The organism is Salmonella sp. WC3 (assembly GCF_042932255.1).
Classification (GTDB): Bacteria; Pseudomonadota; Gammaproteobacteria; order Enterobacterales; family Enterobacteriaceae; genus Salmonella; species Salmonella enterica.
On the sequence record NZ_CP170629.1, the window covers coordinates 3,735,805 to 3,793,475 of the forward strand.

Consider the following 57,671-nt stretch of genomic DNA (forward strand, 5'->3'; position numbering starts at 1 on the left):
AATAATCTCTTCTCGATGGAGTATATTGCTGAAGATTAAATTCGTCAGCTGGCACCAGCGAAAGATTAAAAGCGTCATTACCTGATAATTCTTCAAGAATTGCCAGAGACTCTAATTTAACTTCAATTCGCTTATTTCCTTTAGGTTTATCCGAAGCCAGAATCAAATTTTCCCTCGGATTAAACTTCGCAATGTAGCCTGTGATTATCCGGGCATTATTACTCACCAATCGAACAAGGATATCATTAAAACGTAGAAATTGAACTCGACGAGCAAGCATAGAATAATCCCGCGGCCATATTTCAGCCTCTCGCCCGTAGGAAATATCATTTACAGCTATACATTCCATAAAGATATATTCATCTATGCTGAATGAAAAAGCCCCGGATTCACGGGGCTGAATAAAACGAAATAAATTAACGTAACAGAGACAGCACATTCTGTGGGACCTGGTTAGCCTGCGCCAGAACGGAAGTACCGGCCTGCTGCAGAATCTGCGCGCGAGACATGTTGGAGACTTCGGTAGCGTAGTCGGAATCTTCGATACGGCTACGCGCTTCAGACAGGTTGTTTACGGTATTGCCCAGGTTGGTGATAGCAGAGTTGAAACGGTTCTGTACCGCACCCAGGTCAGAACGCAGCGCATCCACCTGCGCCAGCGCGGCATCAATTTTCTGCAGCGGGTTTTCGGTGGTTTTAGCGGCTGCTTCAGCCAGCTCTGGTTGTGCTTTGAAATCATGACCAGCGGCTTTGCTGGCATTGTAGGTTTTACCGTCGATAGTAACGACTTCGGTTTTACCGTCTACACCACCCAGTTGGTTAGCCGCTGTTTTGGTAGTGCCGTCAGCAGCAGTATAACTTGTGGTTTTAGCTTTAATTGCTCCTGTCGCTTCATCGTAATCTGCAGCGTAATACTTATCGCCAGCTTTAAGCGCATAACCGCCTTCAATTGTCTTACCATTTTTATCGGTATAAGACATTTTGACCAATGTCGCGGCACTTGCATCCGCAGATGAAACGCCCCCATCTTGTAAGGCTTTTTTCGTGGCAGCATCTGCTGCTACAGGAGCATTAACCTGTACCTTAGTAACAGCGGTATCACCTGTAACAGTAGATTTAGTTGGGGTAGCACCGAATGATACAGCCCCTGTAGCACTATCAACGGTAACTTCATATTTACCATTTTTGGCAGTATCCCCCGCATCGGTATAACCACTTACAGTGGCATAATATTTACCATCCTTAAAGGATACCGCGGCAGTCAATGTATCGCCAGTTACTGTCGGGTTGCCTAATGCAGCTTTAATATCAGTTGCAGTTGGTGCCGTAAGCGCCTGAGTACCATCACTATAGGTAGAGCTGATAACGTCTGTCGCAGAAACATCATACGCTTTCTGCACGTTCAGTGAATCCAGACCCAGGGTCTGAGAGTTGATCTGCTTCAGATCGATATCGATAGTTTCACCGTCGTTGGCACCAACCTGGATGGTCAGGGTGTTGTCCTGCGCCAGGACTTTCACGCCGTTGAACTGAGTCTGGCCGGATACACGGTCGATTTCGTTCAGGCGCTGGGTGATTTCAGCCTGGATGGAGTCGAGGTCAGACTGGGAGTTAGTGCTGTTAGCAGACTGAACCGCCAGTTCACGCACACGCTGCAGGTTGTTGTTGATTTCGTTCAGCGCGCCTTCAGTGGTCTGCGCAATGGAGATACCGTCGTTAGCGTTACGGGAAGCCTGAGTCAGACCTTTGATGTTCGCGGTGAAACGGTTAGCAATAGCCTGACCTGCCGCATCGTCTTTCGCGCTGTTGATACGCAGACCAGAAGACAGACGCTCGATAGCGGTGCCCAGTGCGGACTGGGATTTGTTCAGGTTATTCTGGGTCAGCAGCGACAGACTGTTAGTGTTGATTACTTGTGCCATAAAATTTTCCTTTTGGAAGGTTTTTGATAACCAATGTTATGCCAGGCTTACCTGTGTCATCCAGGTTATCGACACTTGAGGCATAAACTTTACTACTTTTTCCGTCTGTAATTGCTTACACCTAACGTTTTGATTAAAAAGCCTTTCTATGTGAACGCAGTGTCTGCTAGTGTTTTGAGCGATATCGTCTATAGCTGGATGTAACATAGGCCTTATCGTGAGCGCGCTACACTATATATGTTAATGCGTTGAATTTTTTTCTCTTTTTAATTAGATGCTGTCTTTTTCGTATACCCTTCCGGTTTATTTATGCCATACGCCTGTATTACAAAAATGTTATATCCATCCTGTTGTAATTTTTATTTTAATTCATTCGTTTTTTTATGCGGCTTGCCGGAAAATATCTGTATAAGGTAGATACGCCAATACCAAAAATAATAGCTAGTTGCTGCCGAGGATGGCCTTTCTCTAATAGCCGGCTAATCTGTTCCTGTTCGTGTCTATTGATCGCCCGAGGGCGCCCTCCCAGTCGTCCTTGCGCTCTGGCGGCAGCCAGTCCGGCAAGGGTTCGCTCGACAATTAATTCTCGCTCCATCTCGGCCGGTGCTGACATTACATGAAAAAAGAATCGCCCCATCGCGCTACTGGTATCAATACTATCGGTTAAAGAATGGAAGTGAGCTCCACGTTCATGTAATTCTGATATTAACGCCACCAGATTTTTCACGCTACGGCCCAGTCTGTCTAATTTCCAGACGACAAGAGTATCGCCTTTATTTACATACTTTAACGCCCGTTTCAGGCCGGGGCGGTTTGCAATCTTGCCACTGATACGGTCTTCAAAAATGCGGTCACAATTTGCACTAGTAAGCGCATTACGCTGTAAATCGATATTTTGGTCAATTGTTGACACCCGAATATACCCAATAGTAGCCATGATTTTCTCCTTTACATCAGATAAGGAAGAATTTTAGTCGCTTTTCTCATGGAGGATTGCTTTATCAAAAACCTTGGTTTTCAAGAACCAATAAATCGTGTGGCTGATGCGCTATAAAAATCGCAGAGCGGTGACGATATTCCGCATAAGGAGCTGTTCGTTCGCAACATTCGAACGGTGACGTTAAAGCCGGTTTCATTGGCTAATGAAGACGAAGGGGACAAAATTCCTACAGAGTTGATACCACAGAGATAGTCCAGGCTCGCAGCTGATACGGGATTTAACGCCGGAAAGTCTGCACAGAACACGATCTGCCGCCGGACACCAGTAAATTGCCCCGCAACGTGTTATCAATACTACTCTCTACGTTTCCCGTTACCTTGCTGTCGGTACGTTTACCTCATTGTCTGAAAGGTTATTTGCGAAGTTATCATTAATAATCCACGGGCGTCTGGTATTCGAATCCAGTTCCCCAATCCTGGCGCTTTGCCTTCGCGACCATACGCGCGTAAATAAGTCTGAAACCAAACTTCACCGCTTAACGCTCTCCTCTTCCTCGATTTTTATGAAAAAAATCATCACATGATCAAGGGTCGTATTTGTTATTGCATTTTTCAAATGACATTGGTAATTATTATCATTCTCATTAACGACTTGTTCGATGTATGACGTGGAGAGAGAGGATTTCTCATGCGTATTCTGTTTGTCGGTCCACCACTGTATGGACTGCTATACCCTGTGCTGTCCCTGGCGCAAGCGTTTCGTGTTAATGGCCATGAAGTGCTGATTGCAAGCGGTGGAAAATTTGCACAGAAAGCAGCCGAAGCTGGGTTGGTGGTATTTGATGCTGCGCCTGGTTTCGATTCGGAAGCGGGTTATCGCCGTCAGGAGGCATTGCGAAAAGAAAATAACATTGGAACAAAAATGGGGAACTTCTCATTCTTCAGCGAAGAGATGACTGACCCGCTGGTCGCGTTCGCCGGGCAGTGGCGGCCAGATCTCATCGTCTACCCTCCCCTTGGGGTCGTTGGACCACTGATTGCCGCTAAGTATGACATTCCGATAGTGATGCAAACCGTCGGCTTCGGTCATACGCCCTGGCACATCAAAGGCGTGACGAAATCACTTTCTAACGCCTACCGCCGCCATGGGGTCAGCGCGCCACCAAGAGATCTGGCGTGGATAGACGTCACACCGCCCAGCATGAGCATACTGCAAAATGACGGAGAGCCGGTTATCTCCATGCAATACGTCCCGTATAACGGCGGCGCCGTCTGGGAAGAATGGTGGGAACGTACACCTGATCGCAAGCGTCTTCTGGTTAGCCTCGGCACCGTCAAACCGATGGTGGATGGCCTGGATCTGATTTCCTGGGTAATGGATTCTGCCGGCGAAGTAGATGCCGAAATCATCCTGCATCTTCCGGCAAACGCCCGCTCGGATTTACGTTCGCTGCCGCCGAATGTCCGTCTGGTCGACTGGCTTCCGATGGGCGTTTTCCTTAACGGCGCCGACGGTTTTATCCACCATGGCGGCGCAGGCAACACCCTGACGGCGCTACATGCTGGCATTCCGCAGATAGTCTTTGGCCAGGGTGCCGACAGACCCGTCAATGCCCGCGCCGTGGTCGAGCGTGGATGCGGCATTATTCCCGGTAAGAGCGGGCTTACGAGCAGCATGATCAATACCTTCCTCGGTAATCGCGCGCTTCGCGAGACGTCGCAGGAAGTCGCGGCGGAAATGGCGGCCCAGCCTTGCCCGACCGAGGTGGCAAAAAAACTGATCGCCATGCTGCAACACGGCTAACCGCGGCAGCGCAATGACAATATGGCGGCTGAGCCCAGACTGTGTCGCCATAACTCATCTTTCACCGATAAGGAGGCTTAATGCCCGCGACTCATTCCCCCATGCCCGCTCGTGCCTGGATAGCTCGCCTTGCCCGCGTGTGTTGGGAACGTAAAACACTGAGCATCATTGTCATCGTAGCATCAGTATCGACCATTTTACTGGCTGCGCTGACGCCGCTAATAACGCGTCAGGCCGTCAATGACGCGATAGCAGGCGATACAACCCACCTGCCGTTACTTGCCTGCGGCCTGATATTAATTGCCCTTTTTGATTTTATCGGGAATTACGTGCGCCGCGGCTATGCCGGGGAACTCTCGCTGTGGGTTCAGCATACGTTACGTAGCCGTGCGTTCGACAGTATTCAGAAACTGGACGGCGCAGGCCAGGACGCCTTGCGTACCGGGCAGGTCATTTCGCGTACCAACAGCGATCTTCAACAGGTACACACCTTGCTACAGATGTGTCCGGTGCCGCTGGCGGTGCTCACTTACTATGTGGCCGGTATCGCGGTGATGCTATGGATGTCGCCATCCATGACGCTTATCGTGATTTGCGTACTGGCCGCCCTTGCTATTACCGCCCTGCGCGCCCGTCGCCGTGTTTTCGCGCAAACGGGGCTTGCCTCAGACCGGCTGGCGCACATGACGGAGCATATGCGCGAAGTATTGGAACAGATCTCAGTGGTGAAGTCCTGCGTGGCGGAGTTGCGCGAAACGCGTTGGCTCGATGGTCAGTCGCGGCAGATGGTGCGGGTACGCATCGGCGCCGCTATCTCGCAGGCGATGCCGGGCGCAACCATGCTGGCGCTACCGGTGATAGGGCAAATCGTCCTGCTGTGCTATGGCGGCTGGTCGGTAATGAATGGGCGCATCGATCTGGGAACCTTCGTTGCGTTCGCGAGTTTTCTCGCTATGTTGACCGGCCCTACCCGCGTACTGGCATCGTTTTTGGTTATCGCACAGCGCACACAGGCGTCGGTAGAGCGCGTCTTCGCGCTTATCGACACGCGTTCTCGCATGGAAGACGGTACTGAGTCGGTTGAGGGTCAGATTATCGGGCTGGACGTGGAGAAGATGAGTTTCCACTACGACAACGGTAACCGTATCCTCAATGAGATCTCGTTTTCCATTCACGCCGGTGAAACCGTGGCGGTGGTTGGCGCATCCGGCTCCGGGAAATCAACATTGCTGATGTTGCTGGCGCGCTTTTACGATCCCACCTCCGGCGGAGTATGGCTCAACACCACTACGGGTCAACAGAATATTCGCGACCTGAAACTGACGGCGCTTCGTCGTCGCGTTGGCGTAGTGTTTGAAGACGCGTTTCTGTTTGCCGGTACGGTGGCGGAAAACATCGCCTATGGGCACCCGCAAGCGACTCAGGACGACATCCGACGCGCCGCCGATGCCGCAGGCGCCAGCGGGTTCATCAATGCGCTACCGCAGGGGTTCAACACCCGACTGGCCGAACGCGGAAGCAACCTCTCCGGCGGCCAACGCCAGCGTATTGCGCTAGCCCGGGCATTGATTACCGCGCCGGAACTGCTGATTCTCGATGACACCACCTCGGCGGTCGATGCCGGTACTGAAGCGGAAATTAATACGGCTCTTGGTCGTTATGCCGATAATGAGCATATGCTGCTGGTGATTGCACGCCGCCGTTCAACACTGCAGTTAGCCGATCGGATCGTCGTGCTGGATAAAGGCCGCGTCGTGGATATCGGTACCCAGGCGGAGCTGGATGCAAGGTGTCCGACGTTTCGCTCGCTGATGAGCGGCGAGGGTGATTTTCTCGCTCTCGCCCCGGCGGAACAACGTGAGCTATGGCCAACAACGCAGGCGGTAAAATCCGACGACGCGCATGAGCGCCAGACATCCGCCGGAAAAGGTTTTGTCGACCGGATGATGCGTGTTCCGGAACGCGCCGTACAGATGGCGCTGACAGGCCACGGGCGTCAAGTCTCATCGCTGCTGACGCCAGTAGCCTGGATGTTCGTCATCGCCGCCCTGCTTATCGCGCTTGATTCCGCCGCAGGCATTGGCGTGCTGGTGCTTTTGCAGCGCGGTATTGACTCAGGCGTTGCCGCAGGGGATATGTCGACTATTGGCATATGCGCCCTGCTCGCGCTGTGCCTGGTGGCGATTGGTTGGTGCTGCTATGCGCTGCAAACGATCTTCGCCGCCCGCGCGGCAGAGTCGGTACAGCATACGGTACGCTTACGCAGCTTCAGCCACCTGCTACACCTGAGTCTTCCCTGGCACGAGAAGCACATCGACTCGCGCCTTACTCGCATGACCGTCGACGTTGATTCACTCGCCCGATTTCTGCAAAACGGTCTTGCCAGCGCGGCCACCAGCATCGTGACGATGGTCGCTATCGCCGCGGCAATGTTCTGGCTTGACCCCATTCTTGCGTTAACGGCATTAAGCGCCGTACCTGTAGTGATACTGGCGACGTGGATTTACCGCCGTTTGAGCTCGCCTGCTTACGCCCAGGCACGGCTGGAAATTGGTAAGGTGAACAGTACGCTTCAGGAAAAGGTCTCCGGTATGCGGGTAGTGCAGTCACACGGTCAACAGAAGCAGGAAGCCGCCAGGCTACGGGCGTTATCAGACAACTTCCGCGCCACCCGCGTGCGGGCGCAAAAATACCTTGCTGTCTATTTTCCGTTCCTGACCTTCTGCACCGAGGCTGCCTATGCCGCCGTGCTTTTAATCGGAGCGACCCGGGTCGCCGAAGGCGAAATGACGCCCGGGATACTGGCGGCGTTCTTCCTGCTACTGGGACAATTTTATGGCCCGGTACAGCAGTTGTCAGGCATTGTTGATTCCTGGCAGCAGGCGACCGCCAGCGGCAAACATATCAATGCGCTATTGGCGACTGAGGAAACGGAGAATATTGAACCGTCCTCCATAACGCCTAGCACTGGCGGCGCGCTACGTCTGGAGGCATTGACATTCCGCTATCCCGAAAAAACGCAACCTGTGCTTGATAATCTCTCGCTCATCATTCCGCCAGGAACGGTAGTCGCGGTGGTCGGACGTAGCGGCGCTGGCAAATCGACGTTGATCAAGCTGCTGGCCGGGCTCTACTCTCCCGGCAGCGGGCAAATCCGTGTCGGTGAGCGCCTAATTGATGCCGCGTCGCTTAGTGATTATCGTCGCCAGACGGGGCTGGTCACTCAGGATGTCGCATTATTTAGCGGCGATATTGCCGAAAATATCCGCTATCCGCGGCCAGACAGCAGCGACACGGAGGTGGAAATCGCGGCGCGACGGGCGGGACTCTTTGAAACTGTGCAACATCTGCCGCTGGGGTTTCGTACTCCGGTCAATAACGGCGGCACGGATCTGTCCGCGGGCCAGCGTCAGTTGATTGCCCTCGCCCGCGCCCACCTGGCGCAGGCGCACATTCTGCTGCTCGACGAGGCGACAGCGCGTATCGACCGTAGCGCCGAGGAGCGCTTAATGACCTCGCTTACCAGGGTGACGCATACCGAGAAACGCATCGCGCTTATCGTCGCGCACCGGCTGACCACCGCTCGCCGTTGCGATGTTATTGTCGTAATCGATAAAGGATGTATCGCTGAATATGGCAGCCATGAGCAGTTGATAGCGACTCATGGCCTGTATGCTCGTCTGTGGCGGGACAGCGTCGGCCAGACACGCGATACGCAAGAAGAGGTCATGGGATAGTTTTTATCGCCACGATTTACGCAAAAGAAAGCCCGCAAGCGGCTGTTCCTGTAACAGCCGCTTTAGCTATTAGTACTGACCGAAATATAAATGAGATGGAATACAAAGAATGAGACTGAGCCCGTCCGTCGCTCCTGTCGCTATACAGACCGCTACGCGCCTTCGCCGCCAACTCGCCGCCGGAAGCCAGGTTGACGCTTCTCACTTCTGGCGAGAAGTAAACTCGCTCGCGCTGCCGCTGGTGACAGCCATTAACGGCGCAGACGATGAACGGGAAGTCACCTTCCTGTGGCGTGCCGCCTCTCCTCTGCGGGGGGTTTATGTTCGCCTGAACCGTGTCACCGATAAAGATAACGTGGCGAAAGGTATGATGACGCAACTGCCCACAACGGATATCTGGCATCTGACGCTTCGCTTACCGGCGTCCTACTGCGGTTCCTATACGATGGTCGAAATACCACCGGAAACCCCGGACGAGACGGTGTTGCAGCTTGGAAGCCGTTTCGCCTCCCTTGCGGGGAAGGCGGATCCGCTGAACAGCGCGCCGGGAATAAATGTTCGGGGCAATGCGCAGGAATCCGTTCTGGCGCTGGATCATGCCCCGGCACAGGAGGAGTGGTCAGGCTGTCGCGCTTACGCCGGGCAGCTTTTCACCTCAGAGCATCGGCTCGCCGGACAACGTCGCCGTGTGCGGCTGTATCTTCCTGACGTTCCTGTCGTACAACCGCTGGGCTTGCTGGTACTCACGGATGGCGAGATCTGGTTCGACCATCTTGGGGTAAGCGCCGCCATTGACGCCGCCATCCGCAGCGGACGCATCGCGCCGGTGGCCGTACTCGGCATTGATAACATCAACGCGCGTGAACGCGTCGCAATACTCGGCGGTCGCCGCGAGCTGGTGCTCGACATTGCCGAACGCCTGCTGCCAACCCTTCGCGCCAAATACCCGGAACGGCGGTGGGCGGACCGTACACAAACGGTGCTGGCTGGGCAAAGCCTCGGCGGCGTGACCGCGCTGATGGCGGCCCGCCACGCGCCAGAGAGCTTCGGCCTGGTACTGAGCCACTCCCCCTCAATGTGGTGGACGCCGGACAACCGCAATCGCCCGCCCCATTTCAGCGCAGAAGAGCGCTCATGGGTCAGCGAACATGTGTTATCCGCGCCCTCGCCAGCCGTACGTACGCATCTGTGCGTGGGATCGCTGGAAGGTTCAACGGTCCCGCAGGTCAAACAGTTGCATGAAAAATTGCGCGCCGCCGGCGTCGAAAGCCATTACAGCGTGTACACCGGCGGTCACGATTATGCCTGGTGGCGCGGCGCTCTGATTGACGGATTACGTCTACTGCCCCGATAAAACTTCACCTGCCAAAAAGGAATAACATCCGATGTATGGTCGCCAGTACCACAACAAGCGCTATCGCATGGCGCTATTTTTAGTGAGTTTTTGTTTTAGCGCGCTGAGTTATGAGCAGCCGGATATGCAGCCATTAGGGCCGAATATTGCTGATAAAGGTTCGGGATATTACCATTTTAGGGTCAATGACTTTCAATCTGCCGATGGCGCGAGACATTACCGGGTATGGACCGCTATCCCCAATAAAGCCGCCCCGCCATCGGGTTATCCTGTCTTATATATGCTGGACGGCAACGCAGTGATGGACAGACTGCCGGAGACGCTGCTCAAACAGCTGGCAGACCACTCGCCGCCGGTGATTGTGGCGATTGGCTATCAGACTAACCTGCCGTTTGATCTTAACGGCAGAGCTTATGACTATACGCCGGCGCCGGGAATCGATCGCGAAGGCAGTGAAAATAACCCGCGTTTTCATCGTAAAACCGGCGGCGGGCCAGCGTTCCGCCAGCTACTGGAGAGACATATCGCGCCGCAGGTGGAACAAGGAATAACCATCAACCCCGAACGGCGCGGGGTATGGGGACATTCTTATGGCGGCCTGTTCGTTTTAGACTCCTGGCTGTCGTCATCCTTCTTTCATATCTATTACAGCGCCAGCCCGTCACTCAGCAGGGATAACTTTGTCCTGTTGAATCGCCTTACGACAGTGAAGCCGTCGCTGTTCTGCCATAAAAAACTCATCATAATGGAAGGTTCAGCGTCGAATGGGGATAGCAGGCAACGCCAGATGGCCGAGCTCCTGCAAAAAGTTCAGGAGACCGTGAGAACGCTTGAGAACAACGGCGTTAACGCGGCCCTGCAGCATTACCCGGGCCTGGGCCACGGGCCCATGTTTAACGCCTCTTTTCGTAGTGCATTGCTGGATATCAGTCGCGAACCGGCAAGCCAAGAACCACGCTGCCATTAACCCGTCGCCAGAATATGCCCGCCAGCGGCGGGCATAACCCATCAAAACGAGGCCGTCACACCGGCATAATAAGCCCGACCCGGTTCGTTATAGGTATTTGCCCCTTCGGCGGAGCGATAGATCTGTTTATCGAAGATATTGCTGATACCGACATTAAGACGCAGGTTCTTATTGATATCGTAGTTAACGTTAGCGCCGACCAGTGAGTAAGCCCCCAGCGCTTTCCCGGACAATCCTTTGGTCTCTTCACTACGCGACTCCGCATGTGTTCGCGGTTTTTGCTTGCCGTATAACGTCCAGTTGACGTTAGCGGAGAGCGCGCTGGTGATAGTCCAGTCGAGGAAGGTATTCACCGTATATTTCGGGATTATCGATAAGGGATTACCGGTATCTTTTTGCTCAGAAGTGATCATATAAGTCGCATTGGTATTCCAGTTCAGACGGTCCGGCATCAGCGGAACAGCCATGCTGGCTTCAATACCTTCAATCAGCGCCTTACCGCCGTTCTGCCACTGCAATACATAAGCGCCAGATGCGCTTCTGCCAATAATCTTATCACCTGCGACAATCTTATTCTGATAATCGTTACGGAAATACGTGACGCTTGCGTGGTAATCGTCTACGGTAAATTCCAGCCCGATCTCTTTATTGATGCTAATTTCAGGATCGAGGTTCTTATTACCGACCAGGTAACAGCCGCCTGACGTAATATCTTTTGGACAACCGTTGCCTTTCGAATAGAGTAAATACCCCTCACTGGTTTGATACAAGTTCGGTGCCTTAAAGGCCCGGGCAATACCGGCTTTCACCTTGACGTATTCACCTAACTCCTGGGAAAGGTTAAGACTGGGACTAAAATTACTCCCGGATTCGCTCAAATAGTCAAAACGCAGACCCGGAATAATATTGGTACCGGCCATGGGTTCGATATTATCTTCAACGTACAGCGCACTGATTTCCGATTTATTTTTGCTGCTACGGTTAGCCGCCGAACCGGGAATCCCGGCGATATTGCTATCCTTAACCGTCAGACTGGTAGAGGAAGGATCGTTCAGCTCATCGCGGTTCCACTCCGCGCCGACGGTGAGCGTTTGCTCAAATAGCCATATCACAGGGACATTCACCTCGCCGCTGGTGCGATACGAGATCAGGCGGTTAGTGGTGAACGTCTGGTCGTTGGTAATGCGCCCCTCGCCGCCGCCGGAGAGTCCCTCATTCATGCGGGTATTATCGTTTTTTTCATAGTAGAACCCCAGGCGGCTTTGCCCCCAGTCCCAGATGCCGTTATGAGTTAGACCGTAATTCTGCCGGTACAGGCGATTGGTCTCCCGCCCGGACTGCGCCAGACTTTTAGTAACCGCGTTCGAAGTACTGTTTTGCGTATCGCCGGCATAGATATTCCCCTGCCGACTGTATCCCGCTTCAAAATCAAGGATTTGCTGCGGGGTCATTTTCCATGAGAAGACGCTATTAATATCTTTATTGGTGACCCCCTCCCGTCCGGCGGCATTTTTGGTACCGGCGGAGGAGTTAATATCCCAGCTGTCGGCATCGGTTCTGTTGAGATTACCGTACAGGCGCATCGTCAACGTATCTCCAGCCAACGGGCCGCTAAGGCTAAAGTTACCCCGCCGGGTGTCACCTTCTTTGCTGCTTTCCGGCTGGTTGGTATAGAGCGACAGCGAACCATGCCAGTCGTTAGTCGGACGTTTGGTGATGATATTCACCACCCCGCCAGCGGCACCGGAGCCATAGCGCGCGGCGGCGGGCCCACGGATCACTTCAATACGTTCTACCATCTCCGGCGGTACCCAGTTCGTATCGCCACGGGTGTCGCGTTCTCCGCGCCAGCTATAGCGAACCGAATTTCGTGACGTCACCGGCACGCCGTCAATCAGCACTAAGGTATTTTCCGGCCCCATACCACGAATATCAATTTGTCGGTTATTTCCGCGCGTCCCCGAGGCGCTATTGCCGGTAAGATTAACCCCAGGCATCTTACGAATAATATCGGCAAGATCGTTAACGGGAGGATTCTTCTGAATATCGTCACGAGTAATAATCGAAACGCCCGGCTGTTGCTTTAATACTTGCTCGGCAGTGGATTCAACCACCATCGTTTCGCCGTTGTCGTCTGTAGATTCTGCTGCTGATAATGGACTATTAATCCCTGTAGAAACCACGGTTATTAACCAGAGGAACTTATTAACTCTCATACCCATTCCCTAAATAATGTCTAAAGTAGCGCTGTTGCCCTCAAGCTCACATCCTTGCCAGGTTACGGCTATATAGTAATTATTATCATATGATAATGATAATAATTATCATTCAATTAAGAAAAAGGCAATCTTTCGACCGCAAAAATCTGGTCATAAGAAAACAGAAACGGGATTTTGCAATATGACTCTCTGTCCGGGCTCCGCTTTGCCAATAAATCCGGGAAGGGTGGCAGAATGCGCCTACTGAGCGGAGGTTTTACAAAACAGGAATAGATAAAATAAAACTATTTTTCAAAGCGTTAATGACAAGAAACAACCAGGAAAAATGGTATAGCGCGGTTCAGAGTCCATCGGCGCTTCCCTGCCGACGGCGAACCGTTCTTACAGTTTGCCAGAGGCTTTCCGTCAGGGTAATGGCGGGATCGGATACGATTGTAGTCATTCGATATATGACAATGAAAGTGATGTAGGCGCCAAAATACAAAGCGCCTGATAATATTTATCAGGCGCTTTGCAGACAGAAAACCATCAAACATCAGTTTCTCGTTCTCCAGGAACTACTGGAAAATATGGCAACCCACAGTTATTGGGTTTTACTGTCGGGTCTTGCCAGGGATTTTGTGTTACCCCCAGGTCTTTTAAAAGACCGCGTAACAGCACTAAATCCCTGGGTGTCATTTTTTGCTTTGGTTCACCCTCTTTAGGTGGACGAATATCCTCCTGACTAGTACATGTAACACAATAACCTTTTAACTCTATCCACTTAGGCTTAGGGGGGCCTTAGGATCGGTAGGCGTCGAGCTGACAACGCACGAACAGGCACTTATACATCCAGGCATAGCGTTTTCCTTTTCAAACAATTCGCTTTAGTTGGAAGTTCTACTTGAGAAAATAGGAATGGTTATTCAGATATTTTTACCGTCGCATACTCCTGTAATAATAAAAGATACTGTAAATAATTTACTCTCAGCTACTATTCAGTAGCAGATTGTTATTCTTACATTGCTTTTATTTCAGATTTACGTCAAATAGGGCTAAATATTTTCACTATAAAATACGTTAAAGAGTGTTTGTGTACTCGTAGACATTGTGGCGTCTTCAGTACGCAAATCGGTTAGTGTACAATCTTTAAAACTGGTATTTTTTAAATTAGCTTCGGACAAATCAGCCTCGCCCAGGTTCGTAGAAATGAAACTCGCCTTTTGCAGGTTTGCCCGGGTTAAGATAGCGCCTTCCATATCAGCAGCCATTATAGTAGCACCCTGTAATGTCGCACCGCTCATATCGGCACGTATAAGGGTTGCGCCTGAAACATTAGCGTGATCCATATTTGCACCGGAGCAATTACATTCTATCATGCTACAGCCTAACAGACTCGCGTGTTGTAAATTGGCGCCAGTAAGATTAGCGTGATCGAGGGTAGCGCCACACATAATGCTATCTTCCAGACAGGCGTTCTTGAAATTACTGTCGCCTAATGATGTTCCCGATAGATTTGCACCCTTAAAATTTGCACCTTCACAATCCGCCATAAACAGCACTGCCCCCTCTAAATTTGCGCCGCTTAAGTCTGCGTCACATAAATTTTCTTCCGTCAGATTTGCTCCGGTAAGGACAGCGCCTTTAAGATTCATGCCTCCCTGGGCAGTTAATATTACAGAATCCTGAGGGAGAGAAAATTCGCATCTGAATAGTAAAGCTCGACATATTTTTTCAAAAGAGACAAGCGGAATTTCTCTTGTCTCAGAATGGTCGCCTTTACTGACTCGTACAATAACTTGTCCAGCTTCGTTATTCTCACCAGGAAGATTAAATTCGACACGACACCCATCCATATCATCCAGGATGATGTTTTCTGGCAACGGAGCACCTCTGTCAGGCATTGTACTTTTCAATGTCTCAGCCATAGTCTCTATCAATTCCTGATATTGTGTTTCATTTCTCCGACGTATCCCACCACAGGTAAAAAAGTTAATGATATATTCCAGAATGGTTTTGGGCGAGGTAGCTTGCCGCATAGCAGCAGAAGTCCCCGCGCCAAAAGCAGATTTAGCCATACCAGCCAGACTATCGAGTGAACGCTCCATATATTTTCTCCCAGAGACAGCAACACAGTGCATGATAAAATTTATCATATAGATTTGCATTTAGAGATAAGGTGAATACCCCCTTTACGTCTGGTTACATAATAACGTATCACGACGCGTTGCTGTCTGGCTTACACAATAGCAGCCAAATAAATATATTGGCTTATACTCGTCATACTTCAAGTTGCATGTGCTGCGGCCGCGTTCCCTCCCCCCAGTCACTTACTTTAGTAAGCTCCTGGGGATTCGCTCGCTTGCCGCCTTCCTGCAACTCGAATTATTTAGAGTATATAACATCATTTAAAATAATAAACACGGCATTCGTTTTAATACTACGTTCTGGACTCATCCCACTCATTAGCAGAAAACCTATTAAAAAGCGTGTTCAGGCGTTTTATTACCGCCATTAATAAACTGTTTAACAACATCGTCTGTACAGACCTTCTTCGTTGCCTTTACGTTTAACTCAATCAGGCTACCGTCTCGGTTATAAGTCTATCGAGTAGTAGAGCCGTAGTATGACGATGCAGCAAAGTGATATGGAAAGATATAATCCATTATTAATGTTAAAAGAAGTCATGGCGCAGACGCCTTATCGCCATAAACGCTGGGGAGAGCGTAAGTTTCGCTATAAATTTTTATTACGTTGCCTTATTAACCCCGTAACGACAATTAAATACTTCAATGAATTATGCCATCTGTCTCAGCCCAGAACGCTGATTATTCATCGTCCACTGTTGCCGGCAAAAATCCAGCGGCCCTATTTGTATACCGGGCTTAGCATACGTTGCCGGGCAAAAGCTATTCTGGAACACTACCAGTTCGTTCAGTCCTTTCCGGAAAGTAAAATTAAAAAGATCCTCCTGTCCGAGGAACAAATCTTACTCGCTCACCTGGAAGGAAAAAACGACGCTCTGGTAGATATCTACTGCGGTCCCTGTGGCTATGACAGAGAAGGTGAGCTGACATTAACGCTGTGTTTCAATGATACGCCGTTGGCACGTTTATCATTTTCCTTTATCCGCCATGAAGGGAAGCAAATAGCGCTGGTTGCCGGGTTACAAGGGCCCAGTAAACATGTCGGCCCACAAGTCATACGTAACGCCACCAAAGATTGTTACGGTCTCTTTCCTAAACGGATGCTGTATGAAGCTTTTGCAACATTGATGCAGGCCTGTAATATCGACGAGATTTATGCGGTAAGTGAAAACAACCATGTTTATCGTCAACTCAGGTACTTATTCCAGAAGAAAAAAACTTTTGTGGCCAGCTATAGTGAATTCTGGGAGTCGCTAAACGGCGTTAAGAAAGGAGCCTTATATCATCTGCCATCACAGGTGATGCGTAAAGCGCCTGAAAGTATTCCCAGCAAAAAACGCGCAGAGTATCGGAAACGCTATCATATTCTGGATACAATAATACAAGAGGTCAACAGCCTCTCCCGGTAGAGCTATTTCATACGCGGATGTGCAGATCCTGCTACCGTTCAGCGGATCTCTTTGAAATCTGTATCGCTACTGGATGGTTAAATACAGAATGTCTTGCGAGTGAAAAGCGCGGCATTAAACCGTCGCTTTCACTCATGTTATGATCAACATCTTAATCTTATTCCCTTCACCATAACGTCATCGATTAGCATGTTAACCATTAAATACAAGCTAAACATTTGTCACATTTTTATTTGGTTAAGCAAAAAAATAATACAAAATAGCATTTTCAGTAAGCTAAGTCAGGAGTTTTGGTGAAAATACAAGAAGTTAAGCGTATATTAACCCGCTGGCAGCCGTCTTCCTTTACCCTATACCGGGAGGTGTTTACGCAATACGGCGGTAGTATCAATATGCACCCAGATATTGTTGATTATTTTATGAAGCGCCATAACTGGCATTTTAAATTCTTCCACTATAAAGAAGATGATAAGATTAAAGGCGCCTACTTTATCTGTAATGATCAGAATATTGGCATCCTGACGCGCAGAACCTTCCCGCTATCGTCAGATGAGATACTTATTCCAATGGCACCAGATTTACGCTGCTTCTTACCCGATCGTACTAACCGACTTTCGGCGTTACACCAGCCACAAATACGCAATGCCATATGGAAACTCACCAGAAAAAAACAAAATTGTCTGGTCAAAGAAGCGTTCTCTTCTAAGTTTGAAAAAACACGCCGTAATGAATATCAGCGATTTCTTAAAAAAGGCGGAAGTGTAAAAAGCGTTGCTGATTGTTCTTCTGATGAACTGACTCATATTTTTATCGAGTTATTTCGGTCTCGTTTCGGCAATACTTCATCCTGCTATCCCGCTGATAACCTTGCCAACTTTTTTAGTCAACTGCATCACCTTCTGTTTGGGCATATTCTTTATATTGAAGGGATACCCTGTGCATTTGATATCGTATTGAAATCTGAAAGCCAGATGAACGTCTACTTTGACGTATCTAATGGTGCAATTAAAAATGAGTGCAGGCCACTCAGTCCCGGCAGCATACTAATGTGGCTAAATATTAGCCGTGCCAGACATTACTGCCAGGAAAGACAAAAAAAATTGCTTTTTTCCATCGGCATACTAAAGCCTGAATGGGAATATAAGCGCATGTGGTCGACCCCCTATTTTACCGGAAAATCGATTTGCTAAAAAGAAAGCCTGGACGTAAATATGTTTTTTACGTCCAGATTTTTCATAAATCCTGATGAACTGATAAAAAACGAAAATTTAATCAGAATTTAAAAAATAAGTTAACCACCATATAATCATAATGACAATTACTCGAAATTCACTTACACTATACTCGGTTTTATGGAATTGATTAACACGGTATGTTACAGATAACGTGCTAAAAAGCGTGCAGCGGTTATACATTTTCATATGTGTGTGTCATTAACCTGGCGTCAGGAACAGATGATGATGACAACTACCCTTTTATCTTTTCTGGCCTGGCATACCGTCAGTAGATTAAAGGAGTAGCCTTGCTTTATGGCATTACAAAAATGCGGGTGGGGTCTATGCTCAATGTATACGTTATTTGTAACAACGCTCTTGTGCATAAACAATACGTTATTGCCAACAGCACTGAACGGGTACAGTGGTTCTTGCTGACAACAGGCTTAAAGATCGCCTTAACACGGGATACCTGATAACTGGATTATATTATGACACATGCAGACTGGCTGATTCTTGGGTATACAACTGTTATTATTATTTTTGGTATTGTATGTTATATCGGATTGCTTAAATTGATAACGAAAGGCAAGCATGAAAAATAACGCACTTACCGGGAAGAATATACTCTCAGGAGATAAAATGCTTCGGCAATGATATGACACCACTGCCGAAATGCTATTTTTACAGAAATCAATCAGGTATTGAGGGTGATTTTATCATAGCCGCGCCAGCGATAATTCAACAACGAGAGCAGCCAGAATAGCACAAAAGCACCCACTACCCAGAAGCCCACATTCCCCATATGATCGTTAAGCGTGCTGACGGTCTGCCAAAATGTTCCGCTTAACTGTAACGCATCATCAATCAACCCCAGCGCCTCAAGCCCGCCAATCGCCAGCGCGACAATGACGGATGCGGCGGTAATGGTCATATTATAATAAAGCTTACGTAATGGATGCGAGAAAGCCCAACCGTAAGCGCCGACCATGACAAAGTTATCCAGGGAATCCACCCATCCCGGCGGTAAACAGCACAGGAAAAATCATCATCGACCAGAGAGATAGCCCCTGGTTGGCTGCTGAAGCGGAAATGCCCAGCAACCCAACCTCGGTTGCGGTATCAAATCCCAGACCAAACAGAAAACCGACAAAATACATATGCCAACTGGAAGTGACCAAACGAAACGTACGCTGAAATATACGCGTCATCAGCCCGCCAGGTATCGCCTCGTCATGCGCCCTCACTGACTCGCCGCGGGTAACCGAGCGAAATTGCCGCCAGACGTTGAACAAAATAAACAGGTTAAGCAGGGCCATCGCCAGCAGAAAAAAAGCGGAAACAGCCGTACCAATCAACGAACCATATTGATGCAAAACATCAATACGATCGCGAAATGCCATCGACGTCACAACAATCGCCAGACATGCCAGAACGACAATGGTCGAATGACCCAATGAAAAAAACGCCCCCACGCCTAAAGGCGTTTTACCCTGCTGCATCAGTTTACGGGTGACAGTATCGATGGCTGCGATATGATCGGCATCAACCGCATGACGCAGCCCAAAGCTATACGCCAGTATGGCTGCACTTAGCATGACGGCATGGTGATGAAAAACACAGAACGCCCAAATCCAGGCCAGGATGTTAACCCCGACAAGAAAGACGGTTAATGCTATTCCCCGTCGTTTAGTATGATTATTCATGCCCCTGCACCCACTATAGTTTTAATTAACGCTACGGTTTGTAGGGGGAATGTATGATCATTTGATTAAAACGTCACACCTCAAGATGCGACTTTTTGTAAACGTGCTTTACCGCTGACACATTTGTGCGCATTACTGCGGGACAAGGCTTAAAAAGCGTATCCGAACGTATAACCCTCCCAACGCTTCGCTACGGGAAAAATGGGGATGAGTACGGTGCAGGCGTGCGATATCATTGACCAAAGCCAGACCAATGCCCGCCCCGGCCACATTTCCTACGTTATCGAGCCGGTGGAACGGCTGTAGCGCCAGATGGATGTGTTCATCATCAATACCGGGGCCGCTATCTTCGACAACCAGCGTCACGGCATCGCCATCCCGTTCAAGCCGCGCGGTGACGATGCCTTGCTCAGGCGTGTATTTCAGCGCATTATCCAGCAAGTTTCCGCATAGCTCGCTAAGCAGTACCTCATCCCCCTCGATCCACATCGCTTCCTGTTCGCCTTCGTAGCCCAGGTCGATATGTTTACTCCGCGCCTGCGCCAGTCGGGTAAAACAGCCGCTCTGTACGATATCGTACAGATTCACCGGGGAAAAACGCCGCTCGCCCTGCTCTTTATGCTTTACCGCAGAAAGTTGCAACAATCTTTCCGTGAGCTGAATGGTGCTATCCAGCGTTACGCTCATCGCCTGCAGACTTTCGTACCAGTGATGAGGATGCTGGCTGGCTAACGCCACCGCCGCCTGCGTTTTTAACACCGCCAGCGGCGTTTTTAACTGGTGAGAAGCATCGGCGCTAAAGCATTCCTGCCGGGAGAGGATGCCGCGGAGCCTGTCAATGTAGCGATTAAACGCCACGATTAACAAGCGTGTTTCCGACCACGGCAGCAGTTCCGGCAGCGGCGTTAACAGACCCGGTTCGCGGCGTACCATTAATGATGAAAGTTGACGCATAGGACGCAGGATCCGGCGTAATAACCAGCCAACCAGCACCAGGGTCAGCAACACCAGCAGACCCTGTGAGATCCAGGAAGAGAACAGCAGTTGGCCCGCCAGATAACGACGGGACTGCAGCGTCTCTGCGACATAAATCTCCGCCATGCCGATAATGCCGCCTTCGTTGACCGGCTGTAGCAAACGCGCCACGCGGATCGCCTCGCCGCGATACTCGGTATGATAGAACCACGCCAGCGCCGGATAAAGCCGGGTACGGGACGTAGCGGGCGGCATGGCAGGCAGATCGTCATAACCGGAAATGACCTTTCCGGAAGGGTCGACGACTTTGTAATAGAGTCGATCATTCATATTAAGCTCGAAGCTATCCAGCACCACCCAGGGCACGTTAACTTCCAGATGGTTATTGCGCACCACCAGCCGTTCCGATACCGTTCGCGCCGAGGAGAGCAACGTACGATCATAAGCCTGAGTGGCGGCCTGTAGCGCATTGACATAACTGTTAAACGCCGACAGCCCCCATAGCAGAATCAGCGGCAACCCCAGGAACAGTAAGAGTTGCAGGTACAACGATTGCGGCTTAACCCACTTCATCGCCGCGCTCCAGCACATAACCCAGGCCGCGCAGCGTCGTAATTCGTACATCGCTTCCCTGAAGTTTTTTACGCAGTCGATGAATATAAAGTTCGATGCTTTCAGGGCTTACCTCATCGTTCAGGCTGAACACCTGTTCAAAAAGCTGCTGACGCGAAACTGGTCGCGTTCGTCGGTACATCAATACGGTTAAGAGCGCCTGCTCACGCGGCGTCAGCGCTAACGGCTGTCCCTGTAACAGAAAATACCCTTCATCATGAAAGATCAATTCCCCCAGTTGCTGAACTTCATGAACCTGCCCAGCGCTGCGTCGGAGCAAGGCCCGTAAACGGGCATCCAGTTCTTCCAGTTCAAAGGGTTTCGGCAGATAGTCATCCGCGCCGACGTTGAGACCTTTTACGCGATCCGCCACCGCGCTTCGCGCCGTGAGCAGCAAAACGGGCAAGGTCTGACCGCGTTTACGCAGCCGTTGCACCACCTCCAGTCCATCCATTCCCGGCATATTGATATCCAGCACCGCCAGCGCGTACATTTCACTGTGCAGAAGATGGTCAGCCGCCAGGCCGTCAAATACGCAGTCCACGGCAAAGCCGTTTTGCACCAGCGCTTTCTCCAGCCAATGAGCCAGCTCACGGTTATCTTCCGCCAATAAGAGACGCATATCACATCCTGTAAAGTTTCTGCCGCATTGAAAGGGAATTGAAAGGTTATTGTTTTAACAATCACGCAACCAAACTGCTACATGTCGGCTCACATAATCACAAAAATCTTCTTCCGAACCTGAAAAATCCGGACGTCCGGCGTGAGGATAAAAAATGAAAAAACAATTACTTCGTACCCTTACTGCAAGCATTTTATTAATGAGTATCTCTGTTCTGGCGCAGGAGGCGCCGTCGCGAACGGAATGTATCGCGCCAGCCAAACCTGGCGGCGGTTTCGACCTCACCTGTAAGCTGATTCAGGTGAGTTTGCTGGAGACTGGCGCTATCGAGAAACCCATGCGGGTAACGTATATGCCCGGCGGCGTCGGCGCTGTGGCCTATAACGCGATAGTCGCCCAACGCCCTGGCGAACCCGGGACTGTGGTCGCCTTTTCCGGCGGTTCGCTGCTCAACCTGTCGCAGGGGAAATTTGGTCGCTACGGCGTGGATGATGTGCGCTGGCTGGCAAGCGTGGGCACTGATTACGGCATGATCGCCGTGCGTGCGGATTCCCCGTGGAAGACGCTGAAAGATCTGATGACGGCGATGGAAAAAGATCCCAACAGCGTGGTCATTGGCGCTGGCGCCTCTATTGGCAGCCAGGACTGGATGAAGTCGGCGTTGCTGGCGCAAAAGGCGAACGTCGACCCGCACAAGATGCGCTACGTTGCCTTTGAGGGCGGCGGCGAGCCGGTGACGGCATTAATGGGCAACCATGTTCAGGTTGTCTCCGGCGATCTCAGTGAAATGGTGCCTTATCTGGGCGGCGACAAAATCCGCGTCCTTGCCGTCTTTTCAGAAAATCGTCTGCCGGGCCAGCTTGCCAATGTCCCTACCGCTAAAGAACAGGGCTACGACCTGGTGTGGCCGATTATTCGCGGCTTCTATGTCGGACCCAAAGTCAGCGATGCCGATTACCAGTGGTGGGTGGATACCTTCAAGAAGCTCCAGCAAACCGACGAGTTTAAAAAGCAGCGCGATCTGCGCGGCCTGTTTGAGTTCGACATGACCGGCCAGCAGCTCGATGACTACGTGAAAAAACAGGTTACTGATTACCGTGAACAGGCGAAAGCCTTCGGACTCGCGAAATAATCGCGGAGGCAATGATGAGCGATCGTATCTTTGCGGGTATCTGGCTGTTGCTCTGTATCGCCGGGCTATTCATCGCCTGGCAGATCCAAAGCGAATACAGCTATGAACCCGTCGGCCCCCGCCCTTTTCCGCTGGGGATTATCGGCCTGATGGCGCTCTGCGCGCTAGCGCTGTTATTACGCCATCCCGACACGGTTAGCTGGCCGCGCCGCCATGTTCTGCAAAAGCTAATTACCATGATCATCATCCTGTTGATGTATGCCTGGGGATTCGAATGGCTGGGTTTTCCCATCGCCACCGCGCTTCTCACCATGGTTATCGGGATGCTGTTCGGCGCCACGATTCCGGCGGCGGGTATCTCCGGCGCGGTATTGGGCATTCTGCTGTGGTATGCCTTTGACCGGCTGCTTGATGTCACCTTACCTCTCGGCGCCTGGCTGAGTTAACGGAGCAACGATGGATACCTGGATATATCTTTCTCAGGGCTTTGCGGTGGCGATGACGCCGGAAAACCTGGTTATCGCGTTGATTGGCTGCTTCGTGGGCACGATTGTCGGTCTGCTGCCGGGCCTGGGACCGATCAACGGCGTGGCAATCTTACTGCCGCTGGCCTTTGCGTTGCATCTGCCTGCGGAGTCGGCGCTAATTCTGCTGGCGACGGTGTACATTGGCTGTGAGTATGGCGGCAGGATCTCCTCCATATTGCTCAACGTCCCCGGCGATGCGGCGGCGATCATGACGGCGCTGGACGGTTACCCGATGGCGCAGCAAGGGAAAGGCGGCGTAGCGCTGTCGATTTCCGCAGTCAGCTCATTTTTCGGTTCATTAATCGCTATCGGCGGCATCATTCTGTTCGCCCCTTTACTGGCGCAATGGTCGCTGGCCTTTGGGCCGGCGGAATATTTCGCCTTAATGGTTTTTGCCATCGCCTGTCTTGGCAGCATGATGGCGCAAAACCCGCTTAAATCATTTCTGGCAGCGCTGATCGGTCTTGGCCTTGCGACCGTCGGCGTGGACGCCAACACCGGGGTTTATCGCTTTACCTTTGACAGCGTTCATCTTTCCGACGGCGTACAGTTTATCGTCGTGGTGATCGGCCTGTTCTCGGTATCAGAAATACTTTTAATGCTGGAACATACCAGTAGCGGGCAAACAATGGTCCGCAAAACGGGTCGAATGTTGTTCAACCTGAAAGAAGGCGCGCAGTGTATCGGCACTACCCTGCGTTCTTCGGTAATCGGCTTTTTTGTCGGCGTATTGCCCGGCGCCGGGGCGACCATCGCCAGCGCCATTACCTATATGACCGAGAAAAAACTCAGCGGCAACAGCGATAGCTTCGGCAAAGGGGATATTCGCGGCGTCGCGGCGCCGGAGGCGGCAAACAACGCCTCTGCCTGCGGCTCCTTCATCCCGATGCTGACGCTGGGCGTTCCCGGTTCCGGCACTACGGCAGTGATGATGGGGGCGCTGACGCTGTACAACATCACGCCAAGCCCGGCGATGTTCACCGAACAGCCGGATATCGTCTGGGGACTCATCGCTGCGCTGCTGATTGCGAACGTGATGCTGCTGATCATGAATATCCCGTTGATCGGTCTGTTCACCCGTATGCTCACCATTCCGCTGTGGTTCCTGGTACCCGCCATCGCTGCCGTATCGGCGGTAGGGGTGTATGCGGTACACAGCACCACCTTCGATCTGGTGCTGATGGTCGCACTTGGCGTGTTAGGGTACATTTTACGTAAAATGCACTTCCCCATGTCGCCGCTGATCCTGGGATTCGTACTGGGGGAAATGCTGGAGCAGAACCTGCGTCGCGCACTCTCCATCAGTAACGGCAATATGGCGATTTTGTGGCAAAGCGGCGTTGCCAAAGCCCTGCTGCTCATGGCTATCATGGTCATTGTCGTACCGCCAGTGTTACGTCTGATCCGTAAACACAGCCGTAAACCGCAGGTTGACGCCGGTTAATTGACTGCTGAAATATGTTGTACTTGTCCGGCCTACGCGCTCATGTGCCAGGCCGGGCAACCCCGCCAGCATCACTCTCCCCATAACTCGCTCATTTTACACCCCTTCTTGCCGTTGTCAGGCTCGTGGCGCCGTTAACCTCACCTTTCGTATTATTAAATATTTGTTGTTTTTGATCACAATAATTAAACAAAAACGGTTATTTCATACGCGTTCCTGGAAAATGTCGATATTTTTAATTTATGGCTACGAAATGAGCATCGCCATGTCTCCCTGACCATCTTACCGAGAGGAATGATTCTGATGAATGCACTGACTGCCGTAAAAGCGAACACAGATGATTTAGCCCAACGCCATACTGGTTTCACCCTTGCCCCTTCGGCGCAGTCGCCGCGCCTGCTGGCGTTAACGTTTACGGCGGATACCACAAGACAATTTCTCCATCAGGTTGCGCAGTGGCCGGTGCAGGCGCTGGAATACAAATCTTTGTTACGTTTCAAAATCGGCAAGATCCTCGACGATCTGTGCGGCAATCAGCTACAACCGCTGTTGATCAAAACGCTCCTCAACCGTGCACAAGGCGCGCTGTTGATCAGCGCCGAAGGGATCGATGATGTCGCACAGGCAGAAGAGATGGTCAAACTAGCGACGGCGGTGGCGCATCTTATTGGTCGCTCCAACTACGATGCGATGAGCGGCCAGTATTACGCGCGTTTCGTGGTCAAAAACGTCGACAACTCCGACAGTTATCTGCGCCAGCCCCACCGCGTAATGGAACTGCACAATGACGGTACCTATGTTGAGGAGGTGACCGACTACGTATTGATGATGAAAATCGACGAACAAAATATGGAAGGCGGTAACTCGCTGCTGCTGCACCTTGATGACTGGGAACATCTGGAGTCCTTTTTTACCCATCCGCTGGCGCGTCGCGTCATGCGCTGGGCGGCGCCGCCAAGCAAGAATGTTAGCCATGACGTCTGGCACCCGGTGTTTGATGTCGACCAACAAGGCCGCCCGGTCATGCGTTATATCGACCAGTTCGTCCAGCCAAAAGACTTTGAAGAAGGCATCTGGCTCAGCGAGCTTTCAGACGCGCTGGAAACCAGTCAAAACATCCTCTCCGTGCCGGTACCGGTCGGCAAATTCCTGCTGATTAACAATCTATTCTGGCTACATGGACGCGATCGTTTTACGCCGCATCCTGACTTGCGTCGCGAGCTGATGCGCCAGCGCGGTTACTTCGCCTACGCCGCCAGCCATTATCAAACTCACCAATAAGCGCCACGGCGAAGGAATTACGCGGATGTATGATTTTGTGATTATCGGCGGCGGCATTATCGGCATGTCGACCGCCATGCAACTTATTGATGTCTACCCGGATGCGCGCATCGCATTGCTGGAAAAAGAGTCCGCACCAGCCTGCCATCAGACCGGGCATAACAGCGGCGTGATCCATGCCAGGGTGTACTACACGCCCGGCAGCCTCAAAGCGCGGTTTTGTCTGGCAGGCAATCAGGCGACCAAAACCTTTTGCGATCAAAACAACATCCGCTACGACACCTGCGGCAAAATGTTGGTCGCCACCTCGGAGCTGGAAATGGCGCGGATGCGCGCGCTATGGGAGCGGACGGCGGCCAACGGCTTAGAGCGCGAGTGGTTAAGCGCGGCGGAGCTGCGTGAACGCGAACCCAATATCATTGGCCTGGGCGGGATTTTTGTCCCTTCCAGCGGGATTGTCAGCTATCGCGATGTCGCGACGGCCATGGCGAACCGCTTTCAGGCCAAAGGCGGCGAGATCATCTACCATGCCGAGGTCAGCGCGCTAACAGAACATGCCGCTGGCATTGTTATTCGCACCTCGCAAGGTCGGGAAATAGAAACCGCTACGCTTATCGGCTGTGCAGGACTGATGGCGGATCGGCTGGTCAAAATGCTGGGCGTGGAGCCCGGTTTTATTATCTGCCCTTTCCGCGGCGAGTACTTTCGTCTGGCCCCGCGACACAACCGGATCGTTAACTATTTGATCTACCCGATCCCCGATCCGGCAATGCCGTTTCTCGGCGTCCATCTTACCCGCATGATCGACGGCAGCGTTACGGTCGGGCCGAATGCGGTGCTGGCGCTTAAACGCGAAGGCTACCGTAAGCGCGACGTTTCCTTCACCGACACCCTGGAGATTTTCCGCTCCGCCGGCATTCGCCGCGTACTGCAAAACCATCTGCTTTCCGGGCTGGGCGAGATGAAAAACTCGCTGTGCAAAAGCGGCTATTTGCGGCGAGTACAAAAGTATTGCCCCAGCCTGACCGTCAACGATCTCCAGCCCTGGCCGGCAGGCGTGCGGGCGCAGGCGGTTTCACCGGACGGCAAACTGATTGATGATTTTCTGTTCGTCACGACGCCGCGTTCCATTCACACCTGTAACGCCCCCTCCCCGGCGGCGACATCCGCGATACCTATCGGCGCGCATATCGTCAGTAAAGTTCAGGCGCTACGCGCAAGCCAGAGCAACCCCGGACGTGCGCTGCGTGCGGCACGCAGCGTGGACGCATTACACGCCGCATTTACCCGTTAACCCTTCAGACAGGAAGCAATTATGCAACTTAACGACTCTACCCTGTTCCGTCAGCAGGCCTTTATCGATGGTGACTGGCGCGACGCGCGCGGCGGCGATGTCATCCCCGTTAGCAACCCCGCCAACGGGAAACCGCTCGGCAATGTGCCAAAAATGGGGGCGGAAGAGACGCGCGACGCCATCGACGCCGCCAATCGCGCCCTGCCCGCCTGGCGCGCGCTCACCGCCAAAGAGCGAGCCAATATCCTGCGTCGCTGGTTCAATCTGATGATGGAACATCAGGACGATTTGGCGCGTCTGATGACGCTGGAACAGGGTAAACCGCTGGCGGAAGCGAAAGGCGAAATTAGCTACGCCGCCTCGTTTATTGAATGGTTCGCCGAAGAGGGGAAGCGTATCTATGGCGACACGATTCCAGGTCATCAGGCCGATAAACGGCTGCTGGTGATTAAACAGCCCATCGGCGTCACCGCCGCGATTACCCCGTGGAACTTTCCCTCAGCAATGATCACCCGTAAAGCCGGCCCCGCGCTGGCCGCAGGCTGCACGATGGTACTCAAACCCGCCAGCCAGACGCCGTTTTCCGCGCTGGCGCTGGCGGAACTGGCCCGGCGCGCCGGAATTCCCGCAGGTGTATTTAACGTCGTTACCGGTTCGGCAGGCGATATCGGCGGCGAGCTGACCAGCAACCCGCTGGTACGCAAACTGTCGTTTACCGGCTCGACGGAGATTGGCCGCCAGCTAATGGAACAATGCGCCAAAGACATTAAAAAAGTATCACTGGAGTTGGGCGGTAATGCGCCGTTTATCGTCTTTGACGATGCCGATCTGGATAAAGCCGTCGAGGGCGCGCTGGCTTCGAAGTTTCGCAACGCCGGGCAGACCTGTGTCTGCGCCAATAGATTGTATGTACAGGACGGCGTTTACGATCGTTTTGCGGAAAAACTCAACCAGGCGGTAAATAAGCTCGCGGTCGGCGACGGTCTGCAAGCCGACGTTGCTATCGGGCCGCTGATTGATGAAAAAGCCGTGGCGAAAGTCCAGGAGCATATCGCCGATGCGCTGGAAAAAGGCGCCCGCGTCATTACGGGCGGTGAAGCGCACAAATTGGGCGGCAACTTCTTTCAACCGACCATTCTGGCGGATGTTCCTGATAACGCGAAAGTCGCCAAAGAAGAGACATTCGGGCCGCTCGCGCCTCTGTTCCGCTTCAGCGACGAGGCGGATGTCATCAGGCAGGCTAACGATACCGAGTTCGGCCTGGCAGCCTATTTTTATGCACGCGATTTAAGCCGCGTTTTCCGCGTCGGCGAAGCGCTGGAATACGGCATCGTCGGTATTAATACCGGCATTATCTCCAACGAAGTCGCGCCTTTCGGCGGCATTAAGGCCTCCGGATTAGGCCGAGAAGGTTCCAAATACGGCATCGAAGATTATTTAGAAATCAAATATATGTGCATCGGCCTTTAACAGGAGAGTCGCTAATGAATACCAATAACGCTTTAATGCAGCGCCGTCATAACGCTGTTCCTCGCGGCGTGGGGCAGATTCACCCGATTTTCGCCGAGCGGGCGGAAAATTGTCGGGTGTGGGATGTCGAAGGCCGTGAGTATCTCGATTTCGCGGGCGGCATTGCCGTCCTGAACACCGGTCATTTACATCCGGGCATTGTTTCAGCGGTCGAAGCGCAGTTGAAGAAATTGTCGCATACCTGTTTTCAGGTGCTGGCCTATGAACCGTACCTGGCGTTGTGCGAACGCATGAACCAGAAGGTACCGGGCGATTTCGCCAAAAAAACGTTGCTGGTCACGACCGGTTCAGAAGCGGTTGAAAACGCGGTGAAAATCGCCCGCGCGGCGACAAAACGCAGCGGCGCTATCGCGTTTAGCGGCGCTTACCACGGTCGTACCCACTACACGCTCTCTCTGACCGGGAAAGTACACCCGTACTCTGCTGGTATGGGATTGATGCCAGGCCATGTCTACCGCGCGCTTTATCCTTGCCCGCTACACAACATCAGCGACGACGACGCGATCGCCAGCATTGAACGCATCTTTAAAAATGATGCCGCGCCGGAAGATATCGCCGCCATTATTATTGAGCCGGTACAGGGCGAAGGCGGATTTTACGCCGCCTCTCCCGCGTTTATGCAGCGACTGCGCGCGCTATGCGACCAACACGGCATTATGTTGATTGCCGACGAAGTGCAAAGCGGCGCGGGCCGGACCGGTACGCTGTTCGCCATGGAACAGATGGGCGTTGCGGCAGATATTACCACGTTTGCGAAATCGATCGCCGGCGGCTTTCCGCTGGCAGGCGTTACCGGCCGGGCAGACGTGATGGACGCTATCGCGCCGGGCGGTCTGGGCGGCACCTATGCCGGAAACCCGATTGCCTGCGCCGCCGCGCTGGCGGTACTGGACATTTTTGAGCAGGAAAATCTACTGCAAAAGGCGAATACGCTTGGCAAAACGCTGCGCGATGGCCTGATGGAGATAGCGGAAACGCACCGTGAGATTGGCGACGTGCGCGGACTGGGCGCCATGATCGCCATTGAGTTGTTTGAAAATGGCGACCCCGGCAAACCGAACGCGACTCTGACCGCCGACATTGTGGCCCGCGCCCGCGAGAAAGGGTTAATTCTGCTCTCCTGCGGTCCTTACTACAACATCTTGCGCATCCTCGTTCCACTCACTATTGAGGCCTCGCAGATTCGGCAAGGCCTGGAGATTATCGCCCAGTGCTTTGATGAGGCGAAACAAGCGTAATGTCCAATAAGCAGCGTCGGGTGGCGACGTAACTGTCTTATCCGGCCTACAAAAACCGTTTCGATTGTAGGCCGAATAAGCCAGGCGCCATCCGGTAAACGAGCGCAATAACAATAAAGAGGTTTTAGGATGGGGCAATTGTCAGAATCACATGCATTAGGGGGCGGGCTGAAATCACGCCACGTCACCATGTTATCGATCGCCGGCGTCATCGGCGCCAGCCTGTTTGTCGGTTCCAGCGTGGCGATTGCAGAGGCCGGCCCTGCGGTACTGCTGGCCTATCTGTTCGCAGGACTTTTAGTCGTCATGATTATGCGAATGCTGGCTGAAATGGCCGTCGCCACGCCGGATACCGGTTCTTTTTCCACCTATGCGGATAAAGCGATCGGCCCCTGGGCCGGGTATACCATCGGCTGGTTATACGGGTGGTTTTGGGTGCTGGTTATTCCGCTGGAGGCCAATATTGCCGCCATTATTCTGAATTCATGGATACCGGGTATTCCGGTGTGGCTATTTTCATTAGTGATTACGCTTGCCTTAACCGGAAGCAATTTATTGAGCGTCAAAAATTACGGCGAGTTCGAATTCTGGCTGGCGCTATGTAAAGTAATTGCCATTCTGGCGTTTATCGCGCTGGGCGCGACGGCGATTAGCGGTTTTTATCCGTATGCCGAGGTAAGCGGTATCTCCCGGCTATGGGATCACGGTGGTTTTATGCCTAACGGCTTCGGCGCGGTGTTAAGCGCCATGTTGATCACCATGTTCTCTTTTATGGGCGCGGAAATCGTCACTATTGCTGCCGCGGAATCCGATACGCCGGATAAACATATCGTACGCGCCACCAATTCTGTTATCTGGCGAATTTCCATCTTTTACCTGTGTTCCATTTTTGTGGTGGTGGCGCTGATCCCGTGGAATATGCCGGGTCTGAAAAGCGTAGGTTCGTACCGTTCGGTACTGGAGCTGCTTCATATTCCGCACGCAAAATTCATTATGGACTGCGTGATTTTGTTGTCGGTGACCAGTTGTCTGAACTCCGCATTATATACCGCCTCCCGGATGCTCTATTCCCTTAGCCGCCGCGGCGATGCGCCTGCGATAATGGGAAAAACTAACCGTAGCAAAACGCCCTGGGTAGCGGTTCTCCTCTCTACCGGCGCGGCCTTTTTAACCGTTATCGTCAATTATTACGCCCCGGCAAAAGTGTTTAAATTTCTTATCGACAGTTCCGGCGCCATCGCGCTGCTGGTCTATCTGGTGATTGCGATTTCGCAATTGCGGATGCGTAAAATTCTGCTGGCGCAGGGCGGAGAAATTAAGCTGAAAATGTGGCTTTATCCGTGGCTCACCTGACTGGTTATCGGCTTTATCTGCTTTGTCCTGGTGGTGATGCTGTTTCGACCGGCACAGCAACTAGAAGTCATTTCGACCGGGCTGTTAGGGCTGGGCATAATAGGTACTGTCCCCATTATGTCTCGCTGGAAAAAACTGATAAGGTGGCAAAAAGCCCCCCTGCAAAACCTACGTTAGTTATTCCCGGCGTCAGCCGGGAAGCTTCTCAGGAGTAAAAGATGACCGCCCTTTCCCAACCGACGGCCATAGATGGCTATCGCTGGCTTAAAAATGACATTATTCGCGGCACTTATCAGCCGGATGAGAAACTGCGGATGAGTTTATTAACCGCCCGCTATGCGCTTGGCGTAGGGCCGCTGCGCGAGGCGCTGTCACAACTGGTGGCGGAACGGCTGGTCACCGTGGTGAATCAAAAAGGCTATCGCGTGGCGTCCATGTCAGAGGCGGAACTCCTCGATATTTTTGACGCGCGCGCCAATATGGAAGCGATGCTGGTACGCCTGGCGATTGAACGCGGCGATGATGCGTGGGAGGCGGAGATCCTGGCGCGAGCGCATATGCTCAACAAACTGGAAGCCAGCGATGCCAGTGAACATATGCTCGATGAATGGGATCAGCGCCACCAGGCGTTCCATTCCGCCATTGTCGCCGGGTGCGGCTCCCACTATCTGCTACAGATGCGCGAACGCTTATTTGACCTGGCGGCCCGCTACCGCTTTATTTGGTTACGTGAAACCGTTCTGTCCGTCGAGATGCTGGAAGATAAACATATCCAGCATCACACGCTAACCGAAGCGATACTGGCGCGCGAGGCGGCACGCGCCAGCGAATTAATGCGTCAGCATTTGCTGACGCCGATTCCCATTATTCGCCAGGCGATGGCAGGGAAAATGTAGCCTGGCGCGACCTGATAGCCATTATTCTTCAGGAATACGCAACACTTGTCCCGGATATATTTTTTCCGGGCTTTTCAGCATCGGTTTATTTGCCTCGAAAATTTTATTATACAGATTGGCGTTACCATACACTTGCTTTGAAATAGCGCTCAGGGTGTCGCCTGATTTTACGGTATAAAACTGACTTTCAGCCGCCGGCGTCGTGGTTTTAACCTGATCGTCAACGCTGCTAATCCCGGCGATATTCCCCACGGCAACCAGAATTTTTTCTTTTGCCTCCTGACTCAGCCCATCACCCGTCACTGTCGCTTTTCCATCAGCTATTTGCACATTCACTTTGTCAGCGTCGGGTATTCCCGTTTTATTTAAATGTTCCTGGACTTTTTTCGCCTGATCGTCCTTATCATGATTAGCGGTTACCGCGTCCCAGAGTTTTTCACCTGCATCTTTTACAAAATTGAAAAGTCCCATATTCACCTCGCTTGTCAAAAATACACACAAAGAAAAGTGTAGCAGAGGGAATGAGGTTATCCTGATAAGCGGCGCTTATGCGCCGCCGGTGGCCGGTAATTAATGACGCATCTGAACCCAAAATGCGTGGATAAGCCCCGGAATATATCCGAGTAATGTCAGCAGGATATTAAGGATAAATGCCCAACCGAACCCTTTTCCTAAAAGTACGCCGAGCGGAGGCAAAATAATCGTAAATACAATTCTCCAGAAACCCATATACACTCCATACAAGCAAAATTAGTCATTGTTTAAAAAGAGATTTTATCTCTAAGCATAGTCAGTTTACCTGAGCCTGCCAGTCACGCGCCGCGCTTTTACCCTCCTTTACGCTTTTTACGCTGGCATCAGGTTGACGTTTATTTTAGAATTAACTAAATTTAGAAAATACTTAAATAACTATGACAGAGCTTGAACAACTTCAGGCCAGCGCAGAACAGGCGGCGGCCCTGCTCAAAGCGATGAGCCACCCAAAAAGATTACTGATTTTATGTATGCTTTGCGGTTCGCCAAAAACCAGCGCAGGCGAACTGGCGCGCATTACCGGGCTAAGCCCCTCCGCGACGTCGCAACATCTGGCGCGGATGCGGGAAGAAGGGCTGATTGATAGTCAACGCGATGCCCAGCGCATTCACTATTTCATTAAAAATGAGGCGGTTAATACGATTATCGCCACGTTAAAGAATCTCTATTGTCCATAAGGAGGCACGATGTCCATTGGGATAGTTTCCCCCCGTGAGGCGCAAGCGCTGATAGCGCAAGGCGCGAAACTGATTGATGTACGCGACGCCGACGAATATCTGCGCGAGCATATTCCACATGCGCAACTGGCGCCGCTTTCCCGGCTTGAACAGGGCGATTTGCCCGCCAACCTGCGAGCGGAACAGATTATTTTTCACTGTCAGTCAGGTAAACGAACCAGCAGCAATGCAGCAAAACTACAAGCCATTGCCGCCCCAGCTCAGGTCAGTCTACTGGAAGGCGGTATCGACGGATGGAAAGCGGCAGGATTGCCCGTCACAGAAGACAAATCGCAACCGTTGCCACTGATGCGTCAGGTGCAAATCGCCGCCGGCGGGTTGACGTTGCTTGGGGTGATTCTGGGCTATACGGTCCACGGCGGCTTTTTCCTCATTAGCGGTTTTGTCGGGGCCGGGTTAATGCTGGCAGGCATGACCGGCTTCTGCGGAATGGCGCGACTACTGGAAAAAATGCCCTGGAATACCCGTACTCATTAAGCGGTACCTTCACCACACGTCGGTAAGTGTGTAGTAGACTGAAGGCGGGTTTATACCATTGTTCAACAGGAGGGCGTGATGTTCACACCAGGCGATATCGTACAGCCCCGAATGGGTGGGCCGAAACTGAAAGTGATTGAAGTCAACGAGGATCATATTGTCGCGGTACAGGTCGGTAATGAGCAGGGCGAAAAATTGATCCTCAAAGCGGCAGATGTCACCCCCTATTGCGAAGAGGGCGATTTTGGCGTGTGCTGATTTATCAGAATGAGCATGGCGCAACGTTCCCTGAGCCCCGGTTAATAGAGACAGGAAACGCAGCGCCATCTGTTAAAGGTTATCCGTGATTAGATTAAGAAATCATCCAGAGATTTCCCCGCCGCCAGCGCCTGGGCAATCGGTTTAGGCGTACGGCCTTGTCCGGTCCAGGTTTTTTCTTCGCCATTGAAATCAGTAAAACGATATTTTGCCGGACGCGGCTGACGCTTTTTAGCAGAACGCGGCATTGCTGAATCCATGGCAAATAACTCTTCCGGGTTAATACCGTCTGCTTTCATCAGCTCCAGAAAGGCATTAATTTTCTCCTGCTTCTCGGCAAGCTGGCGTTGCTGCAATTCTTCTTCTTCGCGTCTTTCTTTAGTGACAACCCTGAATTTTTCGAGCATTTCTTCAAGAACGTCAATGGAGAATTCGCGAGCAATAGCGCGCAGCGTGCGGATATTATTTAAGTTCTGTAACATCAAATTCATATCAATAAAAACCTTTTAACGCAGAAAACAAAAACTATTACAGGCGGTATTGTATGCGATTATTGATTATATTTCCAGATTCTAAAGTTCATACAGATATACTCAGTATAACTCGATTAATTATATTAATCTGTTAACCAGAAGGTTATATTCATTACCCCCTGTGTGTTTCAGGTTATTCTGCCTACGGTATATCTGTAGGTTTCCCGTTCGGCTGTTTATAGCGTATTGCGTATCTCAGTAACCACGGTGACCCTCACGGTGGCTGACCTTATACAGAAGTGAATATTTCATCACAATAAGAGATTAACCATTCAAAAATCATCATCAGAGCTTTATGCTAAACATCACCCTGCAATAGCTATAATTATGCTGAGAAAAGTAGAGCGCGTGCCGTTAGCCGAGAATACATCGCATCTGACAACATTTGGAATGTGGCTGAAAATCGCCAGAAAAACAATGCATTATAATGCATTGATTTAAAAGTAATTAATGACTAACAACAACGAAAATCTCGCTGCGAGCAAAAAACACACAATCACAGAGTATTTTATCAACAAAAAGCCTATAAATAAAAATATTAAACTAGTTTATAGTTATTATATAGGGATATACTCTATGCAAAGACAAAAGTGCTTTATGATTTCACTACCAACCATCACCTCATTCTGATCGATACGCTACAAGGAGCATTAACATGTTCTCTCCACAGTCACGCTTGCGTCATGCCGTAGCAGACACGTTTGCGATGGTTGTTTACTGTTCTGTTGTGAACATGTTGATCGAGATATTCCTCTCCGGAATGAGCTTTGAGCAGTCGCTTTCTTCCAGGCTGGTGGCGATACCTGTCAACATTTTGATTGCATGGCCATACGGCGTTTACCGCGATCTGATTATGCGCGTCGCGCGTAAGGCAAGCCCGGCGGGATGGGCCAAAAACCTGGCGGATGTATTGGCTTATGTCACCTTTCAGTCACCCGTTTATATTATCATCTTGCTGACCGTCGGCGCCGGCTGGCATCAGATAGTTGCCGCCGTGAGTTCAAACATTGTTGTTTCAATGTTAATGGGCGCGGTTTATGGCTAGTTCCTGGATTATTGTCGTCGCCTGTTTAAAGTGAGCAGCTATCATCAGGCTAAGGCGTAAGTTAACGTCGCGACTGGCATTGCCAGTCGCGCTTTTAGTCGCTTTTTTCGTCGCCAAAAAGCCCATTCAGATAACGTTCTAACGCTATTCGGGAGCTAAAGCCGTGGGGAATACCGTAATGTTCGTGGGTCTCGCCGCCTAAATAGAGCGGAAAATTTTGGTAGTGATCGCAGGTTTTAATATCCGAAGCCGGGTCAGCCAGTGATGAGCTACGGTCTTTTAATCTGGGGTGAATGATCAGCGCGGTACGCCCCATACGCGCCTCGCGGTTAACATAAACATAATTCTCGCCGCGTCGATAACCATACGTCTTATTCGTCACCACATCGACGGTAAACCCTGCCTTTTCCAGTACCCGCGCCACCTCGTCAGGTCGTAAATACATATTTTATCCTCATTCTCTTGTACTGCGGGCTTACCTTACCCGATAGCGCGTTATCAACGCTTTCAGAAAAGTCCAGAAACGCATGATATCGCCGTAACAAGCCTCAGCAGGTAAAAATATGAACTACACTGAAAGCTACATCGAAATCAATGGAGGATCATATGCTTAACAAACCGAACCGAAACGACGTCGATGATGGTGTTCAGGATATTCAGAATGATGTCAATCGATTAGCCGACAGTCTGGAAGATGTCCTTAAATCCTGGGGAAGCGATGCGAAAGACGAAGCCGAGGCTGCGCGACGTAAAGCACAGGCGTTGTTGAAAGAGACCCGGGCGCGGATGCAGGGTCGTACTCGCGTAAAACAAGCCGCCTGTGATGCGATGGGATGCGCGGATACGTTTGTGCGTGAAAAACCCTGGTGTAGCGTAGGAACCGCCGCAGCGGTAGGGATTTTTATCGGGGCGCTGCTTAGCCTGCGTCGCTAACGACGTGCGCTGCCGGATGGCGACATACTTTATGGGGCCTGCATCATTGCCGCAGGCCCAGGTCGCGCCATTCGGCGAAACGGTTACTGTATCGCCTGTCGAAGCTGCCATGCGACCTGTTTCGCCATGCCAGCGGAAGTAATATTGGTAAACGACAGTAAAATGCCCCCCTTTCCTGACGAAACCACTCGCCAACGGCTTAGCGCCTGTACCGCCAGCCCGGCCTGATTCGCTTTCGCTACCTGCGCTTTATCATCGCCTTCAACCTCAATAACCAGTTGAATACCGCCTTTCTGTAATGTCACGACAAATCCCTGTTCTGCCAGCGCCTCTTCAATCCATAACCGTCGCTGAGCATAATGTTGACGCATCTTTTTCAGATGCCGCCAGAAATGGCCATCACGGATAAAATCAGCCAGCGTGTGCTGCCATAACAACGGTACGCTACAGGGCATCAGCGACGCCTGCTGGCGGAAATGCTCAATCTGCTTTATCGGCACCACCAGCCAGGCGGTACGTAATGCCGGGAAGAGCGACTTACTGAACGTTCCGGCGTAAATCACTCGCTGCGGGGCATCCAGACTCTTGAGCGGCGGAAGCGGTTTACCGTGATAACGAAATTCGCTGTCGTAGTCATCTTCAATAATCCAGGCCTGCACATTCGCCGCCCATGCCAGAAGTTGCCGTCGGCGAGTTAACGACAGCGCTACCCCCAACGGACTTTGGTGGGCGGGCGTCACCAATGCAAAGCGCCCCTGCGGGCAATCCCGCATCCCCGCCGCGACATTCAGCCCATCCGCATCGACCGGAATCGGCGCCAGCGTAATCCCCTCCTGCGTTATCACCGGGCGAATTAACGGAAAACCGGGATCTTCCACCCACATGCTGTCTCCCGGCACAGACAATGTACGCAGGATTAGCCGCATAGAATCCGCATAACCGGAGGTAATAAATACCTGTTCCGGCAGACATTCAATGCTACGCGAAACCCGCAGGTAATCGACTATCGCCTGGCGCAAAATCGCCTCGCCGCAGACGTCGCCTAATGCCAGATCGAAGCGCGTCTGCGTGCGCAACCGACGTCCCATCACTCGCGCCCACTTCTCGCGCGGAAAGAGATCCAGCGCCGGTAACCCCATCTGAAAGGGTTTCGGTTCCGGGCTTTCTCCGGCAAAAACAGCGGGTATCGGCGGCGCCGTCTCAAACCGTAGAGCGTTGCTCACAAACGTGCCTGCCTGGCCACGTCGCTCCAGCCAGCCTTGCGCTACCAGCTCGCCATAGGCATTTTCCACCGTGGCGCGAGAAACGCCCAGTTCCTGCGCCCACGTCCGACTGGAAGGCAAACGCGTTCCGGGCGCGAGTTCTCCTTGCTCAATGGCCGTTTTTAACTGACGAGCGATGTGCTGATAGCGCGGCATATGGTCTGCTTTTTCTGTAAAAATATGGCTCTCTTTTACAGACCATTATAGTGCTACAGTGCTCGTCATCAACACGAGGAGAAACATGATGACGACGTTACGCCAACCCTATTATGAACTGAGCCCGGAGGTTTACAGCGCTCTGGTGCAGGCGAAAAACGCGCTGGAAAAGAGCACGCTTGACCCCACGCTGATGGAGCTGATTTACCTGCGTGTTTCGCAAATAAATGGCTGTGCATTTTGCCTGGAGATGCACAGCAAAGCGCTGCGTAAGGCTGGCGTGAATCAAGCTAAATTAGATGCGCTGGCAGGATGGCGGGTAAGCCACCATTTCAGCGAGCAAGAGTGCGCGGCGTTAGCCTGGGCGGAATCGGTGACGCACATTGCTGAAACCCACGCCGAAGATAATGTTTACCTGCCGCTGCTCGATCATTTCAGCGCGCGTGAAATCAGCGATCTGACCTTCGCCATCGGTTTAATGAACTGCTTTAACCGTCTGGCGATTGGTATGCGAATGTGACGCATTGTTGCCGGATGGCGCAGATGTCAGCCAACTCTGTTATGCGTCAACCTGCAGGCCGGATCGGGCGTTCACGCCACCATCCGGCAAAAATTAGCCATGCCGCCCCTACCCCGCTGCGTTCATCAGCGACGTTAAAATCAATCGAAAATTCCCATATCTTGTATGGTTGAATCTTAATTCAACTACATCTAGTATTTCGTGTATCAACACACGACAATCCGACGCGTTTCATCGCGCCGTTTTCTCATTTTAAATGGAAATACGAATCATGAGCATTACTATTTACACTCGCAATAACTGTGTTCAGTGCCACGCCACAAAGCGGGCAATGGAAAGCCGTGGATTTGAATTTGAGATGGTGAACGTCGATCTGGTGCCGGATGCAGCGGATACGCTCCGGGCGCAAGGGTTTCGTCAATTACCGGTGGTGATGGCGGGCGATTTGAGCTGGTCTGGCTTCCGTCCGGACATGATTAACCGTCTGCCCCCGACACCCCACGCGGCAAACGCATGAGCGCGCTCGTCTACTTCTCCAGCAGCTCTGAAAATACGCACCGTTTTATGCAGCGTCTGGGGCTACCCGCCACGCGTATTCCGCTCAATGAACGGGAGCGAATTCAGGTAGACGAACCGTACATTCTGGTTGTGCCGTCATACGGCGGCGGCGGGATGGCTGGTGCGGTGCCGCGACAGGTGATCCGCTTTTTAAATGATGAACACAACCGGGCGCGCATTCGCGGCGTCATCGCCTCCGGTAACCGCAATTTCGGCGATGCCTGGGGATGCGCTGGCGATGTGATAGCACAAAAATGCGGCGTCCCCTGGCTGTACCGCTTTGAGCTCATGGGCACACAACGCGACATCGATAACGTCCGAAAAGGAGTAAATGAATTTTGGCAACAACTACCCCGGAGCGCGTAATGCAGGAAACCATGGATTACCACGCCCTGAACGCGATGCTGAATCTTTATGATAAAGCAGGCCATATTCAGTTCGACAAGGACCAGCAGGCGATCGACGCCTTCTTTGCCGCCCACGTCCGCCCGCATTCCGTGACGTTTGCCAGCCAGCATGAACGTCTGGAGACGCTGGTTCGGGAAGGGTATTACGATGAAGCTGTCCTCGCGCGTTACGACCGCGCCTTCGTCTTCCGCCTGTTCGAGCACGCCCACGCCAGCGGCTTTCGCTTCCAGACGTTTCTTGGCGCCTGGAAGTTCTATACCAGTTACACGCTGAAAACCTTCGACGGCAAACGTTATCTGGAACACTTTGAAGATCGGGTGACAATGGTGGCGTTGACGCTGGCGCAGGGTGACGAAACGCTGGCCACCCAACTGACCGATGAAATGCTTTCTGGTCGCTTTCAGCCCGCCACCCCGACTTTTTTAAATTGCGGTAAACAGCAGCGTGGGGAACTGGTCTCCTGCTTCCTGCTCCGTATCGAAGACAACATGGAGTCGATCGGGCGGGCGGTGAATTCGGCGCTGCAACTCTCCAAACGCGGCGGCGGCGGCGCGTTTTTACTCTCCAATCTGCGCGAGGCGGGCGCGCCGATCAAACGCATTGAGAATCAGTCTTCCGGCGTGATCCCGGTGATGAAAATGCTGGAAGACGCGTTTTCGTATGCCAACCAACTTGGCGCGCGCCAGGGGGCCGGCGCGGTTTATCTCCATGCGCACCACCCGGATATTCTGCGTTTTCTGGATACCAAACGAGAAAACGCTGACGAAAAAATCCGGATCAAAACGCTCTCTCTCGGCGTGGTGATCCCGGATATCACCTTCCGGCTGGCGAAAGAAAACGCGCAAATGGCGCTCTTTTCGCCCTATGACATACAACGACGCTACGGCAAACCGTTTGGCGATATCGCCATTAGCGAACGGTACGATGAATTAATTGCCGATCCGCACGTGCGCAAAACCTATATTAACGCCCGTGACTTTTTTCAAACACTGGCGGAGATTCAGTTCGAATCCGGGTATCCCTACATCATGTTTGAAGATACGGTAAACCGCGCGAATCCTATTGCTGGTCGCATTAATATGAGCAACCTGTGCTCGGAAATTTTACAGGTCAATAGCGCCTCTCGTTACGACGATAACCTTGACTATACCCACATCGGGCATGACATCTCCTGCAATCTCGGCTCGCTGAATATCGCTCACGTCATGGATTCACCGGACATTGGCCGTACCGTAGAAACCGCTATTCGCGGCCTGACGGCGGTGTCGGACATGAGCCATATACGCAGCGTGCCCTCAATAGCCGCCGGTAATGCCGCCTCTCATGCCATCGGTCTGGGCCAGATGAATCTGCATGGCTATCTGGCGAGGGAAGGTATTGCCTACGGTTCGCCGGAGGCGTTGGATTTCACCAATTTCTATTTTTACACCATTACCTGGCATGCCGTGCATACTTCAATGCGGCTGGCCCGCGAACGCGGCAAAACCTTCGCCGGATTTGCGCAGTCGCGCTATGCCAGCGGCGACTATTTTACGCAGTATTTACAGGACGACTGGCAACCGAAAACGGCGAAAGTCAGGGCGCTATTTGCCCGCAGCGGCATTACGCTGCCCACACGAGAAATGTGGCTAAAGCTGCGCGACGATGTGATGCGCTATGGCATCTATAACCAAAATTTGCAGGCGGTGCCGCCGACCGGTTCGATTTCTTACATTAATCATGCGACCTCCAGCATTCATCCGATTGTAGCCAAAATTGAGATTCGCAAAGAGGGCAAAACCGGGCGTGTGTATTACCCCGCGCCGTTTATGACCAATGAAAACCTGGACATGTATCAGGATGCTTACGATATCGGTCCGGAAAAAATTATTGATACCTATGCTGAGGCCACGCGCCACGTCGATCAAGGACTGTCGCTCACCCTGTTTTTCCCCGATACCGCCACGACCCGCGATATCAACAAAGCGCAGATCTATGCCTGGCGAAAAGGTATTAAGTCACTGTATTACATCCGGCTTCGCCAGTTGGCGCTGGAAGGTACTGAAATTGAAGGCTGCGTATCCTGCGCGCTATAAGGAAAGCCATATGAAATTATCTCGTATTAGCGCCATCAACTGGAACAAGATCCAGGACGACAAAGATCTGGAGGTATGGAACCGGCTGACCAGTAACTTCTGGCTGCCGGAAAAAGTGCCGTTATCGAATGATATTCCGGCCTGGCAGACGCTGAGCGCCGCCGAACAGCAGCTCACCATTCGCGTGTTTACGGGACTTACGCTGCTCGACACTATCCAGAACATCGCAGGCGCGCCGTCGTTAATGGCAGATGCCATCACGCCGCATGAAGAGGCAGTGCTGTCGAACATCAGCTTTATGGAAGCGGTACACGCCCGCTCTTACAGTTCTATTTTTTCCACGCTGTGCCAGAAGAAAGAGGTTGATGCCGCCTACGCCTGGAGCGAAGAAAACCCGCCGCTTCAGCGTAAGGCGCAGATTATTTTGGCTCATTACGTCAGCGATGAACCGCTAAAGAAAAAGATTGCCAGCGTCTTTTTAGAGTCTTTTCTGTTCTATTCCGGCTTCTGGCTGCCGATGTATTTCTCCAGCCGCGGTAAGCTCACGAACACTGCCGACCTGATTCGTTTAATCATTCGCGATGAAGCGGTTCACGGTTATTATATTGGCTATAAGTATCAGATAGCGCTACAAAAACTATCGGCAATCGAGCGTGAAGAGTTAAAGCTTTTCGCGCTGGATTTGTTGATGGAACTGTACGACAACGAAATCTGCTACACAGAAGCGTTATATGCGGAAACCGGCTGGGTTAACGACGTCAAAGCCTTCTTGTGCTACAACGCCAATAAAGCCTTAATGAACCTGGGTTATGAGGCGTTATTTCCGCCGGAGATGGCAGACGTGAATCCCGCAATCCTTGCCGCGCTCTCGCCGAATGCCGACGAAAACCATGATTTCTTTTCCGGCTCAGGTTCATCTTATGTGATGGGGAAAACAGTCGAAACCGAAGACGAAGACTGGAATTTTTAACCTTACGGGCATGGGAAATAACGTTACATTTCCCATGCCTTTATTTCAAGCAATAGGGAGTCAAATCGCGCAAATATTACAACATGTCCTACACTCAATACGAGTGACATTATTCACCTGGATTCCCCCAATTCAGGTGGATTTTTGCTGGTTGTTCCAAAAAATATCTCTTCCTCCCCATTCGCGTTCAGCCCTTATATCATGGGAAATCACAGCCGATAGCACCTCGCAATATTCATGCCAGAAGCAAATTCAGGGTTGTCTCAGATTCTGAGTATGTTAGGGTAGAAAAAGGTAACTATTTCTATCAGGTAACATATCGACATAAGTAAATAACAGGAATCATTCTATTGCATGGCAATTAAATTAGAAGTGAAGAATCTGTATAAAATATTTGGAGAGCATCCGCAGCGTGCCTTCAAATATATTGAAAAGGGACTATCGAAAGAGCAAATACTGGAAAAAACGGGGCTATCGCTTGGCGTTAAAGACGCCAGTCTGGCCATTGAAGAAGGCGAGATATTTGTCATCATGGGATTATCCGGCTCGGGTAAATCCACAATGGTACGCCTTCTCAATCGCCTGATTGAACCCACCCGCGGACAGGTACTGATTGACGGCGTCGATATTGCCAAAATATCAGACGCTGAGCTTCGCGAGGTGCGCAGGAAAAAGATTGCGATGGTCTTCCAGTCATTTGCGCTCATGCCACATATGACCGTGCTGGATAATACGGCATTCGGTATGGAATTAGCGGGCATCGCGGCGCAAGAGCGTCGCGAAAAAGCGCTGGACGCCTTGCGTCAGGTGGGGCTTGAAAATTACGCTCATGCCTATCCGGATGAACTTTCCGGTGGGATGCGTCAGCGTGTTGGACTTGCCCGCGCGCTGGCAATCAACCCTGATATCTTATTAATGGATGAAGCGTTTTCCGCCCTCGATCCATTAATTCGTACCGAAATGCAGGATGAGCTGGTGAAATTACAGGCGAAACATCAGCGCACCATTGTCTTTATTTCCCACGATCTTGATGAGGCTATGCGTATTGGCGACAGGATTGCCATTATGCAAAATGGCGAGGTCGTACAGGTTGGTACGCCGGATGAGATCCTGAATAATCCGGCAAATGATTATGTCCGCACGTTCTTCCGTGGCGTGGATATTAGTCAGGTCTTTAGCGCCAAAGATATTGCCCGTCGCAGTCCGGTCGGCTTAATTCGTAAAACGCCAGGTTTCGGTCCCCGTTCGGCACTGAAATTATTACAGGACGAAGACCGTGAATATGGTTACGTCATTGAGCGTGGCAATAAATTCGTGGGCGTCGTGTCCATCGACTCATTAAAAGCGGCATTAAGCCAGGCGCAAGGGATTGAAGCGGCGCTTATCGACGACCCTTTAGTCGTTGATGCGCAAACCCCACTCAGCGAGTTGCTCTCTCACGTCGGCCAGGCGCCCTGCGCGGTGCCGGTTGTCGATGAAGAACATCAGTATGTTGGCATTATTTCAAAACGCATGTTGCTACAGGCTTTAGATCGCGAGGGGGGTAACAATGGCTGATCAAACGAATCCGTGGGATACCGCACAGGTGGCCGATACGACGACGCAAACGGCTGATGCCTGGGGAACACCGGCAGGCGTAGCCACGGACGGCGGCAGTACCGACTGGTTGAACAGCGCGCCCGCGCCAACCCCTGAACACTTTTCTCTTCTGGACCCGTTCCATAAGACGCTGATCCCGCTGGATAGCTGGGTCACAGAGGGAATCGACTGGGTCGTCACCCATTTCCGTCCCCTTTTTCAGGGGATTCGTGTGCCGGTGGATTACATCCTTAACGGCTTTCAGCAACTGCTGCTGGGAATGCCCGCCCCTGTGGCGATTATTCTCTTTGCGCTGATTGCCTGGCAGGTTTCCGGCGTGGGCATGGGGATCGCGACGCTGATATCGCTGATCGCCATCGGCGCGATCGGCGCCTGGTCGCAGGCGATGATTACCCTGGCGCTGGTATTGACCGCCCTGTTGTTCTGCGTCGTGATCGGATTACCGATGGGAATCTGGCTGGCGCGCAGCCCGCGCGCGGCCAAAATAGTTCGCCCGCTGCTGGATGCGATGCAGACCACGCCCGCGTTTGTCTATCTGGTGCCGATTGTCATGTTATTCGGCATCGGTAACGTGCCGGGCGTCGTGGTGACGATTATTTTTGCTCTACCGCCGATTGTACGCCTGACGATCCTGGGCATTAACCAGGTGCCTGCCGACTTAATTGAAGCGTCGCGCTCGTTCGGCGCCAGCCCGCGCCAAATGTTGTTCAAAGTACAGCTACCGCTGGCGATGCCCACCATTATGGCAGGCGTTAATCAGACGCTGATGCTGGCTCTCTCAATGGTCGTCATCGCCTCGATGATTGCGGTCGGTGGGCTTGGCCAGATGGTACTACGCGGCATTGGTCGTCTTGATATGGGGCTGGCAACCGTCGGCGGCGTCGGCATTGTGATTCTCGCCATCATTCTGGACCGTCTGACGCAGGCCGTCGGGCGCGACTCGCGTAGCCGCGGTAACCGTCGCTGGTATACCACCGGTCCTGTTGGGCTAATCACCCGCCCTTTCGTTAAGTAACTCTCCTGACGCCCGGTGACGCTACGCTTACCGGGCTTACAACGCCCTACCATAATTAAAGGAACAACGATGCGACATACTGTGATATTTGCCTCAGCGTTTGCCACCCTTGTCACCGCCAGCGCTTTCGCTGCCGACCTGCCTGGCAAAGGCATTACCGTTCAACCTATCCAAAGCACGATTTCTGAAGAGTCCTTCCAGACGTTACTGGTCAGCCGGGCGCTGGAAAAGTTGGGTTATACCGTAAATAAGCCGAGTGAAGTCGATTACAACGTAGGCTATACCTCCATCGCCTCTGGCGATGCGACGTTTACCGCCGTGAACTGGCAGCCGCTGCATGATGATATGTATGCCGCAGCAGGCGGAGACAAAAAGTTTTACCGCGAGGGCATCTTCGTCTCCGGCGCTGCGCAGGGCTATCTGATCGATAAAAAAACCGCCGAGCAGTACAACATCACCAATATCGCTCAGCTAAAAGATCCGAAAATCGCCAAAATCTTCGATACCAATGGCGACGGAAAAGCGGACATGATGGGCTGCTCGCCGGGCTGGGGCTGCGAAGCCGTGATCAATCACCAGAATAAAGCGTTTGATCTGCAAAAAACCGTTGAGGTCAGCCACGGTAACTATGCGGCGATGATGGCTGATACCATTACCCGTTTTAAAGAAGGCAAGCCGGTGCTGTATTACACCTGGACCCCGTACTGGGTGAGCGACGTAATGAAGCCGGGTAAAGATGTCGTCTGGCTACAGGTGCCGTTCTCCTCCCTGCCGGGCGAACAGAAAAATATTGATACTAAGCTGCCGAACGGCGCGAACTATGGGTTCCCGGTTAATACCATGCATATTGTCGCCAATAAGGCATGGGCGGAGAAAAACCCGGCGGCGGCGAAACTGTTCGCCATCATGAAGCTGCCGCTGGCGGATATCAACGCGCAGAACGCCATGATGCATGCCGGTAAATCGTCTGAAGCCGATGTTCAGGGCCACGTAGACGGCTGGATCAACGCCCACCAGCAGCAGTTTGACGGCTGGGTGAAAGAAGCGCTGGCCGCGCAGAAATAATATCGTTTTTTATGCCGGATAAGGCGCAGTTCATGCGCCGCTATCCGGCCAACGCAATCTCTCCTCAAAGCGCACGATTCATCACGTCACCGTTCCCCTTTATTCATCAACATCCGCTATGATTGTTTTCCCAGGAAATAATTATCTGAATCACGATTACCATAATGACGAAACCCACTCATGAGCTTAGCCCGGCGCTGATCGTTTTAATGTCTGTGGCCACAGGTCTGGCGGTCGCCAGCAACTACTATGCCCAGCCGCTGCTTGATACCATCGCGCATCACTTTTCGCTTTCCGCCAGCTCCGCAGGGTTTATCGTTACCGCCGCGCAGTTGGGCTATGCCGCTGGCCTGTTGTTTCTGGTGCCGCTCGGCGACATGTTTGAACGCCGAACGCTGATTGTCTCCATGACGTTGCTGGCGGCTGGCGGAATGCTGATCACCGCCAGCAGTCAGTCGCTTAGCATGATGATACTCGGAACGGCCTTAACCGGACTGTTCTCCGTGGTGGCGCAGATTCTGGTTCCGCTGGCCGCCACGCTTGCGACGCCCGCCACCCGCGGTAAAGTGGTCGGCACCATTATGAGCGGCCTGTTGCTGGGGATCCTGCTGGCGCGAACGGTCGCCGGACTGCTGGCAAACCTCGGCGGTTGGCGCACCGTATTTTGGGTAGCGTCGGCGCTGATGGCGCTGATGGCCGTCGCGTTGTGGCGCGGACTGCCAAAGCTCAAATCCGACACCCATCTTAACTACCCGCAGCTGTTGGGTTCTGTATTCAGCCTGTTTATTCACGATAAGCTGCTGCGTACCCGCGCGCTGCTGGGCTGTCTGACCTTTGCTAATTTCAGCATCCTCTGGACGTCAATGGCCTTTTTGCTCGCCGCGCCGCCGTTTAGCTATTCCGAGGGGATGATTGGCCTGTTTGGCCTGGCGGGGGCCGCCGGCGCTTTAGGCGCGCGTCCGGCTGGCGGATTTGCCGATAAAGGTAAATCTCACCTCACCACCACGTTCGGCTTACTGCTGCTGTTACTCTCCTGGCTGGCTATCTGGCTTGGGCATACCTCGGTACTGGCGCTGATTATTGGCATTCTGGTACTGGACCTCACCGTTCAGGGGGTACATATCACCAATCAGACGGTCATCTATCGTTTGCATCCGGATGCGCGTAACCGGCTCACCGCCGGCTATATGACCAGCTACTTTATCGGTGGCGCCGCGGGGTCGCTGATTTCCGCCTCCGCCTGGCAACATGCCGGCTGGGCCGGCGTTTGTCTGGCGGGTGTCACGGTAGCCTTACTTAATTTACTGGTCTGGTGGCGAGGTTTTCACCGACAGGAAGCCGTAAATTAAGCGGATAGTGAGCGTTTACCTTTGTTTAAGCTCCTTAGGGTGTTAAGGAGCTCCCCAGTCTGTTAAGGTTATGCTATTCATTTATCATGGTTATTTTTATACCGGTGAAGAATAATATAATTCTATGGAAAGCCCTGCATCCCCATCTGCTCCCAGGCCAATAGCGCCCGTTCAAGGATTCGAAGGTCGTTCACCGATAGCTATCCGTGATATTCCGGTGGCTTTTGCATCGGGTTGTAAGGCCGTTTACCCGGCTTTCGCCCCTCCCGCTTATCGTTCTCTCCTGATTTTTTCATGCAGGCACTCACGCTTTTCTCGTCATTCCTGGATTTGCCGCAGGCGGCGCTTTACCGGGCCCAATGTTCCCGCTGGCGTCTCAGTCTGCGTATCATTGGTTGCTTTATAGCCTGAAAGAATGATTTTGTATTAATAATACATTTACTTTATTTGTCACTGTCGTTACTATATCGACTGAAATTAATGAGGTCATGCCCAAATGGATAGTTCGTTTACGCCCATTGAACAAATGCTAAAATTTCGCGCCAGCCGTCACGAAGACTTTCCTTATCAGGAAATTCTTTTGACTCGTCTTTGTATGCACATGCAAGGCAAGCTCCTGGAAAACCGCAATAAGATGCTGAAGGCTCAAGGGATTAACGAGACGTTGTTTATGGCGTTGATTACGCTGGAGTCTCAGGAAAACCACAGTATTCAGCCGTCTGAATTAAGCTGCGCGCTGGGTTCATCTCGCACCAATGCGACACGCATTGCAGATGAGCTGGAAAAACGCGGCTGGATTGAGCGTCGTGAGAGCGATAACGACCGCCGTTGCCTGCATCTGCAATTAACGGAGAAAGGCCAGGCATTTTTGCAAGAAGTGCTTCCGCCTCAGCATCATTGTCTGCATCAACTCTGGTCATCACTTAGCACAGCCGAAAAAGATCAACTTGAGCACATCACTCGTAAACTCCTGACGCGTCTTGATCAAATGGAGCAGGAAGGCACTGTTCTTGAGGCGCTGCGCTAAAGCGCCGACCCGCTCAAAAATCCAGATTAATAACAGGAAAGCGGACAGGCCGGCACGCATTACTGCTGGCCTTTCTGACAACAGGTCGGCTCAGCCGATGTGAATAATAAGATCGTGGAGAACAACATGAGCGCAAATGCGGAGATCCAAACCCCGCAGCAACCGGCTAAGAAGAAAGGCAAACGCAAAACAGCGCTGCTACTTCTTACCTTGCTCTTTGTTATTATTGCCGTGGCATATGGAATTTATTGGTTTTTAGTATTGCGTCATATTGAAGAGACAGATGATGCTTACGTGGCAGGGAACCAGGTTCAAATCATGGCGCAGGTGTCAGGCAGCGTGACGAAAGTCTGGGCTGATAACACCGACTTTGTAAAAGAGGGCGATGTTCTGGTCACGCTCGATCAGACTGACGCCAAACAAGCGTTTGAAAGAGCCAAAACGGCGCTGGCCTCCAGCGTGCGCCAAACGCACCAGTTGATGATTAACAGTAAGCAGTTGCAGGCGAATATCGACGTGCAAAAAACCGCCCTGGCGCAAGCGCAGAGCGACCTTAACCGTCGTGTGCCGCTGGGTAATGCCAATCTTATTGGCCGGGAAGAGCTGCAACACGCCCGCGATGCCGTCGCCAGCGCGCAGGCACAGCTGGATGTCGCCATTCAACAGTACAATGCCAACCAGGCAATGATACTCAACAGTAATCTGGAAGATCAGCCTGCGGTTCAACAAGCGGCGACCGAAGTGCGTAACGCCTGGCTGGCGCTGGAGCGTACTCGCATCGTCAGTCCAATGACCGGTTATGTCTCCCGCCGCGCCGTCCAGCCTGGCGCGCAGATCAGCCCCACCACGCCGCTGATGGCCGTGGTGCCTGCAACCGATCTGTGGGTGGACGCTAACTTTAAAGAGACCCAATTAGCGAATATGCGCATTGGGCAGCCAGTGACGATTATTACTGACATTTATGGCGACGACGTAAAATACACCGGTAAAGTCGTCGGTCTGGATATGGGGACAGGCAGCGCCTTCTCCCTGCTGCCAGCGCAAAATGCGACGGGTAACTGGATTAAAGTGGTTCAACGTCTGCCGGTACGCGTCGAACTGGACGCCCGCCAGTTAGAACAACATCCGCTGCGCATTGGTTTATCGACGCTGGTCACCGTGGATACCGCTAATCGCGACGGTCAGGTACTGGCCAGCCAGGTACGAACGACGCCGGTTGCCGAAAGTAACGCACGCGAAATTAATCTCGCGCCGGTCAATAAACTGATCGACGACATCGTACAGGCTAACGCGGGTTAATCCTGAGGTGCGTGTGATGCAACAGCAAAAACCGCTGGAAGGCGCGCAGCTCGTCATCATGACGATCGCGCTGTCGCTGGCGACATTCATGCAGGTGCTGGACTCCACCATTGCCAACGTGGCGATTCCGACCATCGCCGGGAACCTGGGTTCTTCCCTAAGCCAGGGGACATGGGTTATCACCTCTTTCGGGGTGGCGAACGCTATCTCGATTCCCTTAACCGGCTGGCTGGCGAAACGTTTTGGCGAAGTCAAACTGTTCATGTGGTCGACGGTCGCCTTTGCCGCGGCTTCCTGGGCCTGTGGCGTATCCAGCAGTCTGAATATGCTGATCTTCTTCCGCGTTGGTGCAGGGCGTGGTCGCCGGGCCGCTGATTCCGCTCTCGCAAAGCCTGTTGCTGAATAACTATCCGCCTGCAAAGCGCTCCATTGCGCTGGCGCTCTGGTCAATGACCGTCATTGTCGCGCCGATTTGCGGCCCGATTCTGGGGGGCTATATCAGTGATAATTACCACTGGGGATGGATTTTCTTCATCAACGTGCCGATTGGCATCGCCGTCGTCCTGATGACGTTACACACGCTGCGTGGACGTGAAACGCATACCGAACGGCGACGTATTGACGCCGTCGGGCTGGCGCTACTGGTGATTGGCATCGGCAGCCTGCAAATTATGCTCGATCGCGGTAAAGAGCTGGACTGGTTCTCCTCGCAGGAAATTATCATCCTGACCGTGGTCGCCGTCATCGCCATCAGTTTCCTGATCGTCTGGGAACTGACCGACGATCACCCTATCGTCGATCTTTCTCTTTTTAAATCGCGTAACTTCACTATTGGCTGCTTGTGCATCAGCCTTGCCTATATGCTCTATTTCGGCGCCATTGTTCTACTGCCGCAGCTTTTGCAAGAGGTGTACGGCTATACCGCAACGTGGGCAGGTCTGGCGTCGGCGCCAGTCGGCATTATTCCGGTAATTTTGTCGCCGATTATCGGACGCTTCGCGCATAAACTGGATATGCGCAGGCTGGTCACATTCAGCTTCATTATGTACGCCGTCTGTTTTTACTGGCGCGCCTGGACGTTCGAACCGGGTATGGATTTCGGCGCTTCCGCATGGCCGCAGTTTATTCAGGGATTTGCCGTCGCCTGCTTCTTTATGCCGCTGACCACCATTACGCTCTCCGGGTTACCGCCCGAACGGCTGGCGGCGACATCAAGCCTGTCGAACTTCACGCGAACGCTGGCGGGCTCCATTGGCACCTCGATTACCACCACTATGTGGACCGATCGTGAGTCGCTACACCATGCGCAGCTCACCGAGTCGGTTACAGCGTATAATCCAAACGCTCAGGCTATGTACGATAAACTGGAAGGCTTAGGGATGACGCACCAACAGGCGTCAGGCTGGATAGCCCAGCAAATCACGAATCAGGGGCTGATTATTTCCGCCAACGAAATCTTCTGGATGTCGGCGGGGATCTTCCTGGTGCTGCTCGGCCTGGTGTGGTTCGCCAAACCGCCCTTCGGTGCGGGCGGCGGCGGTGGCGGCGCGCACTAACTATCTGATAAAAGGGATCTGCGGATCCCTTTTTTAGTAGACCAACAATCAGAAGAAATATTTGAATCTCAGACGCCCGCCGTAACGCGCATCTTCACTGTTATCGCCATTATTCGGATTGGCCTCTACCCATGAAGCATAGGCGCCGAGGTAGATGTTAAAGTTTTTCATATCCATCACGTTGGGGAATAAATATGAGGCATGAATGGTGTGAATATCATAATTGCCGGGATCGGTGATCCAGCAATCGTCCTCACAAACGGCATCGATATTGGTAGCATTGAAGGCTTCGATTTTGTTATGCGCATAGATATAACCCAGTTCAAATCGATGCCACAGCGCATTCACCCCAGCGGTAAAATCTGTCTCATCGGTCGCATCCATATAAGCGGTATTCAGGTTAATCACCGCGCCATCTTCCGGGTCAGTTTTTTGACCATTCCAGGTCATGGTAAAACCATAGCCCGTACGATCTGACTGATCGATCCACTTCCCATTCTCATAATAGCCATAGGCGTTGTTAACGACGTTACTTTCCATCGCTATCGCCGTTGAAAAACGCCCGTTTTGCCAGGCAATAACCGGACGGACGTAAGCCACGTTTTTATCGTTGGTTAAATCCATTCCGTGGTACTGCTTCTCTGTATATAACGTACTGCCATTTTCCAGCAATGTGTTAACTTCGAAATACCAGTTGTCGATGGTTTTGCTCAGCAGGAAGTTACCCCCACTGTCGCTACGTCCCCGTCCTTCTTTCATCATATAGATATAGCCGTAACCGTCACTGTAAAGATCGTTCGCTGTATTCCCCGAATATTCAATAAACGTATCCTGATTCAGCGGGAACATATCGTAGGCTTCAAAACGACCAACCTTAATTTTCCAGTCATTCTCACGACCAAAGAAGAAAACGGCATCATCAAGGTTCATTTTTCCGGTCAGGTCCGCCAGAGGCTGTACAGAGAATCCGGCAAAATTACCGTTGTCCAGTCGCTGGTAGCCATCAAAGCCCAGCAACAGGCGCCCGTTAATATCCCAGCGTTCATTGGTTCCTGATGCCCAATCTTTATTCGCTGACGTTCTCATCGATGTCAGGCTACCGGAACGGCTTGCCGCATCCATATTAAATTCGACATCGCCATAGAACTTAATATCACTGAATCCGGATAAGGTCAGCTTCGGCGGTGTTTTACCTGCTGCAGTGGGCTCGGCAGACTGGACATTCACCGTCGGCGTAGCGGCGACCTGCTGCTGTTTCAACGAGCGAATTTGCGCCTCGGCATCGGATGCCCGTTTTTCAGCATTAACAACACGTTGCTCCAGTTCAGCCAGACGCTGCTCAATAGTGATATTATTCGCTGCCCAAAGGTTATGAGAAAAGCAAGCACCGATCATCAGCGCCAAATATTTAGCCTTCATTTTTTATCCCTTAAGTTTGATGTATACCAGATAAGATTTGCTAAAAACCCCATCGACCGGCTATTAGTAGAGTCTTGTTATTACCTGGATATCTGGCGCATTCCATTATGTTTTTCTATTAATTATTTATGATTTTTAGTTTATGTGATCAATACACTCTGGCATCGTGAGTTATCCGCCTTTTCTGTTTACCAGATCACATTTTATTATTTAACAGGCCAGGCATTACTTAATTTAAAATGTATTCTCGCCGCAAATATAATAAACGCAAATTATATTAAGCAATAAAAAAACCCGGCCATAGACCGGGGTTAATTTAAATACTGGAACCGCTTACCAATAAGACTAAATATGCAGTTCCTGCAGTTTTTCTTTCGGCAGCGCCAGCTCTTTATTGCTGTTCACGCGCACATCACACTCCAGAATATGACGGGCAATGTCCTGCGCTTCACTGAGCGAGTGCATCTGATACGTACCACACTGGTAAACGTTCAGCTCCGGGATCTGGTTTTGATCCTGCACTTTCAGCACATCCGCCATCGCCGCTTTCCAGGCGTCGGCAACACGCTGCTCGTCCGGCGTGCCAATCAGGCTCATGTAGAAACCGGTACGGCAGCCCATCGGCGAGATATCGATAATCTCAACGCCGTTACCGTTGAGGTGGTCGCGCATAAAGCCAGCAAACAGATGCTCAAGCGTATGAATCCCTTTTTCCGGCATCACTTCTTTGTTCGGAATGCAAAAACGCAGATCAAACACGGTGATTGCGTCGCCATGCGGGGTGTTCATCGTTTTTGCAACCCGGACCGCCGGCGCTTGCATCCGGGTATGATCGACTGCGAAGCTATCTAATAATGGCATTTAGTCACCTCCGATAATTTTTTAAAAATAAACTGAACTCTTTGTTCCGGGGCGAGTCTGAGTATATGAAAGACGCGCATTTGTTATCATCATCCCTGTTTTCAGCGATGAAATTTTGGCCACTCCGTGAGTGGCCTTTTTCTTTTGGGTCAGGCGTGTTTTGCAAGCCACGCGGCAAACGGCTCGGTATCCGCCGCCTCAATCTCCTGCTGACGACGTACTGAAGCGTCACGTTCAGCAATAAACTCTTCTTCCTGTAAAATCTCCAGCGGCTCTTCGCGTAACAGATTACGGTAAGCCTCACCGAACGCTTTCCCGGTGCCGCCAATGCCTTCATCAATCATAGACCGTAAGATCCGGGCGGAGAATGTCAGTTCAGGATTATCAAAGCAGGCGACCAACTCGTCACACACCTTTTGATACTCCTCTCCCCCGTGGATACTGTCCAGCGTTTGCGCCACGCGTTTCAGATCGCGGAAAAGATCTTTCCCTACTTTGGGCAGCGGGAATTGCGCAGTTTCACAGCCAATGCCTAACGTCAGGCCCGGCTTACGCCCTTCCAGAATAACGCGATTCCAGTTAGTACGCGTACATAACAGCTCATCGCTACTCATTTCCGGCGCATCGGCCAATACGCACCAGACCATAAACAGATCGAGGAAGCGCACCTGTTGCTCGTCTACGCCGATCGGTGAGAACGGGTTAATATCGAGAGAACGAACTTCAATATACTCAATACCACCACGCAGAAGCGCGTCAGAAGGCGATTCGCCGCTGCGCGTCACGCGCTTGGGACGAATGGGCGCGTACAGCTCATTTTCAATTTGCAAAACGTTGCTGTTAATCTGTAGCCGCTTACCGTCTTTTTCCACACCAATCCGCGCGTACTCCTCGGAAGGGGTTTTAATCGCGCGCTTCAGACCTGCAACGTATTCATGCAAATCGTTAAACGTAATTCCGAGATTGCTTTGCGACTTATTGGTATAGCCCAAATCACTCAAACGCAGCGACGTCGCATATGGCAGGTAGTACATGCCGCAGTCCGTTTTTTCAAACGGTAATGTGGTTGGCTTCCCTTGCAGGAAAGAGGAACAAATGGCCGGAGACGCGCCAAACAGATAGGGGATGACCCAGCCAAAACGGTAATAGTTGCGAATCAGACGAAAATAGCCGGCAGAAATTTTTTCTTTTGCCGCTTCGCCTTCCGTAACGCCGCATTTCGCCTGCCAGAACGCCATCGGTAATGAAAAATTGTAATGTACGCCGGAGATGGTTTGCATCAAGGCGCCATAACGATTTTTCAGCCCTTCGCGATAGAGCGTCTTAAAGCGCCCGGTATTTGATGTGCCGTACTGCGCCAGCTCTATGTCCTGCCCTTCCGCAATATAGCAGGGCATACTTAATGGCCACATCCGCTCATCGCCCAGTTTCCTAGCCGTATACCGATGGAGATCGCGCATAAAAGTGAGCATATGCTGGATATCGCCATCGACTGGCGTAATAAACTCCAGTAGGGCTTCCGCAAAATCCGTGGTAATCCATTTATGGGTCAGCGCTGAACCTAACGCTTCAGGATGACCTGTTGTCGCCAGCGTGCCATCAGCATTGACACGCAGCGTTTCGCGCTCTAACCCGCGCTGTATCCCCTTTAACGCCTGAGGATGTTTTTCCAGCCAGGCCAGAGCCTGTGATACGTCCGGGATCAAATTGACCTCCCGCCTGTCCAAATCGTTTTAATAAGCATAACTGTAATGGCGGCCATACATGCCAAACCTACAATTATTACCACCACATCATGCCCTGAACCGTCGCCGCTGCGAGCGCAACATAGCGCAGCGCCTTACCAAGACACAAAAAAAAGATCGTCCGCCCCCACGGGATGCGCATCCATCCCGCTAACAGGCACAACAAATCACCGATGACCGGCATCCAGCTTAATAATAGTGTGGCTGCGCCATAACGCTTTAGCCAGCCAGTCGCTTTTTCCTGCCAGCGCGACGTTTTGCGCAGCGGAAAGAAACGCCCAAGAATAACGTTAGTTACCCCTCCAAGGCTATTACCCATTGTTGCTGTTAAGACTAAGACCCAGGGATGGCTGACGCCGGAGACCAGCATAGCAACCAAAACCACCTCAGAATTACCGGGTAACAGCGTCGCGCTGAGAAAACTACTGGCAAACAGAGACAGGAGCGACAGTCCGTCACTCACAATAGTCGGACATCCACGGCATCCATTCCCGCCGCCTGCGCCGCCTGTAAACCAAAATCGGCATCTTCAAATACCACGCACTGCGTCGGCATGACGCCCATCCGCTGGGCGCACAGTAGGAAGGTGTCAGGCGCAGGTTTGTGATGCTGTACGTGATCTGCCGCCACAACCGCATCAAAATAACGACGCAGCCCCAGATGCGCTAACAAGGCTTCCGCGATAGCGCTTTCACTACCGGTACCGACCGACATGGGACGCCGCCCATGCCACGCTTTTACCACCTCAACCAGCGGCAGCGGTTCTACGCAGTCCAGCAGGATGCTTTTTACCGCGTCGGTTTTCTCACGCGCCAGTGACAGGGGATCAAGATCGGCATGGTTAAGCTCAATGATTGACTGGGCGATAAGCCAGGTTGGCGAACCGTTAAGCGCGACCATTGCCTGTTCATCAAAACGAAGACCATAGCGCCCCAAAACCTCACGCCACGCTTTGCGATGCGTGGGTTCGGTATCCAGGAGAGTACCGTCCATATCAAAAATCAAACCAGCATAACGTGCGTACATCGTGTTCTCGCAAACCGAATAACCAGACAGTACTTTATCGCAATTGGTTGATTTTGTCGCTAATAGAGATGAAGAGGTGTGTTCAGGATAAGGGGAAAAGCGATTGCAGGGCAGTGACGTATCCGGGAGGATTATTCGCCTTATGGGCCGTTGCTGACGCAACGTTATCCTTCTGATGCCAGCGGTGATTACCGCTATCTTATCTGCATTGCTGAAAGTACGGAGAATATGGTGCATCCGGGAGGATTCGAACCTCCGACCGCTCGGTTCGTAGCCGAGTACTCTATCCAGCTGAGCTACGGATGCATCGGAAAACTTGCTTTACTGCCGATATTGATACCGCGGTGAAAGCCGTATCAAGTAAGAGATGGTGCATCCGGGAGGATTCGAACCTCCGACCGCTCGGTTCGTAGCCGAGTACTCTATCCAGCTGAGCTACGGATGCAAATGGCGGTGAGGCGGGGATTCGAACCCCGGATGCAGCTTTTGACCGCATACTCCCTTAGCAGGGGAGCGCCTTCAGCCTCTCGGCCACCTCACCACACGCCTCTTACGAGTGCTTCGAAGAACTTGTTCTGCTCATCGTCGCTGCGTGGCGCACATATTACTTTCTGGGACTTATAAGTCAAACAATTTTTCCAGAGCTTTTATCGTTTGCACACTTCACGCTCAATTAGTCTGTAAAAAAGCCAAAAAGAGTGTTTTATCAACAGATAATTTGATGACACGCTGGCCGCCAAAAGCGCACCATATCAACAGTGAGGTTGAAAAAAGTCATGAAGGGACAACGCGGGCGAGCGAGAAGAGAGGCTGCGTCTCACCCGAAAAGTGAGACGCGAAAACCTTAGTAACTGGACTGCTGGGATTTTTCAGCCTGGATACGCTGGTAGATCTCTTCACGATGGACAGAAACTTCTTTCGGGGCGTTCACGCCAATACGCAC

At 51.9% G+C, this 57,671-nt stretch carries 48 protein-coding genes, 3 tRNA genes and 4 pseudogenes (2 of these 55 only partly in view); 32 read left to right on the plus strand and 23 right to left on the minus strand.

The annotated features are described in order from the left end of the window. From fljA to hin, 3 genes are all read right to left on the minus strand, one after another. Positions 1 to 349 carry the 5' portion of a phase 1 flagellin gene repressor FljA gene (gene fljA, locus ACFK9X_RS18285; protein WP_151117260.1) on the minus strand. 191 nt of this gene lie to the left of the window's left edge, so only the first 349 of its 540 coding nucleotides appear in the window; its start codon is at positions 347 to 349; its stop codon lies off the left edge, out of view. A 67-nt stretch (positions 350 to 416) separates the two neighbouring features. Further along, entirely contained in the window at positions 417 to 1,922 is a 1,506-nt protein-coding gene (locus ACFK9X_RS18290) for a FliC/FljB family flagellin (RefSeq protein ID WP_000079797.1), read from the minus strand. Between the two features lie 364 nt (positions 1,923 to 2,286). Further along, on the minus strand, positions 2,287 to 2,859 hold the full coding sequence (hin, locus tag ACFK9X_RS18295) for a flagellar phase variation DNA invertase Hin (RefSeq protein WP_151117262.1): 573 nt from the start codon (positions 2,857 to 2,859) through the stop codon (positions 2,287 to 2,289). Between the two features lie 690 nt (positions 2,860 to 3,549). On the opposite strand from hin, the gene iroB reads away from it, so the two are divergent. The 4 genes from iroB (at position 3,550) to ACFK9X_RS18315 (ending at position 10,723) form a co-directional block, all read left to right on the plus strand. Beyond that, a complete protein-coding gene (iroB, locus tag ACFK9X_RS18300) occupies positions 3,550 to 4,665 on the plus strand; it encodes a salmochelin biosynthesis C-glycosyltransferase IroB (RefSeq protein WP_151117267.1) in 1,116 nt (371 codons plus the stop codon). A gap of 80 nt (positions 4,666 to 4,745) precedes the next feature. Continuing rightward, positions 4,746 to 8,402, plus strand: coding sequence for a salmochelin/enterobactin export ABC transporter IroC (gene iroC / locus ACFK9X_RS18305; protein WP_151117269.1), 3,657 nt, complete (start codon positions 4,746 to 4,748; stop codon positions 8,400 to 8,402). 109 nt (positions 8,403 to 8,511) lie between these two features. Further along, entirely contained in the window at positions 8,512 to 9,756 is a 1,245-nt protein-coding gene (locus ACFK9X_RS18310) for an esterase family protein (protein ID WP_151117271.1), read from the plus strand. A gap of 31 nt (positions 9,757 to 9,787) precedes the next feature. Continuing rightward, entirely contained in the window at positions 9,788 to 10,723 is a 936-nt protein-coding gene (locus ACFK9X_RS18315) for an alpha/beta hydrolase (protein ID WP_151117273.1), read from the plus strand. 41 nt (positions 10,724 to 10,764) lie between these two features. Here the strand turns inward: ACFK9X_RS18315 and ACFK9X_RS18320 are convergent, their stop codons facing one another. The 3 genes and pseudogenes from ACFK9X_RS18320 to pipB2 form a co-directional block, all read right to left on the minus strand. Beyond that, positions 10,765 to 12,939, minus strand: coding sequence for a TonB-dependent siderophore receptor (locus tag ACFK9X_RS18320; RefSeq protein WP_272919746.1), 2,175 nt, complete (start codon positions 12,937 to 12,939; stop codon positions 10,765 to 10,767). Positions 12,940 to 13,470: 531 nt separating this feature from the next. After that, positions 13,471 to 13,802 (minus strand): annotated as a pseudogene (locus tag ACFK9X_RS18325) (hypothetical protein). A gap of 174 nt (positions 13,803 to 13,976) precedes the next feature. Beyond that, positions 13,977 to 15,029: an SPI-2 type III secretion system effector PipB2 gene (gene pipB2, locus ACFK9X_RS18330; protein WP_024136580.1), complete on the minus strand. Its 1,053-nt coding sequence runs from the start codon at positions 15,027 to 15,029 to the stop codon at positions 13,977 to 13,979. 518 nt (positions 15,030 to 15,547) lie between these two features. Between pipB2 and ACFK9X_RS18335 the strand changes: the two genes are divergently transcribed. Both ACFK9X_RS18335 and ACFK9X_RS18340 read left to right on the plus strand, forming a co-directional pair. Then, on the plus strand, positions 15,548 to 16,477 hold the full coding sequence (locus ACFK9X_RS18335; RefSeq protein WP_001749420.1) for a VirK family antimicrobial peptide resistance protein: 930 nt from the start codon (positions 15,548 to 15,550) through the stop codon (positions 16,475 to 16,477). Positions 16,478 to 16,770: 293 nt separating this feature from the next. Beyond that, positions 16,771 to 17,667 carry an antimicrobial resistance protein Mig-14 gene (locus ACFK9X_RS18340; protein WP_000701514.1) on the plus strand — a complete coding sequence of 299 codons (897 nt, stop codon included), beginning with the start codon at positions 16,771 to 16,773 and terminating at the stop codon, positions 17,665 to 17,667. Between the two features lie 721 nt (positions 17,668 to 18,388). Here ACFK9X_RS18340 and ACFK9X_RS18345 read toward each other — a convergent pair. From ACFK9X_RS18345 to tctD, 3 genes and pseudogenes are all read right to left on the minus strand, one after another. Then, positions 18,389 to 19,397 (minus strand): annotated as a pseudogene (locus ACFK9X_RS18345) (HoxN/HupN/NixA family nickel/cobalt transporter). 132 nt (positions 19,398 to 19,529) lie between these two features. Further along, a complete protein-coding gene (locus ACFK9X_RS18350; RefSeq protein ID WP_151117277.1) occupies positions 19,530 to 20,945 on the minus strand; it encodes a sensor histidine kinase in 1,416 nt (471 codons plus the stop codon). After that, positions 20,932 to 21,606, minus strand: coding sequence for a transcriptional regulator TctD (gene tctD, locus ACFK9X_RS18355; protein ID WP_001237934.1), 675 nt, complete (start codon positions 21,604 to 21,606; stop codon positions 20,932 to 20,934). The genes ACFK9X_RS18350 and tctD overlap by 14 nt, the downstream gene beginning before the upstream one ends. Before the next feature lie 154 nt (positions 21,607 to 21,760). Between tctD and ACFK9X_RS18360 the strand changes: the two genes are divergently transcribed. From ACFK9X_RS18360 to csiR, 9 genes and pseudogenes are all read left to right on the plus strand, one after another. Beyond that, positions 21,761 to 22,738 (plus strand): tripartite tricarboxylate transporter substrate binding protein, encoded by a 978-nt coding sequence (locus ACFK9X_RS18360; protein ID WP_151117279.1) that lies wholly within the window; start codon positions 21,761 to 21,763, stop codon positions 22,736 to 22,738. Between the two features lie 11 nt (positions 22,739 to 22,749). Continuing rightward, positions 22,750 to 23,184 (plus strand): tripartite tricarboxylate transporter TctB family protein, encoded by a 435-nt coding sequence (locus tag ACFK9X_RS18365; protein WP_001574835.1) that lies wholly within the window; start codon positions 22,750 to 22,752, stop codon positions 23,182 to 23,184. Between the two features lie 10 nt (positions 23,185 to 23,194). Then, positions 23,195 to 24,709, plus strand: a complete 1,515-nt coding sequence (locus tag ACFK9X_RS18370; RefSeq protein WP_151117281.1) for a tripartite tricarboxylate transporter permease — start codon at positions 23,195 to 23,197, stop codon at positions 24,707 to 24,709. A 303-nt stretch (positions 24,710 to 25,012) separates the two neighbouring features. Continuing rightward, positions 25,013 to 25,990 carry a glutarate dioxygenase GlaH gene (gene glaH / locus ACFK9X_RS18375; protein ID WP_161126843.1) on the plus strand — a complete coding sequence of 326 codons (978 nt, stop codon included), beginning with the start codon at positions 25,013 to 25,015 and terminating at the stop codon, positions 25,988 to 25,990. Positions 25,991 to 26,015: 25 nt separating this feature from the next. After that, complete coding sequence (lhgO, locus tag ACFK9X_RS18380; protein WP_151117285.1) at positions 26,016 to 27,284, plus strand: L-2-hydroxyglutarate oxidase; 1,269 nt, start codon at positions 26,016 to 26,018, stop codon at positions 27,282 to 27,284. A 21-nt stretch (positions 27,285 to 27,305) separates the two neighbouring features. Next, entirely contained in the window at positions 27,306 to 28,754 is a 1,449-nt protein-coding gene (gene gabD, locus ACFK9X_RS18385) for an NADP-dependent succinate-semialdehyde dehydrogenase (protein ID WP_001176523.1), read from the plus strand. Between the two features lie 14 nt (positions 28,755 to 28,768). Then, positions 28,769 to 30,052, plus strand: coding sequence for a 4-aminobutyrate--2-oxoglutarate transaminase (gene gabT / locus ACFK9X_RS18390; RefSeq protein ID WP_001095558.1), 1,284 nt, complete (start codon positions 28,769 to 28,771; stop codon positions 30,050 to 30,052). 129 nt (positions 30,053 to 30,181) lie between these two features. Then, positions 30,182 to 31,582: pseudogene (gene gabP, locus ACFK9X_RS18395) on the plus strand (GABA permease). Positions 31,583 to 31,623: 41 nt separating this feature from the next. Beyond that, positions 31,624 to 32,301: a DNA-binding transcriptional regulator CsiR gene (gene csiR / locus ACFK9X_RS18400; protein ID WP_058107538.1), complete on the plus strand. Its 678-nt coding sequence runs from the start codon at positions 31,624 to 31,626 to the stop codon at positions 32,299 to 32,301. A gap of 21 nt (positions 32,302 to 32,322) precedes the next feature. Here the strand turns inward: csiR and lysM are convergent, their stop codons facing one another. Next, the gene (gene lysM, locus ACFK9X_RS18405) at positions 32,323 to 32,772 is read right to left on the minus strand and encodes a peptidoglycan-binding protein LysM (RefSeq protein WP_000522406.1); all 450 of its coding nucleotides are present in this window, start codon (positions 32,770 to 32,772) and stop codon (positions 32,323 to 32,325) included. 99 nt (positions 32,773 to 32,871) lie between these two features. Beyond that, a complete protein-coding gene (locus ACFK9X_RS18410; RefSeq protein ID WP_000508175.1) occupies positions 32,872 to 33,030 on the minus strand; it encodes a YqaE/Pmp3 family membrane protein in 159 nt (52 codons plus the stop codon). Between the two features lie 182 nt (positions 33,031 to 33,212). Here ACFK9X_RS18410 and ACFK9X_RS18415 point away from each other — a divergent pair, with 182 nt between their 5' ends. The 3 genes from ACFK9X_RS18415 to ACFK9X_RS18425 all read left to right on the plus strand — a co-directional run bounded on the left by ACFK9X_RS18415 (position 33,213) and on the right by ACFK9X_RS18425 (position 34,307). Further along, positions 33,213 to 33,512 (plus strand): helix-turn-helix transcriptional regulator, encoded by a 300-nt coding sequence (locus ACFK9X_RS18415; protein ID WP_000137432.1) that lies wholly within the window; start codon positions 33,213 to 33,215, stop codon positions 33,510 to 33,512. 9 nt (positions 33,513 to 33,521) lie between these two features. Next, a complete protein-coding gene (locus ACFK9X_RS18420; protein ID WP_000022011.1) occupies positions 33,522 to 34,049 on the plus strand; it encodes a rhodanese family protein in 528 nt (175 codons plus the stop codon). A 78-nt stretch (positions 34,050 to 34,127) separates the two neighbouring features. Next, positions 34,128 to 34,307, plus strand: a complete 180-nt coding sequence (locus ACFK9X_RS18425; RefSeq protein ID WP_000494943.1) for a hypothetical protein — start codon at positions 34,128 to 34,130, stop codon at positions 34,305 to 34,307. Positions 34,308 to 34,396: 89 nt separating this feature from the next. On the opposite strand, the gene stpA is transcribed toward ACFK9X_RS18425, so the two are convergent. Beyond that, positions 34,397 to 34,798 carry a DNA-binding protein StpA gene (gene stpA / locus ACFK9X_RS18430; RefSeq protein WP_151117287.1) on the minus strand — a complete coding sequence of 134 codons (402 nt, stop codon included), beginning with the start codon at positions 34,796 to 34,798 and terminating at the stop codon, positions 34,397 to 34,399. A gap of 697 nt (positions 34,799 to 35,495) precedes the next feature. Here stpA and ACFK9X_RS18435 point away from each other — a divergent pair. Then, positions 35,496 to 35,885: an L-alanine exporter AlaE gene (locus tag ACFK9X_RS18435; RefSeq protein WP_051124498.1), complete on the plus strand. Its 390-nt coding sequence runs from the start codon at positions 35,496 to 35,498 to the stop codon at positions 35,883 to 35,885. A gap of 94 nt (positions 35,886 to 35,979) precedes the next feature. On the opposite strand, the gene ACFK9X_RS18440 is transcribed toward ACFK9X_RS18435, so the two are convergent. After that, positions 35,980 to 36,330, minus strand: coding sequence for a DUF2002 family protein (locus tag ACFK9X_RS18440; protein WP_000281304.1), 351 nt, complete (start codon positions 36,328 to 36,330; stop codon positions 35,980 to 35,982). A gap of 161 nt (positions 36,331 to 36,491) precedes the next feature. On the opposite strand from ACFK9X_RS18440, the gene ACFK9X_RS18445 reads away from it, so the two are divergent. Continuing rightward, positions 36,492 to 36,818 carry a DUF883 domain-containing protein gene (locus ACFK9X_RS18445; RefSeq protein ID WP_001519557.1) on the plus strand — a complete coding sequence of 109 codons (327 nt, stop codon included), beginning with the start codon at positions 36,492 to 36,494 and terminating at the stop codon, positions 36,816 to 36,818. Positions 36,819 to 36,901: 83 nt separating this feature from the next. Here the strand turns inward: ACFK9X_RS18445 and ACFK9X_RS18450 are convergent, their stop codons facing one another. Further along, on the minus strand, positions 36,902 to 38,236 hold the full coding sequence (locus ACFK9X_RS18450) for a PLP-dependent aminotransferase family protein (RefSeq protein WP_001138466.1): 1,335 nt from the start codon (positions 38,234 to 38,236) through the stop codon (positions 36,902 to 36,904). 88 nt (positions 38,237 to 38,324) lie between these two features. Here ACFK9X_RS18450 and ACFK9X_RS18455 point away from each other — a divergent pair, with 88 nt between their 5' ends. The 12 genes and pseudogenes from ACFK9X_RS18455 to emrB all read left to right on the plus strand — a co-directional run bounded on the left by ACFK9X_RS18455 (position 38,325) and on the right by emrB (position 51,677). After that, the gene (locus ACFK9X_RS18455) at positions 38,325 to 38,756 is read left to right on the plus strand and encodes a carboxymuconolactone decarboxylase family protein (RefSeq protein ID WP_000209815.1); all 432 of its coding nucleotides are present in this window, start codon (positions 38,325 to 38,327) and stop codon (positions 38,754 to 38,756) included. 271 nt (positions 38,757 to 39,027) lie between these two features. Further along, complete coding sequence (gene nrdH, locus ACFK9X_RS18460) at positions 39,028 to 39,273, plus strand: glutaredoxin-like protein NrdH (RefSeq protein WP_000028873.1); 246 nt, start codon at positions 39,028 to 39,030, stop codon at positions 39,271 to 39,273. Next, positions 39,270 to 39,680, plus strand: a complete 411-nt coding sequence (gene nrdI, locus ACFK9X_RS18465) for a class Ib ribonucleoside-diphosphate reductase assembly flavoprotein NrdI (protein ID WP_001275401.1) — start codon at positions 39,270 to 39,272, stop codon at positions 39,678 to 39,680. The genes nrdH and nrdI overlap by 4 nt, the downstream gene beginning before the upstream one ends. Further along, positions 39,653 to 41,797, plus strand: a complete 2,145-nt coding sequence (nrdE, locus tag ACFK9X_RS18470; protein ID WP_151117290.1) for a class 1b ribonucleoside-diphosphate reductase subunit alpha — start codon at positions 39,653 to 39,655, stop codon at positions 41,795 to 41,797. Before nrdI ends, nrdE begins: the two co-directional genes overlap by 28 nt. A 10-nt stretch (positions 41,798 to 41,807) precedes the next feature. After that, positions 41,808 to 42,767: a class 1b ribonucleoside-diphosphate reductase subunit beta gene (gene nrdF / locus ACFK9X_RS18475; RefSeq protein ID WP_151117292.1), complete on the plus strand. Its 960-nt coding sequence runs from the start codon at positions 41,808 to 41,810 to the stop codon at positions 42,765 to 42,767. Positions 42,768 to 43,121: 354 nt separating this feature from the next. After that, positions 43,122 to 44,324: a glycine betaine/L-proline ABC transporter ATP-binding protein ProV gene (gene proV / locus ACFK9X_RS18480; RefSeq protein ID WP_000985529.1), complete on the plus strand. Its 1,203-nt coding sequence runs from the start codon at positions 43,122 to 43,124 to the stop codon at positions 44,322 to 44,324. After that, positions 44,317 to 45,381 (plus strand): glycine betaine/L-proline ABC transporter permease ProW, encoded by a 1,065-nt coding sequence (gene proW, locus ACFK9X_RS18485; RefSeq protein ID WP_000775023.1) that lies wholly within the window; start codon positions 44,317 to 44,319, stop codon positions 45,379 to 45,381. Before proV ends, proW begins: the two co-directional genes overlap by 8 nt. A gap of 69 nt (positions 45,382 to 45,450) precedes the next feature. Then, entirely contained in the window at positions 45,451 to 46,446 is a 996-nt protein-coding gene (proX, locus tag ACFK9X_RS18490; RefSeq protein WP_021000684.1) for a glycine betaine/L-proline ABC transporter substrate-binding protein ProX, read from the plus strand. Positions 46,447 to 46,610: 164 nt separating this feature from the next. Then, positions 46,611 to 47,795, plus strand: coding sequence for an MFS transporter (locus ACFK9X_RS18495; RefSeq protein WP_000165758.1), 1,185 nt, complete (start codon positions 46,611 to 46,613; stop codon positions 47,793 to 47,795). Between the two features lie 496 nt (positions 47,796 to 48,291). Continuing rightward, entirely contained in the window at positions 48,292 to 48,822 is a 531-nt protein-coding gene (gene mprA / locus ACFK9X_RS18500; protein ID WP_000378431.1) for a transcriptional repressor MprA, read from the plus strand. 126 nt (positions 48,823 to 48,948) lie between these two features. Then, positions 48,949 to 50,121: a multidrug efflux MFS transporter periplasmic adaptor subunit EmrA gene (gene emrA, locus ACFK9X_RS18505; RefSeq protein ID WP_001275605.1), complete on the plus strand. Its 1,173-nt coding sequence runs from the start codon at positions 48,949 to 48,951 to the stop codon at positions 50,119 to 50,121. 16 nt (positions 50,122 to 50,137) lie between these two features. After that, positions 50,138 to 51,677 (plus strand): annotated as a pseudogene (gene emrB / locus ACFK9X_RS18510) (multidrug efflux MFS transporter permease subunit EmrB). A gap of 48 nt (positions 51,678 to 51,725) precedes the next feature. Here the strand turns inward: emrB and ACFK9X_RS18515 are convergent. The 9 genes from ACFK9X_RS18515 to csrA form a co-directional block, all read right to left on the minus strand. Further along, positions 51,726 to 53,096: a carbohydrate porin gene (locus ACFK9X_RS18515; RefSeq protein WP_017465660.1), complete on the minus strand. Its 1,371-nt coding sequence runs from the start codon at positions 53,094 to 53,096 to the stop codon at positions 51,726 to 51,728. 345 nt (positions 53,097 to 53,441) lie between these two features. Next, positions 53,442 to 53,957: an S-ribosylhomocysteine lyase gene (gene luxS / locus ACFK9X_RS18520; RefSeq protein WP_001130193.1), complete on the minus strand. Its 516-nt coding sequence runs from the start codon at positions 53,955 to 53,957 to the stop codon at positions 53,442 to 53,444. A gap of 149 nt (positions 53,958 to 54,106) precedes the next feature. Next, complete coding sequence (gene gshA, locus ACFK9X_RS18525) at positions 54,107 to 55,663, minus strand: glutamate--cysteine ligase (RefSeq protein ID WP_000611821.1); 1,557 nt, start codon at positions 55,661 to 55,663, stop codon at positions 54,107 to 54,109. Positions 55,664 to 55,739: 76 nt separating this feature from the next. Beyond that, positions 55,740 to 56,165, minus strand: coding sequence for a YqaA family protein (locus tag ACFK9X_RS18530; RefSeq protein WP_001279499.1), 426 nt, complete (start codon positions 56,163 to 56,165; stop codon positions 55,740 to 55,742). Further along, positions 56,162 to 56,728, minus strand: a complete 567-nt coding sequence (gene yqaB, locus ACFK9X_RS18535; protein WP_151117294.1) for a fructose-1-phosphate/6-phosphogluconate phosphatase — start codon at positions 56,726 to 56,728, stop codon at positions 56,162 to 56,164. The genes ACFK9X_RS18530 and yqaB overlap by 4 nt, the downstream gene beginning before the upstream one ends. Positions 56,729 to 56,957: 229 nt before the next feature. Beyond that, positions 56,958 to 57,034, minus strand: a tRNA-Arg gene (locus ACFK9X_RS18540). Positions 57,035 to 57,096: 62 nt separating this feature from the next. Then, positions 57,097 to 57,173: transfer RNA gene (locus ACFK9X_RS18545), tRNA-Arg, on the minus strand. A 3-nt stretch (positions 57,174 to 57,176) separates the two neighbouring features. Continuing rightward, positions 57,177 to 57,269: transfer RNA gene (locus tag ACFK9X_RS18550), tRNA-Ser, on the minus strand. Between the two features lie 303 nt (positions 57,270 to 57,572). Beyond that, positions 57,573 to 57,671, minus strand: the 3' portion of a protein-coding gene (csrA, locus tag ACFK9X_RS18555; RefSeq protein WP_000906486.1) for a carbon storage regulator CsrA. Its footprint extends 87 nt past the window's final position; the window shows 99 of its 186 coding nt (coding positions 88-186); its start codon lies beyond the right edge, outside the window; its stop codon occupies positions 57,573 to 57,575.

Coding starts and splice junctions, on each gene's coding strand:
- nrdH (WP_000028873.1), top strand. CDS start 39,028: ATGAGCATTACTATTTACACTCGCAATAACTGTGTTCAGTGCCACGCC.
- ACFK9X_RS18370 (WP_151117281.1), top strand. CDS start 23,195: ATGGATACCTGGATATATCTTTCTCAGGGCTTTGCGGTGGCGATGACG.
- ACFK9X_RS18445 (WP_001519557.1), top strand. CDS start 36,492: ATGCTTAACAAACCGAACCGAAACGACGTCGATGATGGTGTTCAGGAT.
- ACFK9X_RS18515 (WP_017465660.1), bottom strand. CDS start 53,096: ATGAAGGCTAAATATTTGGCGCTGATGATCGGTGCTTGCTTTTCTCAT.
- ACFK9X_RS18450 (WP_001138466.1), bottom strand. CDS start 38,236: ATGCCGCGCTATCAGCACATCGCTCGTCAGTTAAAAACGGCCATTGAG.
- gabD (WP_001176523.1), top strand. CDS start 27,306: ATGCAACTTAACGACTCTACCCTGTTCCGTCAGCAGGCCTTTATCGAT.
- ACFK9X_RS18365 (WP_001574835.1), top strand. CDS start 22,750: ATGATGAGCGATCGTATCTTTGCGGGTATCTGGCTGTTGCTCTGTATC.
- ACFK9X_RS18425 (WP_000494943.1), top strand. CDS start 34,128: ATGTTCACACCAGGCGATATCGTACAGCCCCGAATGGGTGGGCCGAAA.
- pipB2 (WP_024136580.1), bottom strand. CDS start 15,029: ATGGAGCGTTCACTCGATAGTCTGGCTGGTATGGCTAAATCTGCTTTT.
- stpA (WP_151117287.1), bottom strand. CDS start 34,798: ATGAATTTGATGTTACAGAACTTAAATAATATCCGCACGCTGCGCGCT.
- ACFK9X_RS18495 (WP_000165758.1), top strand. CDS start 46,611: ATGACGAAACCCACTCATGAGCTTAGCCCGGCGCTGATCGTTTTAATG.
- ACFK9X_RS18320 (WP_272919746.1), bottom strand. CDS start 12,939: ATGAGAGTTAATAAGTTCCTCTGGTTAATAACCGTGGTTTCTACAGGG.
- mprA (WP_000378431.1), top strand. CDS start 48,292: ATGGATAGTTCGTTTACGCCCATTGAACAAATGCTAAAATTTCGCGCC.
- tctD (WP_001237934.1), bottom strand. CDS start 21,606: ATGCGTCTCTTATTGGCGGAAGATAACCGTGAGCTGGCTCATTGGCTG.
- lysM (WP_000522406.1), bottom strand. CDS start 32,772: ATGGGACTTTTCAATTTTGTAAAAGATGCAGGTGAAAAACTCTGGGAC.
- ACFK9X_RS18420 (WP_000022011.1), top strand. CDS start 33,522: ATGTCCATTGGGATAGTTTCCCCCCGTGAGGCGCAAGCGCTGATAGCG.
- lhgO (WP_151117285.1), top strand. CDS start 26,016: ATGTATGATTTTGTGATTATCGGCGGCGGCATTATCGGCATGTCGACC.
- ACFK9X_RS18350 (WP_151117277.1), bottom strand. CDS start 20,945: ATGAAGTGGGTTAAGCCGCAATCGTTGTACCTGCAACTCTTACTGTTC.
- luxS (WP_001130193.1), bottom strand. CDS start 53,957: ATGCCATTATTAGATAGCTTCGCAGTCGATCATACCCGGATGCAAGCG.
- iroB (WP_151117267.1), top strand. CDS start 3,550: ATGCGTATTCTGTTTGTCGGTCCACCACTGTATGGACTGCTATACCCT.
- gabT (WP_001095558.1), top strand. CDS start 28,769: ATGAATACCAATAACGCTTTAATGCAGCGCCGTCATAACGCTGTTCCT.
- emrA (WP_001275605.1), top strand. CDS start 48,949: ATGAGCGCAAATGCGGAGATCCAAACCCCGCAGCAACCGGCTAAGAAG.
- yqaB (WP_151117294.1), bottom strand. CDS start 56,728: ATGTACGCACGTTATGCTGGTTTGATTTTTGATATGGACGGTACTCTC.
- ACFK9X_RS18455 (WP_000209815.1), top strand. CDS start 38,325: ATGACGACGTTACGCCAACCCTATTATGAACTGAGCCCGGAGGTTTAC.
- ACFK9X_RS18315 (WP_151117273.1), top strand. CDS start 9,788: ATGTATGGTCGCCAGTACCACAACAAGCGCTATCGCATGGCGCTATTT.
- glaH (WP_161126843.1), top strand. CDS start 25,013: ATGAATGCACTGACTGCCGTAAAAGCGAACACAGATGATTTAGCCCAA.
- ACFK9X_RS18360 (WP_151117279.1), top strand. CDS start 21,761: ATGAAAAAACAATTACTTCGTACCCTTACTGCAAGCATTTTATTAATG.
- ACFK9X_RS18310 (WP_151117271.1), top strand. CDS start 8,512: ATGAGACTGAGCCCGTCCGTCGCTCCTGTCGCTATACAGACCGCTACG.
- ACFK9X_RS18335 (WP_001749420.1), top strand. CDS start 15,548: ATGACGATGCAGCAAAGTGATATGGAAAGATATAATCCATTATTAATG.
- ACFK9X_RS18290 (WP_000079797.1), bottom strand. CDS start 1,922: ATGGCACAAGTAATCAACACTAACAGTCTGTCGCTGCTGACCCAGAAT.
- nrdI (WP_001275401.1), top strand. CDS start 39,270: ATGAGCGCGCTCGTCTACTTCTCCAGCAGCTCTGAAAATACGCACCGT.
- ACFK9X_RS18410 (WP_000508175.1), bottom strand. CDS start 33,030: ATGGGTTTCTGGAGAATTGTATTTACGATTATTTTGCCTCCGCTCGGC.
- iroC (WP_151117269.1), top strand. CDS start 4,746: ATGCCCGCGACTCATTCCCCCATGCCCGCTCGTGCCTGGATAGCTCGC.
- proW (WP_000775023.1), top strand. CDS start 44,317: ATGGCTGATCAAACGAATCCGTGGGATACCGCACAGGTGGCCGATACG.
- csiR (WP_058107538.1), top strand. CDS start 31,624: ATGACCGCCCTTTCCCAACCGACGGCCATAGATGGCTATCGCTGGCTT.
- ACFK9X_RS18415 (WP_000137432.1), top strand. CDS start 33,213: ATGACAGAGCTTGAACAACTTCAGGCCAGCGCAGAACAGGCGGCGGCC.
- proX (WP_021000684.1), top strand. CDS start 45,451: ATGCGACATACTGTGATATTTGCCTCAGCGTTTGCCACCCTTGTCACC.
- proV (WP_000985529.1), top strand. CDS start 43,122: ATGGCAATTAAATTAGAAGTGAAGAATCTGTATAAAATATTTGGAGAG.
- ACFK9X_RS18440 (WP_000281304.1), bottom strand. CDS start 36,330: ATGTATTTACGACCTGACGAGGTGGCGCGGGTACTGGAAAAGGCAGGG.
- nrdF (WP_151117292.1), top strand. CDS start 41,808: ATGAAATTATCTCGTATTAGCGCCATCAACTGGAACAAGATCCAGGAC.
- hin (WP_151117262.1), bottom strand. CDS start 2,859: ATGGCTACTATTGGGTATATTCGGGTGTCAACAATTGACCAAAATATC.
- ACFK9X_RS18435 (WP_051124498.1), top strand. CDS start 35,496: ATGTTCTCTCCACAGTCACGCTTGCGTCATGCCGTAGCAGACACGTTT.